The organism is Rhizobium azibense (assembly GCF_004342325.1).
In the GTDB taxonomy this organism is placed as follows: domain Bacteria; phylum Pseudomonadota; class Alphaproteobacteria; order Rhizobiales; family Rhizobiaceae; genus Rhizobium; species Rhizobium etli_B.
In genome coordinates this window covers 285614-342541 of sequence record NZ_SMBJ01000002.1, presented here as the reverse complement: position 1 = coordinate 342541, position 56928 = coordinate 285614, and the positions used below count along the sequence as shown (strand labels likewise).

At 59.1% G+C, this 56928-nt stretch carries 54 protein-coding genes and 1 pseudogene (1 of these 55 running past the window's edge); 24 read left to right on the top strand and 31 right to left on the bottom strand.

All coding sequences use genetic code 11. The features are described from left to right. The 9 genes from EV130_RS05770 to EV130_RS05730 all read right to left on the bottom strand — a co-directional run. Nucleotides 1–2199, bottom strand: partial view of an ABC transporter ATP-binding protein gene (locus EV130_RS05770; protein WP_074065700.1) — the 5' portion only. It extends 516 nt beyond the left edge of the window; 2199 of the gene's 2715 nt are visible here — the first part of the coding sequence; the start codon lies at nucleotides 2197–2199; its stop codon lies off the left edge, out of view. Between the two features lie 194 nt (nucleotides 2200–2393). After that, the gene (locus EV130_RS05765; RefSeq protein WP_132659556.1) at nucleotides 2394–3542 is read right to left on the bottom strand and encodes a glycosyltransferase family protein; all 1149 of its coding nucleotides are present in this window, start codon (nucleotides 3540–3542) and stop codon (nucleotides 2394–2396) included. Beyond that, the gene (locus EV130_RS05760) at nucleotides 3524–4771 is read right to left on the bottom strand and encodes a glycosyltransferase family 4 protein (RefSeq protein ID WP_132551645.1); all 1248 of its coding nucleotides are present in this window, start codon (nucleotides 4769–4771) and stop codon (nucleotides 3524–3526) included. The genes EV130_RS05765 and EV130_RS05760 overlap by 19 nt, the downstream gene beginning before the upstream one ends. An 11-nt stretch (nucleotides 4772–4782) precedes the next feature. Beyond that, a complete protein-coding gene (locus tag EV130_RS05755; RefSeq protein WP_132551643.1) occupies nucleotides 4783–5991 on the bottom strand; it encodes a glycosyltransferase family protein in 1209 nt (402 codons plus the stop codon). A gap of 90 nt (nucleotides 5992–6081) precedes the next feature. Further along, nucleotides 6082–7254 carry an ABC transporter permease gene (locus EV130_RS05750; RefSeq protein WP_074064932.1) on the bottom strand — a complete coding sequence of 391 codons (1173 nt, stop codon included), beginning with the start codon at nucleotides 7252–7254 and terminating at the stop codon, nucleotides 6082–6084. Continuing rightward, on the bottom strand, nucleotides 7254–8252 hold the full coding sequence (locus EV130_RS05745) for an ABC transporter permease (RefSeq protein WP_074064931.1): 999 nt from the start codon (nucleotides 8250–8252) through the stop codon (nucleotides 7254–7256). The genes EV130_RS05750 and EV130_RS05745 overlap by 1 nt, the downstream gene beginning before the upstream one ends. A gap of 1 nt (nucleotide 8253) precedes the next feature. Further along, complete coding sequence (locus tag EV130_RS05740) at nucleotides 8254–10164, bottom strand: ABC transporter substrate-binding protein (protein ID WP_132659554.1); 1911 nt, start codon at nucleotides 10162–10164, stop codon at nucleotides 8254–8256. Then, on the bottom strand, nucleotides 10158–12053 hold the full coding sequence (locus tag EV130_RS05735) for an ABC transporter ATP-binding protein (RefSeq protein ID WP_074064929.1): 1896 nt from the start codon (nucleotides 12051–12053) through the stop codon (nucleotides 10158–10160). Before EV130_RS05735 ends, EV130_RS05740 begins: the two co-directional genes overlap by 7 nt. A 146-nt stretch (nucleotides 12054–12199) precedes the next feature. Beyond that, nucleotides 12200–13543, bottom strand: a complete 1344-nt coding sequence (locus tag EV130_RS05730; RefSeq protein WP_074064928.1) for an adenylate/guanylate cyclase domain-containing protein — start codon at nucleotides 13541–13543, stop codon at nucleotides 12200–12202. Nucleotides 13544–13986: 443 nt separating this feature from the next. On the opposite strand from EV130_RS05730, the gene EV130_RS05725 reads away from it, so the two are divergent. Next, nucleotides 13987–15327: a nucleotide sugar dehydrogenase gene (locus tag EV130_RS05725; protein WP_281031776.1), complete on the top strand. Its 1341-nt coding sequence runs from the start codon at nucleotides 13987–13989 to the stop codon at nucleotides 15325–15327. On the opposite strand, the gene EV130_RS05720 is transcribed toward EV130_RS05725, so the two are convergent. Then, nucleotides 15317–16492: a DUF3095 domain-containing protein gene (locus tag EV130_RS05720; RefSeq protein WP_132551637.1), complete on the bottom strand. Its 1176-nt coding sequence runs from the start codon at nucleotides 16490–16492 to the stop codon at nucleotides 15317–15319. The genes EV130_RS05725 and EV130_RS05720 overlap by 11 nt on opposite strands. A 125-nt stretch (nucleotides 16493–16617) precedes the next feature. Here EV130_RS05720 and EV130_RS05715 point away from each other — a divergent pair, with 125 nt between their 5' ends. Continuing rightward, nucleotides 16618–17097, top strand: a complete 480-nt coding sequence (locus EV130_RS05715; protein ID WP_074064925.1) for a class I SAM-dependent methyltransferase — start codon at nucleotides 16618–16620, stop codon at nucleotides 17095–17097. A gap of 120 nt (nucleotides 17098–17217) precedes the next feature. Here the strand turns inward: EV130_RS05715 and EV130_RS05710 are convergent, their stop codons facing one another. Together EV130_RS05710 and EV130_RS05705 are read right to left on the bottom strand one after the other, a co-directional pair. Continuing rightward, nucleotides 17218–18096, bottom strand: coding sequence for an FkbM family methyltransferase (locus EV130_RS05710; protein ID WP_074064924.1), 879 nt, complete (start codon nucleotides 18094–18096; stop codon nucleotides 17218–17220). Next, a complete protein-coding gene (locus EV130_RS05705) occupies nucleotides 18096–19814 on the bottom strand; it encodes an adenylate/guanylate cyclase domain-containing protein (protein ID WP_074064923.1) in 1719 nt (572 codons plus the stop codon). The genes EV130_RS05710 and EV130_RS05705 overlap by 1 nt, the downstream gene beginning before the upstream one ends. A 300-nt stretch (nucleotides 19815–20114) precedes the next feature. Here EV130_RS05705 and EV130_RS05700 point away from each other — a divergent pair, with 300 nt between their 5' ends. After that, entirely contained in the window at nucleotides 20115–21203 is a 1089-nt protein-coding gene (locus EV130_RS05700) for a glycosyltransferase family 4 protein (RefSeq protein WP_132659550.1), read from the top strand. Beyond that, nucleotides 21200–21979, top strand: coding sequence for a polysaccharide deacetylase family protein (locus EV130_RS05695; protein WP_132659548.1), 780 nt, complete (start codon nucleotides 21200–21202; stop codon nucleotides 21977–21979). The genes EV130_RS05700 and EV130_RS05695 overlap by 4 nt, the downstream gene beginning before the upstream one ends. Here EV130_RS05695 and EV130_RS05690 read toward each other — a convergent pair. Further along, nucleotides 21961–22791 carry an MBL fold metallo-hydrolase gene (locus tag EV130_RS05690; RefSeq protein WP_074064920.1) on the bottom strand — a complete coding sequence of 277 codons (831 nt, stop codon included), beginning with the start codon at nucleotides 22789–22791 and terminating at the stop codon, nucleotides 21961–21963. The genes EV130_RS05695 and EV130_RS05690 overlap by 19 nt on opposite strands. A 660-nt stretch (nucleotides 22792–23451) precedes the next feature. On the opposite strand from EV130_RS05690, the gene EV130_RS05680 reads away from it, so the two are divergent. After that, on the top strand, nucleotides 23452–23976 hold the full coding sequence (locus EV130_RS05680) for a GNAT family N-acetyltransferase (protein ID WP_132551631.1): 525 nt from the start codon (nucleotides 23452–23454) through the stop codon (nucleotides 23974–23976). Here the strand turns inward: EV130_RS05680 and EV130_RS05675 are convergent. The 11 genes from EV130_RS05675 to pcaD all read right to left on the bottom strand — a co-directional run bounded on the left by EV130_RS05675 (nucleotide 23973) and on the right by pcaD (nucleotide 33933). Beyond that, nucleotides 23973–24689: an ABC transporter ATP-binding protein gene (locus EV130_RS05675; protein WP_132551629.1), complete on the bottom strand. Its 717-nt coding sequence runs from the start codon at nucleotides 24687–24689 to the stop codon at nucleotides 23973–23975. The genes EV130_RS05680 and EV130_RS05675 overlap by 4 nt on opposite strands. Further along, nucleotides 24670–25434, bottom strand: a complete 765-nt coding sequence (locus EV130_RS05670; protein ID WP_074064916.1) for an ABC transporter ATP-binding protein — start codon at nucleotides 25432–25434, stop codon at nucleotides 24670–24672. Before EV130_RS05670 ends, EV130_RS05675 begins: the two co-directional genes overlap by 20 nt. After that, nucleotides 25431–26429, bottom strand: a complete 999-nt coding sequence (locus EV130_RS05665; protein WP_132551627.1) for a branched-chain amino acid ABC transporter permease — start codon at nucleotides 26427–26429, stop codon at nucleotides 25431–25433. Before EV130_RS05665 ends, EV130_RS05670 begins: the two co-directional genes overlap by 4 nt. Before the next feature lie 13 nt (nucleotides 26430–26442). Beyond that, nucleotides 26443–27306: a branched-chain amino acid ABC transporter permease gene (locus EV130_RS05660; RefSeq protein ID WP_074064914.1), complete on the bottom strand. Its 864-nt coding sequence runs from the start codon at nucleotides 27304–27306 to the stop codon at nucleotides 26443–26445. A gap of 182 nt (nucleotides 27307–27488) precedes the next feature. Then, entirely contained in the window at nucleotides 27489–28661 is a 1173-nt protein-coding gene (locus tag EV130_RS05655) for an ABC transporter substrate-binding protein (RefSeq protein ID WP_074064913.1), read from the bottom strand. Between the two features lie 178 nt (nucleotides 28662–28839). After that, entirely contained in the window at nucleotides 28840–29886 is a 1047-nt protein-coding gene (locus EV130_RS05650) for a 3-carboxy-cis,cis-muconate cycloisomerase (protein ID WP_132551625.1), read from the bottom strand. Between the two features lie 111 nt (nucleotides 29887–29997). After that, nucleotides 29998–31167, bottom strand: a complete 1170-nt coding sequence (locus tag EV130_RS05645; RefSeq protein ID WP_132659546.1) for an acyltransferase family protein — start codon at nucleotides 31165–31167, stop codon at nucleotides 29998–30000. A gap of 182 nt (nucleotides 31168–31349) precedes the next feature. Then, nucleotides 31350–31961: a protocatechuate 3,4-dioxygenase subunit alpha gene (gene pcaG / locus EV130_RS05640; protein WP_165918496.1), complete on the bottom strand. Its 612-nt coding sequence runs from the start codon at nucleotides 31959–31961 to the stop codon at nucleotides 31350–31352. A 2-nt stretch (nucleotides 31962–31963) separates the two neighbouring features. Further along, nucleotides 31964–32713: a protocatechuate 3,4-dioxygenase subunit beta gene (pcaH, locus tag EV130_RS05635; protein WP_132659544.1), complete on the bottom strand. Its 750-nt coding sequence runs from the start codon at nucleotides 32711–32713 to the stop codon at nucleotides 31964–31966. A 9-nt stretch (nucleotides 32714–32722) separates the two neighbouring features. Further along, nucleotides 32723–33127, bottom strand: a complete 405-nt coding sequence (gene pcaC, locus EV130_RS05630; RefSeq protein WP_132551619.1) for a 4-carboxymuconolactone decarboxylase — start codon at nucleotides 33125–33127, stop codon at nucleotides 32723–32725. Continuing rightward, nucleotides 33124–33933, bottom strand: a complete 810-nt coding sequence (gene pcaD / locus EV130_RS05625; protein WP_132551617.1) for a 3-oxoadipate enol-lactonase — start codon at nucleotides 33931–33933, stop codon at nucleotides 33124–33126. Before pcaD ends, pcaC begins: the two co-directional genes overlap by 4 nt. A gap of 93 nt (nucleotides 33934–34026) precedes the next feature. Between pcaD and pcaQ the strand changes: the two genes are divergently transcribed. Further along, on the top strand, nucleotides 34027–34950 hold the full coding sequence (pcaQ, locus tag EV130_RS05620) for a pca operon transcription factor PcaQ (protein WP_132551615.1): 924 nt from the start codon (nucleotides 34027–34029) through the stop codon (nucleotides 34948–34950). Between the two features lie 308 nt (nucleotides 34951–35258). Beyond that, the gene (locus EV130_RS05615) at nucleotides 35259–35798 is read left to right on the top strand and encodes a DUF2380 domain-containing protein (RefSeq protein WP_074064907.1); all 540 of its coding nucleotides are present in this window, start codon (nucleotides 35259–35261) and stop codon (nucleotides 35796–35798) included. Between the two features lie 76 nt (nucleotides 35799–35874). Here the strand turns inward: EV130_RS05615 and EV130_RS32480 are convergent, their stop codons facing one another. Next, nucleotides 35875–36045, bottom strand: coding sequence for a hypothetical protein (locus tag EV130_RS32480; RefSeq protein WP_165918495.1), 171 nt, complete (start codon nucleotides 36043–36045; stop codon nucleotides 35875–35877). A 232-nt stretch (nucleotides 36046–36277) separates the two neighbouring features. Between EV130_RS32480 and EV130_RS05610 the strand changes: the two genes are divergently transcribed. Next, nucleotides 36278–36592: a hypothetical protein gene (locus tag EV130_RS05610; RefSeq protein WP_132551611.1), complete on the top strand. Its 315-nt coding sequence runs from the start codon at nucleotides 36278–36280 to the stop codon at nucleotides 36590–36592. A 16-nt stretch (nucleotides 36593–36608) separates the two neighbouring features. Further along, nucleotides 36609–36863 (top strand): YMGG-like glycine zipper-containing protein, encoded by a 255-nt coding sequence (locus tag EV130_RS05605; protein ID WP_074064905.1) that lies wholly within the window; start codon nucleotides 36609–36611, stop codon nucleotides 36861–36863. Between the two features lie 4 nt (nucleotides 36864–36867). On the opposite strand, the gene EV130_RS05600 is transcribed toward EV130_RS05605, so the two are convergent. After that, complete coding sequence (locus EV130_RS05600) at nucleotides 36868–37917, bottom strand: GlxA family transcriptional regulator (RefSeq protein WP_074064904.1); 1050 nt, start codon at nucleotides 37915–37917, stop codon at nucleotides 36868–36870. A gap of 177 nt (nucleotides 37918–38094) precedes the next feature. Between EV130_RS05600 and EV130_RS05595 the strand changes: the two genes are divergently transcribed. Next, nucleotides 38095–39171 carry a class I SAM-dependent methyltransferase gene (locus tag EV130_RS05595; protein ID WP_074064903.1) on the top strand — a complete coding sequence of 359 codons (1077 nt, stop codon included), beginning with the start codon at nucleotides 38095–38097 and terminating at the stop codon, nucleotides 39169–39171. A gap of 161 nt (nucleotides 39172–39332) precedes the next feature. Further along, complete coding sequence (locus EV130_RS34200) at nucleotides 39333–39638, top strand: YjiS-like domain-containing protein (protein WP_081377254.1); 306 nt, start codon at nucleotides 39333–39335, stop codon at nucleotides 39636–39638. Here EV130_RS34200 and pobA read toward each other — a convergent pair. Beyond that, nucleotides 39635–40807 carry a 4-hydroxybenzoate 3-monooxygenase gene (pobA, locus tag EV130_RS05585; protein WP_132659542.1) on the bottom strand — a complete coding sequence of 391 codons (1173 nt, stop codon included), beginning with the start codon at nucleotides 40805–40807 and terminating at the stop codon, nucleotides 39635–39637. The genes EV130_RS34200 and pobA overlap by 4 nt on opposite strands. A 111-nt stretch (nucleotides 40808–40918) precedes the next feature. On the opposite strand from pobA, the gene EV130_RS05580 reads away from it, so the two are divergent. Then, a complete protein-coding gene (locus tag EV130_RS05580) occupies nucleotides 40919–41800 on the top strand; it encodes a helix-turn-helix domain-containing protein (RefSeq protein WP_074064900.1) in 882 nt (293 codons plus the stop codon). 34 nt (nucleotides 41801–41834) lie between these two features. Here the strand turns inward: EV130_RS05580 and EV130_RS05575 are convergent, their stop codons facing one another. Then, on the bottom strand, nucleotides 41835–42590 hold the full coding sequence (locus tag EV130_RS05575) for an IclR family transcriptional regulator (protein ID WP_132659540.1): 756 nt from the start codon (nucleotides 42588–42590) through the stop codon (nucleotides 41835–41837). A 150-nt stretch (nucleotides 42591–42740) separates the two neighbouring features. On the opposite strand from EV130_RS05575, the gene EV130_RS05570 reads away from it, so the two are divergent. From EV130_RS05570 to EV130_RS05545, 6 genes are all read left to right on the top strand, one after another. Beyond that, complete coding sequence (locus EV130_RS05570) at nucleotides 42741–43448, top strand: 3-oxoacid CoA-transferase subunit A (protein ID WP_132659538.1); 708 nt, start codon at nucleotides 42741–42743, stop codon at nucleotides 43446–43448. Then, entirely contained in the window at nucleotides 43445–44149 is a 705-nt protein-coding gene (locus EV130_RS05565) for a 3-oxoacid CoA-transferase subunit B (protein WP_074064897.1), read from the top strand. The genes EV130_RS05570 and EV130_RS05565 overlap by 4 nt, the downstream gene beginning before the upstream one ends. Before the next feature lie 10 nt (nucleotides 44150–44159). Then, entirely contained in the window at nucleotides 44160–45365 is a 1206-nt protein-coding gene (gene pcaF / locus EV130_RS05560; protein WP_074065697.1) for a 3-oxoadipyl-CoA thiolase, read from the top strand. Nucleotides 45366–45568: 203 nt separating this feature from the next. Next, nucleotides 45569–46363 (top strand): SDR family NAD(P)-dependent oxidoreductase, encoded by a 795-nt coding sequence (locus tag EV130_RS05555; RefSeq protein ID WP_074065696.1) that lies wholly within the window; start codon nucleotides 45569–45571, stop codon nucleotides 46361–46363. A gap of 77 nt (nucleotides 46364–46440) precedes the next feature. Beyond that, nucleotides 46441–48594 carry a glycogen debranching protein GlgX gene (glgX, locus tag EV130_RS05550; protein WP_074064896.1) on the top strand — a complete coding sequence of 718 codons (2154 nt, stop codon included), beginning with the start codon at nucleotides 46441–46443 and terminating at the stop codon, nucleotides 48592–48594. Between the two features lie 14 nt (nucleotides 48595–48608). Next, complete coding sequence (locus EV130_RS05545) at nucleotides 48609–49652, top strand: DNA topoisomerase IB (RefSeq protein WP_132659536.1); 1044 nt, start codon at nucleotides 48609–48611, stop codon at nucleotides 49650–49652. A 48-nt stretch (nucleotides 49653–49700) separates the two neighbouring features. Here EV130_RS05545 and EV130_RS05540 read toward each other — a convergent pair whose 3' ends face one another. Then, the gene (locus EV130_RS05540; protein ID WP_074064894.1) at nucleotides 49701–50261 is read right to left on the bottom strand and encodes a DJ-1/PfpI/YhbO family deglycase/protease; all 561 of its coding nucleotides are present in this window, start codon (nucleotides 50259–50261) and stop codon (nucleotides 49701–49703) included. 135 nt (nucleotides 50262–50396) lie between these two features. Between EV130_RS05540 and EV130_RS05535 the strand changes: the two genes are divergently transcribed. Further along, nucleotides 50397–50888 (top strand): cupin, encoded by a 492-nt coding sequence (locus EV130_RS05535; RefSeq protein ID WP_132659534.1) that lies wholly within the window; start codon nucleotides 50397–50399, stop codon nucleotides 50886–50888. 122 nt (nucleotides 50889–51010) lie between these two features. Here EV130_RS05535 and EV130_RS05530 read toward each other — a convergent pair whose 3' ends face one another. Continuing rightward, nucleotides 51011–52054 (bottom strand): L,D-transpeptidase family protein, encoded by a 1044-nt coding sequence (locus EV130_RS05530; protein WP_132659532.1) that lies wholly within the window; start codon nucleotides 52052–52054, stop codon nucleotides 51011–51013. A 238-nt stretch (nucleotides 52055–52292) separates the two neighbouring features. After that, nucleotides 52293–53639 carry a peptidoglycan L,D-endopeptidase MepK gene (locus EV130_RS05525; protein ID WP_425375564.1) on the bottom strand — a complete coding sequence of 449 codons (1347 nt, stop codon included), beginning with the start codon at nucleotides 53637–53639 and terminating at the stop codon, nucleotides 52293–52295. Between the two features lie 80 nt (nucleotides 53640–53719). Here EV130_RS05525 and EV130_RS05520 point away from each other — a divergent pair, with 80 nt between their 5' ends. The 5 genes and pseudogenes from EV130_RS05520 to ligD all read left to right on the top strand — a co-directional run. Beyond that, the gene (locus EV130_RS05520) at nucleotides 53720–53944 is read left to right on the top strand and encodes a hypothetical protein (protein ID WP_132659528.1); all 225 of its coding nucleotides are present in this window, start codon (nucleotides 53720–53722) and stop codon (nucleotides 53942–53944) included. Between the two features lie 369 nt (nucleotides 53945–54313). Next, nucleotides 54314–54580 (top strand): hypothetical protein, encoded by a 267-nt coding sequence (locus EV130_RS05515; RefSeq protein ID WP_132659526.1) that lies wholly within the window; start codon nucleotides 54314–54316, stop codon nucleotides 54578–54580. A 15-nt stretch (nucleotides 54581–54595) separates the two neighbouring features. Next, nucleotides 54596–54826: a DUF2188 domain-containing protein gene (locus EV130_RS05510; protein WP_074064889.1), complete on the top strand. Its 231-nt coding sequence runs from the start codon at nucleotides 54596–54598 to the stop codon at nucleotides 54824–54826. A gap of 19 nt (nucleotides 54827–54845) precedes the next feature. Next, nucleotides 54846–55691, top strand: coding sequence for a non-homologous end joining protein Ku (ku, locus tag EV130_RS05505; protein ID WP_132659524.1), 846 nt, complete (start codon nucleotides 54846–54848; stop codon nucleotides 55689–55691). A 153-nt stretch (nucleotides 55692–55844) separates the two neighbouring features. Beyond that, nucleotides 55845–56879: pseudogene (gene ligD, locus EV130_RS05500) on the top strand (non-homologous end-joining DNA ligase); the annotation flags it as partial. Between the last annotated feature and the right edge of the window lie 49 nt (nucleotides 56880–56928).

Genomic DNA, 56928 nt, shown 5'->3' with positions numbered 1-56928 from the left:
CAGATCATCCGGTATATGCTCGTGAAACTGCTTGCGGGCGCTCACGATCTTGGCCATCAGTTCATCGCTCAGCAGGCCGAAGCGATGGCGTGGCTCGATATAAGCAAAGCTCAGCCGGATGATCATCGAACGCTCATCGATGCTCGCATCCTCGAACCGGCGACTCTGCAATTTTTGCAGCAGGGCCTGATAGGTCGGAATATCATCGGCGGTCATGAAGGTCAGCTGCTGGAAAAACGGGTGGTCGGGCGGCAGGTCGTGGAAGAGTTCGACGGCGTTTTCGGCGATTTCCAGGCCCATCGCATAGAGGTCGTTGCTGAGACCTGTATGGCGGAAAAGCTGCTGGAAATAGGGGTGCGCCGCAAGCTTGCGGTTGTTCATCATCGGCCGTTTCATCGTGCCGAAGAGCAGATTTTCGCCGACCGTTGCCTGAGAATTGTAGTTATCGAAATCGAAGGGTACGACGATGGCGTCGAGGCTCTCGTCCTTCATACGCTCTCGCAGCGATCGGCGCAGATCGACGATGCGACCCGCAAGCGCCACATGAACGGTTGTATCAACAGTCGAGCGGAGGGCAAGGTCGAGGATGTCCTGCGAAATCAGCACGGCATCAAGGACCGGTCGGATCGCCGTCAACAGATCGTCCGGCCCGGTGGCCCCGGCGGCGTTGTAATCGACCCAGTCGCTGTTGAGATCAAGCGTGGGGTTGCCGGCCTTTAGCGCCTCGACCGCATGCCATTTGAATTCTTGTGCTTCCTCGCCCTCGTAGTTGGGATCGGTCAGCGGTGCATGCTTGAGACCGTAAAGCAGGTTGTCGCGCAGCGTGCCGTGAAAAAAATAGCTATCGGCAGAAGCGTAGGAAATGCGACGTCCGGTAATCGATTCCGGCAGTTCCAGAAGGTCGCGGCCGTTGATGCTGATACGGCCCGAGTCCGGCCAGACGATCCGACCGAGCGCTTCGGCGAAAGCTTCCGCGCCGCTGCCGTTCGGCCCGACGATCGCCACTGTCTCGTTCGGCCTGATCTCGACCGAAACGTGGTCGACCAGGCGCGCGCCGCTATCGTCGCTGAGGGTGAGGTTGCTGACGACCAGGGCTGCCGTCAGCGGGCCGATCGCTTCTGTCGGGATTTCCTGGATGCGGCTGTCAATGAGCGGCTCGACATTGAACTGTTCATAGACCTGCTGATACTTGACCTGAACGTCCTGGCGCATCTGATCCCAGTCGATCAGTTCCTTCAACGGTCCGGGAAGATCCTTGTAGGCGCTGATGACGGCAACGAGCTGGCCGATGTCAAGGCGCCCCTGCAAGGCGAGATAGCCGCCGATCGCGTAGAACAGGAACGGCGTCACCTGCGCCAGGAAGTTGTTCAGGAACTTCACCAGAAACTTCCATTGGTAAAGGTCGTAGCGGATCGAGAAGATGAGGCCGAGACGCGTGGCAATGTCGGCGCGTTCCAGGTTCGAGGTGTCATTGCCGTGGATCGTGCCGATACCCTCGACGATCTCGCCGACGCGTCCGGAAAGCTCGCGGGCTGTCAGCTGCCGCTGGCGGCCGAGCTCGAGCAATCGTTTTCTCATGCGCGGAATGACGACTGCCTGGACGCCGACGATTGCGGCCGCAATCATGCCGAGCCAAAAGTTCTGGACAATGATGAAGGCAAGCGCCGTCAGCGCCTGTCCGCCGAGAAGCGCAGGCGAGACGAAGGCATCACCGGTGAAGCCGCCCATCGGCTCCACCTCGTCTTTGATCATCGTGGCAATTTCGGCCGATTTCACCCGCTTGAAATGGACGGGCGGGAAACGCAGCACGCGGTCGATGAGTTGGAACCTGATACGTCTTAGCATCCGCTCGCCGAGGCGGCCTTTGTAGGTATTGATGTAGAATTTGAAGAGGCCGTTGAGTACGACGAGCGCCAGGAAGACGAGGCTCAGCGCCATCAGCATCTGAAGGCGGTTGAGCTGGAACCCCTCGAAGACCTCGACATGCCCGATCAGCGGGATGTCATAGGCAAGGTGCATGAAGGTCTGGGTCGCATTCGCATTCTCGAAGCCGTCACCTTGAATCGGGCCATTGACGATCTGTTTCGGCAAATCGAAGGACAGGAAATAGGGAACCATCGAGACGGCAACGACAGCCAGAATCCAAAGCTGCTGGAGCCGCGTGTTCGACCAGATGTAGCGCGCGAGGCTTTTTTCCATGCTAACCGTCAGCCTGATTGGAAAGGGCGGGCCGGGATAGGAGGCCATTCGTAAGGGGAGATGCCGAAATCAGATTCATGCAACCGGACCGCCGGGGTATTGTAAGGAAATCAAGGCGAAGCGGATTGCTGTCGAATGCCGATTCTCGCCGGAGCGTCAGTTATATCACAGGATTTTCATAATAGGCGAGCGATTCAACCAAGCATCGAACGGATGATCGAAGCAGTTGTCTCGGCACCCGTCAGATCGAGTGTGACGTCCTTTCTGGGGGGTGCTGCAAGCACTGTTTCGACTGCCGCTGCCACATCCTCGGCGCTCAGCCCTTGTTCGGGGAGAACTGTCGCAAGACCCAGTGCCTGCAAACGCTCGGCCCGCACCGTCTGCTCCGTTTCGCCGCCGGCGACAAAGGGAACGAGGATCGAACGACAATCCGTTCGCAGCAGGTCCCCGACCGTATTGTAGCCTGCCTGCGAGATCGAGACCTTGGCGCCGCGCAGCAGCGAGGGGAAGTCCTTGCGGAAGCGTGCAAGCGTGACGTTGGCAGGTGCGGCCCGGCTCAGCCCGATGAAATCCGCCTCCGGCAGATTGGGACCGGTGACGAGCAGCCAGCGATGACTTGCCGACAGCATGGCCGCCGCGTCGCGGGCCGCGCAGATGAGCTTCAGGCCAACGGCCCCGCCACCAGCTGAGGCAATGATGTCGAAATGGTCGCTCGGAGCGTCCGCCGGTGGTGGTGCAACGAGACCGGTATATCGCACCTTGTCTGCGATTTCGGCCGTCAGCGGAAAGGTATCTTCAAGCCGCACAAAATCCGAATCACCGTGGACGAGGACGGCGTCGAAGTGTCGTTTCACCAGGTCGACGGTTTCCTCGTCCCGGCCCGGCTTGCGGTTTTCCTGAAGGATGTCGCGCACCGAACTGAAGAGCTTGGGCTTCGGATCCGTCCCTCCGATCATATCGAGCAGCGGCAGCAGTTCGAAGCGCATCTGACGCCTGCCAAAAGGGAAGGCCTCGGTGATGACGGCATGCGGCCGCACCTCCTGAAATGCGGCAAGCAGCAGGTCGCGCCGTCTTGACAGAAAGCCGTCGCTGGCGACATTGCCGTTGGCGTCCGCAAGACCCGAAAAGCCGGCATTGCTGGCAACGACCGGCGGCAAGGCCAGGGTCTTTATTCCTGGGCCGGGAAAGCCTGGAACCGCTAATCCGCCCGTTGCGACCGTTACGTCAAAACCGTCCTTGACCAATGCGTCGGCAATGCGGCTTGCGCGCGCGATGTGGCCGATGCCGAGCAGGTGCTGGACATAAAAGAGGATGCGGTTTGCGCTCATGAGGGTTGTTGCCATTCCTCTTCGAAGAGATCTATCAGCTGCCTTATGCCGGAATGGTAGTCGAAATGCTCGCGCACGCGTTTTTCCGCCGCCTCGCCCAGGCGTCTTCGCAGCGCTGGATCGCGCATTGCTGCCTCAAGCGCGCCGGCGAGCGCCATCGGATCTTCCTGTGGAACGACGAGACCGTTCTCGTCGTTCGTCAGCAGTTCCGGCACGCCTGAAACATCGGTCGAAACGCACATCAGCCGCTGGCTCGACGCCTCGACCAGCACGTTTGGCAATCCATCCCTATCGCCGTTGGCTGCAATGCGGCAGGCAAGCGCAAACAGGTCGGCGTTGCGGTAATGGGCGAGCACCTCCTCCTGCGCCATCGCGCCTTTCCAGGTGATGCTGCCGGTAAGCCCGAGTTGTGCAGCGAGCGCCTTCAATCTGGCCAGGTCGTCACCGCCGCCGATGTGTTCGAAACGCCAGTTGAGGCTTTCCGGAAGCAGGGCGAGGGCGCGCAGCAGTACGTCGTAGCCCTTCTTTTCGACGGCTCGGCCGACGCTCAACAGAAGAACCGGGTCGGAAGGATCGCTGCCATCGCGGTTGGAGTGCTGGCCTTCGAAACGGCTGAAGCGGGCCAGATCAAGGCCGTGATAGCTGAGGTGCACCGCCTCGGGCCGCCCCGTCAGGCTTCGCATATGCTCAAAGCCGCTCCTCGTGCACGTTACCGCCCAGCGTGCGGTGCCAAGCTTGGTGTTAAGCTCCCAGTCGGGTGACGTCCAAATATCCTTCGCATGGGCTGAGACGGTCCAGGGCACGCCTGTGAGAATGCTTGCGTAATCGGTGACAGAAGCAGGTGTATGGATGAAATGTGCGTGCAGCCACTGGCCGTTGTCCGGCCACTCGCGGGCAAGCACGAGTGCCTGGCCGAGGCGGCGCAAGCGGTTGCGGGACATATCGCGTGGCAGATCGGTCAGAAAGCGTTTCATCAACGCCATGAAACCAGGCTTTCCAAACCCTGCAAACAGCCCCTTTAGGACGCGCAGCGGCTCTTCGTGCAGGTATTCCGGCAGGTAGACGACTCGCGCCTTGATCTCGTCGTGCACCGGGTGGCGTTTCGTGTCGGTCGGCCGCCTCATCGAAATCAGCGTCAGATGGAAGCCTGCCTTTTCCAGCCCCAGCAGCTCTTGGGCAATGAAGGTTTCGGAAAGGCGCGGATAGCCTTTCAGCACGACGAGAATCCTGCGACGCTCCGGCAAGGCTGTGATCTTTATTCTGCGCCGACGACGGCAAGATGGCTGCCGCGATTGTCGAGCCAGTGGCCGACTGTCTGCGAAATATGGTCGAGCCCTTGAAGTTGCATGTCGCGTCCGCTCTTTGATGGTGGCAGGCGTTGCGGCAGCCGTTTCAGCGCCTCTGCCATGATGGCCGGATCGGCCGACTGGTCGGGCAGAAGCACGTCCACCAGGCCGAGTTCGCTGGCGCGCTGGGCACGCAGCAGCTGCTCTTCCCGCGGCTTGACCCGCGGCACGACGAGCGCCGGCTTGTCGAAGGACAGGATTTCGCAATAGGTGTTGTAGCCGCCCATGGCAACGACGCCTGTGGCGCCGACCATGAGTTCTTCCATGTGGTTGTCGAACTCGATCACTTCGATATAGGGGATCTTTTCGCCTTTCCTGACGAGCTTCGAGCGCTCGGCTGCCGGCATGTAGGGTCCGAGCACGACCAGCGCCTTCTGCTCAAGCGTCGCATCATGCTCGTAGGCGTTCATCACGTCATGTACGAGGTCGGAACCATCGCCGCCCCCGCCGGTGGTGACGAGGATGTAATCGTCCTGGCGCGCGTTGACCGAAGTCTTGCCGACCGACACGCTGCGTTGCAGGAAGCCGACGAAGTCCATCTTCCGGCGCACGCTGTGGGGAACATCGAGGCCGATCAGCGGATCGTAGAAATCAGGCGGCCCGTAGACCCAGACGCTGTCGTAATACTGGTCGATCTTCTGCATGATGCCGTTCCTCTTCCACTCGGCATCGAGCAGATGCGGCGCATCCATGATCTCGCGCAGACCGAGCACCAATGTCGTGCCCCGTGCCTTCAGGTAAGCAAGCGTGTCCTCGATCTCACCTTTGAGGCCCATCGGCTCCTTGTCGACGATGAAGATGTCGGGTTGAAATGTCTCCGCCGTATGGCGGATGCTCGATTCGCGCATCTTCAGCGTTTCGTGAAGGTCGATGTGGCTCGCCATCGAAGTATATTCGCCGTTGTGAAGCTTGATTACGCTGGGGATCTTCACGAAGTCGACACGCGCCCGGTAGTCGAACGCACCGGCAATCGTCGCGCCGGAAATGATCAGTACATTAAGACCACGATAATCCTCAACGAGCGCATGTGCAATTGTCCGACAGCGGCGCAGGTGACCGAGGCCGAACGTATCGTGGCTGTACATCAAAATGCGAGCATCTTCCACGCGCCTGGCCATGGGTACTTCCTTCGGGGCGAACGACATAGTTAAGCCCCCAGTCTTCCGGAGGGGACAGGGCGGAGCGGCAAAGCTCCACCAGGTCTGCTGCTATTTGTAGGGATCTGCTGCATCGCGCAACCCATCTCCCAGAAAGTTGAAGGCCAAAATGACGAGAACCACTGGAATAATCGGGAAAAGCAGCCACGGATAAAAGGCAATGACGCTGACGCTCTTGGCCTCGGTGAGCAAGATACCCCAGCTGGTGATCGGCGGGCGAAGGCCAAGACCCAGGAATGAAAGCGCCGTTTCGCCGAGGATCATGCCTGGGATCGAGATCGTCGCCGAGGCAATCAGATGCGACATGAAGCCGGGAACAAGGTGGCGCGCGATGACGCGGGGCGTGCTTGCCCCCATCAGCTGGGCAGCCTGCACATAATCTTCTTCGCGCAGCGCCAGAAGCTTGGAACGCACAGCACGCGCAAGCCCGGTCCAATCGATGATGCCAAGGATTACGGTAATGCCGAAATAGATGACGATCGGGCTCCACGTCACCGGCATGATGGCTGCAAGAGCCATCCAAAGCGGTAGGCTCGGCAGCGACTGCAGCACCTCGATCACCCGTTGGACGATCAGGTCGAAGACGCCGCCCCAATAGCCGGCAAGGCCGCCGATGACGATGCCGAGCACGAAGCTGATTGCGATACCGAGCAGGCCGATCGTCAACGAGATCCGGGCGCCGTAGAGGATGCGCGACAGCACGTCGCGGCCGAGGCGATCGGTGCCGAGCAGATACATCTGGCCGGCTTGTGACGGGCAGACGAGATGCAGATCGGACTGAACGATGCCCCAAAACCTATAGGAATCGCCACGGCAAAAGAAGCGGATTGGCTGAACGTCGTTCGGATTGTCGGTGTAGACCCGCCGCAGCGTATCAAGGTCAAGCTGCATCGTGCGGCCATAGACGAAGGGACCGACGAACTCGCCCTTGTCGAAGAAATGCACAGGCTGGGGCGGGGAATGGATGAAGTCGACATTGCGCGTGTGCAGGCCGTAAGGCGCCAGAAATTCAATGACCAGTATCATCAGATAAACGACAAGCAAAAAAATGCCGGAAGCCAGCGCCAGACGGTGCTGCTTGAACTTCCACCACATCAGCTGCTTTTGGGAAGCCAGGTGAATACGCGAACTGGCAGCCGTCATGGATTCCGTGGCGATGGGATCGAACGGTGCGTTCGAGACATAATGCTGCAAGGGAGCGCCGGGCGGTGGCAAGGGCGACATTATTTGGTGCTCCTGCCTTGCAGACGGATGCGTGGATCGAGGAAGCCGAGGGCGATATCGGAAATCAACACGCCTATGACGTTCAGGAAGGCAAGGAACATCAGGAACGAACCGGCAAGATACATGTCCTGGCTCTGCAGAGCCTTGATCAGCATCGGGCCGGTCGTCTCGAGCGACAGCACGATTGCGACAATCTCGGCGCCGGAGATGATCGACGGCAGGATCGAACCGATGTCGGCGACAAAGAAGTTGAGCGCCATGCGCAGCGGATACTTGATGAGCGCACGGGTCGGATGAAGACCTTTGGCGCGCGCAGTCGTGACATATTGCTTCTGCATCTCATCCAGCAGATTGGCACGAAGGCGGCGGATCATGCCGGCGGTACCGGCCGTGCCGACGATGATGACAGGGATCCACAGGTGCGACAGGATCGATCGCGCCTTCTCCCAACTCATGGGCTCGGAGAGATATTTCTGGTCCATCAGATGACCGATCGAGATGCCGAACCAGATATTGGCGAAATACATCAGGATGAGTGCCAGCATGAAGTTCGGAATGGCAATGCCGAGCAACCCGAGAAACGTCAGGCCGTAGTCGCTCCAGCTATACTGATGGGTAGCGGAATAGATGCCGATCGGAAAAGCGATCAGCCACGTCACCAGGATGGTCGTGAAGGAAACGAGAATTGTCAGCCACAGGCGGTCGCCGACCACTGCGGAAACCGGCAGCTGGTATTCGAACGAATAGCCGAAATCGCCGTGCAGCATGCCGCCGACCCAATAAAAGTAACGGACGATCGCCGGTTTGTCGAAACCGTATTGCTGCCGCAGCTCTTCGATTTCCTGCAGGTTCGCGCTCTCGCCCTGCGCGCGCAACTCGGCGATCTGGCTTTCGAAGAAATCGCCCGGCGGCAACTCGATGATCGTAAAGACGAGCGCCGAGATCACGAGCAGGGTTGGGACCATGGCGGCAATCCGCCATAGAATGTATCTCAGCACGTCACGTCTCCTTCAGCCAGAACGCATCCGGCATGTAAATGCCGAGATAAGACGTTGGATCGAAGCCGTAGAGGGCACGCTCCGGCACGTTCTGCATCTTGGCAGAATGCAAGATCGGCTGCAGCGCGCCATTGATGAGCCCAATCGAAAACACCTGCTGGGTATAGATCGACAGCATCTTGTGCCAGATCGCTTCGCGCTCGCGGAAGTCGGCAGTGGCACCCCACTGTTTCAGTAGGTCGACGAGCTCGGCCGCCTCAGGCAGGTCGGGCGCGCTGCCCTCCTGTCCGGCAGATAGATAGTACATGCCCCAGATCGGCCATTGCAGTTGATCGTCAACGGTCGGCGCCAGCTGGCTTGGCGCCATGTCGGCGGTCGGAACGCCGTTTTCGATGCCGAACCACGTCGACATCAAGATCGTGCCGCTCATGGCGCGGCTCTGGAAAACGTCACGCTGCGACGTTCGCGTATAGAGCGCAAGCCCGATATTCTTCCAATGATCGTGGACGAGTTCGAGCACGTCGGTGTCGAGTGTGCTTTCGCCGGCGGTTTCGACGGTGATTTCGGCTCGCCGTCCGTCCGGCAGCAGACGGAAGCCTTCGCCGTCACGCGCGTGGAGACCCATTTCGTCAAGCAGGCGGTTAGCTTCATCCGGATCGAACTGAATGAAGGCGTCGGCGTATTCTTGCTTATAAAGCGGGCTGTCTCGCAAAACGGTGTCGGCGCTCGGCTTGCCGAGCCCGTAGAAGGCGACCATGTTGATTTCGTGCCGGTCGATCGAGAGTGAGAGCGCCCGGCGGAAGCGAACGTCGCGGAAGAGCTTGCGCCAGGTTTCGTCGGCGCAATTGAGGTTCGGGAGCAGCGCGATCCGCGATCCGCGCGCCTGTTTCCACAGATTGACCTTGACCGGAAAACGCTTCTCGGCCTCTTTGAGGAAGGTATAGTCGTTGAAGTCAATGCCGGTCGCCTGCAGGTCGGATTCCCCCGCACCCGCTTTGGCCGCGATGATCGAAGACGAGCTGACGTTCAGGATGAAGCGGTCGATATAGGGCAGTTGCATGCCGTTTTCATCGACGCGATGGAAGAACGGATTGCGCACGAAAACGAATTGGTCTGCTGGCGGTGCTGTCGTGTTGCGCCACGGATCAAGCGTCGGCAGCTGCGGATTTTCCGGACGCGAGGCGCGCGACATCTTGATATGCAGATCAACCCACTTCTTCACCCGGTTTTCCTGCATCAGGGCCGAAAGGCGGAAGTCATCCTGGTATTTCTTGTGGAACTGCTTGAGGTAATGGGCTGGACCGAAGATCACGAGCGGCAACGGGCCGGCAAGCGCCGGCAGGAAATTCGGGTTGGGCTTATCCCAACTGTAGCGGACGGTGATTTCGTCCAGCACCTCGAAATGCGGAAGCACGCCGTGCGGGCGCAGCTCAAGCGCCCCGCCGCCGGGCGTCAGGGATTTGTCGGAAATAACGTCTTCCCACCAGTAACGGAAATCGTCGGCCGTGAAGGGATGCCCATCGGACCACTTGTGGCCCTCGCGCAGGTGGAAGGTGAAGATGCTATCGTTTTCCGATGTGTAACCGCCGAGAATATCGGCCTGGAACCGCAGGTGCTTGTCATATCCGACAAGGCGCGAATAGCCGTAAACGGTCATGTAGCGGATGTCGCGGGCGGCGCCGATGATGGTGCGCACGGAACCGCCGTAGACGCCGGGCGTCAGACCGGCCCCTTTCATGTTGATGATGCGCGGATGCTTCGGCAATCGCTCGGGCATCGGCGGGATGCGATCTGCTATCAAGAGGTCACGCAGGAATTCAGGCTCTATATCGCGGTCGCCCATATCACGTGCAGCAGCCGGTCCGACGGCTGCGCCAAGAAGACCGCCGAGAAAGGTTCGGCGCGTTACCATGCACGCAGTTCCTTTGCATCTGCACCCTTGCGGGCGCGTACCAGATGACCGTTGCCGAGATCGGCGTAAGCTAGCTCCGACGCATCGTCATGTTCGGCGGTAAAGGTGAAGCCCCAGTTCTGTTTGTCGGCGGCGCCATTTTTTTGCAAGGCTTCGAAATCGAGCGGCCGGTCGAGATCGGGGAAGGGGACGGCGGCAAGCAGCGATCTCGTGTAGGGATGCACCGGATCGCGCAAGATGATCTCGCGCGGGGCGATTTCGACGATGCGGCCCTTGCACATCACGGCGATGCGATCGGCCATATAGTCGACGACGGCGAGATTGTGCGAAATGAAGAGGTAGGTCAGGCCGAGTTCTTTTTGCAGATCCTTGAGAAGATTGAGGATTTGCGCCTGCACGGAAACGTCGAGGGCCGAGACCGGTTCGTCCAGGATGATAAGTTTGGGACCAAGAGCCAGGGCCCGGGCAATACCGATGCGCTGGCGTTGGCCGCCCGAGAAGCTGTGCGGATAGCGGCTCAGGTAACGCCGGTCGAGGCCGATCGCGCCCATTAGCGCTTCGACCTTCTGCTTGCGTTCGGCATTGTCCCCGCGATCGTGGATTTCGAGCGGCTCGCTCAGGATGTTGCGCACCGTCATGCGCGGCGACAGCGACGAAACCGGATCCTGAAACACCATCTGGATCTTGGTACGCAGCGCCTGCAAATCATCGCCCTTGACGGCAAGAACGTCGATCACGTCCTTGCCATCATTGAAGATCACAGAGCCGCCATCGGGCGTGATTGCGCGCATCAGGATCTTGCTGACGGTAGTCTTGCCGCAGCCCGATTCGCCGACGAGCCCCAGACACTCGCCGCGTCGGATATCGAAACTGACGTCATCGACCGCCCGCATGACTGCCGCTTCGCCTCTGCTGAAAAGACTGCGCTTGCGCGTCGCAAACGTCTTGGAGAGATTGTTGACCGAAAGCAAAAGCTCCGGTCCGCTGGCACCCACCATTCGCTCCTTGCCGAGGAACGATTCCAGATTGACCGGAACATCACGCAGTGCTTTCAGCCGCTCGCCCGGCTTCATGTCAAAATGCGGCACCGCAGCCATGAGGCCCTTGAGATATGGATGCTGCGGATCGCGAAATATCGAATTGACGGGTCCAGCTTCCATGATTTCGCCGTGATAGATCACGACGACCTCGTCTGCCATGTTGGCGACGACGCCGAGATCGTGAGTGATGAGCAGCATCGCCATGCCGAGCTTATGCTGGAGGTCGCGCAGCAGCTCGAGAATTTGCGCCTGGATCGTCACGTCGAGGGCTGTGGTCGGCTCGTCGGCGATCAGCAGAGCGGGGCTGCAGATCAGCGCCATTGCAATCATCGCGCGTTGTCGCATGCCACCTGAAAGCTCGAACGGATACATCTCGTATGTGCGGTGCGGATTGGCAAACCCGACGAGGCCGAGCATTTCCTCGGTTCTTTCGCGTGCCTCGATCTTGTTTGCATCCGTGTGGATCAGCAACACCTCGCTGATCTGGTTGCCGATCGTGTGGAGCGGCGAGAGCGACGTCATCGGCTCCTGGAAGATCGTCGCCATGCGCTTGCCGCGCAAATCCCGCATTTCCTCGCTGTCGCGGCCGAACTGCAGGATATCGGTGGTCTCGCCGTTGAGCGGATCGGTGAAGAGAATGCGGCCGCTCGCCTTTGCGGCGTTCGGCAGGATGCCCATGATCGACTGGCTGATGACCGATTTACCCGAGCCAGATTCGCCGACAAGTGCGGTCACCTTGCCCGGAAGAATGCGCAGTTCAGCATTCTTTACGACGCGCAGCTTGTCCCCGAACACTGAGAATGAGACGTCGAGATTTTCGATACGCAATAAGTCGGACGCGGACGCCATACCAACGATATTCCCCAGTCTCTTTTGTGTTCCCGTTAAGGCACACTATCGTACCGCAATCGGGGTGTCCAGTTGATGACAAGGCATGCGGAACCGATCAGGTTTCGTCTGATTTACAAAAGCAAAACAAGCATTTCAGCCGCAGCTTACTGAACGAAGCCCTCGGCCGTCGTCCGCTTGGCCTGCTTCTTGGCATCGCGATGGAGGAGGATGACCTGCTCGGCTTCGGAAAGGCCATTTGGGGCGACTTCGCGGAAATTCCCGTCGATGGCGCGTGCCGGCGCGGACGCGCGCGGCTGAAGTATCGTCACCTTCTGGCGGATGCCGCGCAGCTTCTCTTCACCAAGCGTCGTCCATTCACCGCCGCAATAACCCGCAAACGCCTGGCTGGCGACGACCTCGCGATTGTACTTCTTCGTCAGCGCCTGCAGGCGCTGGACTTCGTTGACAGCCGAGCCGAAGGCCGAAAACGTCAGGCGGTCCTTGAGCCCGACATTCCCGAGCATCACGTTGCCGATATGCAGTCCGATGCCGTAATTGATCGCGCCAAGACCTTTTTCGGCGCGTTCGTTGTTGAGTTCGACAACGCGTGCCTGCGCCTGGTGGACGGCAGAAAGGGCCGCCTGCGAGGCGATTTTCGACGGGTCCTTGTGACGGCCGCAGGGGTAGACAGCGAGAAAGCCGTCACCGAGGAAGCTTAAGATCTCGCCGCCATTGCGGTTGAAAGGTGCTGCAATCGCGTCGAAGAACTCGTTCAGCGTGTCGATATAGGCCTGCCGGCCTTCCTTTTCGGCATACATTGTCGACTGGCGCATGTCGCCCATGACAAGGGCGGCCCGGATCGTTTCTCCGTCGCCGCGGCGGATCTGGCCGTTCAGCACGCGCTTGCCTGCGTCGCCGCCGAGATAGGTCGTCAACATGTTGTTTGCGAGCTTGCCGAGCACGGCCATCTTGGCGGCAACGGCCAGATGGTTCTGCATGCGTAGCAGCGCATCGATCATATCGTCAGAAAAGCCAAAATGATTATCCGTCGACCACGAGCCCATCATGCCCTGGACGGAGCCGTCGCCGAAGGGCTGCACGAAGGCGAGATAGTCGGTGATCTTCTCGGCGCGCAGGTCCTCGAAGATGGGGAATTCCGCAAGGCCATCAAGCGAGATCCGGCGGCGGATATGCTGCAGGTTGTTGTCGAGAAGATAGTAATACGGGCTTTGGAGAAAACGGTCGGGCTTGGCGCCCACGGAATGGCGATAGCCTTCGATCGTGACCCCGCTCGCACGCCGCCAGGTGAAGCCCAAGGCGTCATAGAGCGGATGAAGCATCGAAAAGGTCAGGTGCACGCGCGCGATCGGAAGACCGGCGGCAGCAATCCGCTCGCAGAACCCGCGAACGATGTTTTCAAGATCATCACCGGCAAGCGAAGAGTTTGTCAGCCATTCGGCGACGCGGTCCAGAAGGATGGAGGACACGCTGGATTCGATCGTGCTCATTCTCGGTACTATCCTCATAAAGCACGTCCGTTCCTGAAGACGATAGAAAACCGGCCCGCGGCACTTTCGTGCGCAGGGCGGAAATTCAAGATGGACGAGCGGTATTATCGTGTCAACGATCTGCCGAAGAACCGGCAGACGTACCTGTCAAACCCACAAAACCGGGAGGACGGGCAGCCCTTTCCGTCATTCACTTATTTGATTTAAATAGGCGCCCCGGGAATGCGAGACAATGGCATCGGTGCATTTTTCTCCGCTTGGACAATCATCTCGAGCAGCGTGCGAGTCTTTTTAGTCACACCGGAAAGACCTGCCTGCCAGCGGGCCGATGCGGGCATGGCGATCACGCCTGCTTCACATCGCCGTTAGAAGACGGCGGGTTTCAATCTCGGCAATCTTGCATTATCTCACGGCCTAACTTCCTCTTATTGAAGAGAACTGTCTTGGCTAGCCCATCCTCTTTCGCCGACCTCTCCGCAAAGATCAAAGACCGCTCGGCCCGGGCGGGCGTCATCGGGCTCGGCTATGTCGGCCTGCCGCTGGCGATTGCAATTGCGCGCAGCGGTTTTGAAGTCACTGGCTTCGACGTCGATCCGAAGAAGATCGTGGCGCTCGATGCCAGCAAATCCTATATCGACGCGGTGGCCGACGAGGCATTGAGCATCGAGAAGCAGGCGAGCCGCTTTTCAGCGACGGTGGACTTTGCCGGCCTTGCGGCCTGCGACGTAATCGTCATCTGCGTGCCGACGCCGCTTACGAAGCATCGCGACCCGGATCTTTCCTATGTCGAAGCGACGTCGCGCTCCATCGCAGCGCATCTTCGTGCCGGCCAGCTCGTGGTCCTGGAATCAACGACCTATCCCGGGACCACCGACGACGTCGTGAAGGTCATCTTGGAAAAGACGGGCCTGAAATCGGGCGTGGATTTCTTCGTCGGCTTTTCTCCAGAGCGCGAGGATCCCGGCAACCAGCACTACCACACCGCGACTATTCCGAAGGTGGTCGCTGGCGACGGGGCGCAAGCGCTGGAGCTGATGAAAGCCTTTTACGGCGCGGCGGTGAAGACCGTAGTTCCAGTTTCTTCCAACGCGACGGCCGAAGCGGTGAAACTTACTGAGAACATCTTTCGCTCGGTCAATATCGCACTCGTCAACGAGCTGAAGACCGTCTATGCGGCGATGGGCATCGATGTCTGGGAAGTGATCGACGCGGCAAAGACCAAGCCGTTCGGCTATATGCCGTTCTATCCCGGGCCCGGGCTCGGCGGCCACTGCATTCCGATCGACCCGTTCTATCTGACATGGAAATCCCGCGAGTACGAACTGCCGACACGCTTCATCGAACTTGCAGGCGAGATCAATTCGGCGATGCCGCGCTATGTCGTTGGCAAGCTTGCAGAAGCACTGGATATCCGTTGCGGGAAGGCACTCAGCCGAAGCAAGGTTCTGGTCCTCGGTCTTGCCTACAAGAAGAATGTCGCAGATATCCGCGAGAGCCCGTCGCTACGCCTGATCGAGATCATTGAGGAACGAGGCGGCACGGCGGATTATCACGATCCTTTTGTGGCCGAAATTCCGCCGACGCGCGAGTATCAGGCCTTGAAAGGACGTAAATCCGTGGCGTTGGCGCCAAAGGTTCTCTTGGATTTCGACGCGGTGCTGGTCGCCACCGATCACGACCAGGTCGATTACGCCATGCTCGTCAAAAACGCGCCGCTGATTGTTGATACGCGAAACGTCTTCAAACGGCTCGGCCTTTCGGCGGGCCACGTCATCAAGGCGTGAGGCTTGCCGCCGAAACGGCCTTGCCGGTGATCTTGCTGGCGGCAACGGCATAACCGCCGTTTGCGCCATCTATGAAATGCATGTGGTCGCGTAAGAGCGGCGTCGGCACGAAACAGGTCATGAGCGCCGATTTCTGCCGGTGCAGGCCGTAACGGGCAATGCCGCCGGCTTGCGCTTGATCGAGCAGCTTTTCGATCCGATCGAGACGTGCGGCATCTACATCGATCGTCATTTTCAGCCCGTCGTCAAATTTGCGGAAATCCGAGTTTCCGGCAACATCCTCCTTGTAGCGCCGGGCGTCGAATTTGCCGAATGGCAGGCCGATCTTATAGAGCGCGGAAAGGAGGACGAGCTGCAGCACGATGAAGAGCTTGGTCAGGAAGCGCTTTCCCTTCGGTGCCGTCACCTTGACTTCGCGGTCGATGCCCTTCATCGAAAACGAGAGCCTAGGACCATCTGGGGGTATCGGATGGCCGCCGCGGCCCTGCTCGGCGGCAACCGCGACGATTTCCGTAACCAGTTGCTGAAACTCCGCGCCTTGCCCCATTGCGCCGGGAACGGCAATGATGGAGACGATTTCTCCATGCCGCGATCCAATCGGGTTCCAGCGGCAGGAGAGGCCGGCGAGGTTCGGCCGGGTGCCCGGCGCGGCGCGCGCAATGGCGTATTTGCCCTCCTTCATCTGTCGTTCGGCCCAGCTGTTGCCGCCTCCCGAGAACATCGCGTAGCTGACGTAGGGGCTTGCGGAATAACGGGCGATCAGGACGTCGAGACCTTCGCGGCGGATATCGGCGAGCGGCACGATGGCGGCGCGCAACATGAAGCCGAGCTCCTCTTCGGCCCAGATCTGCACGGCTGCGAGCGCATCGCGCGCAACCATTTCGAGCGATCCCGGCAGGGCAATGAGTGCCCCGTCGCCACCGAAGACGAAGGGATAATCGCCCTTGCTGACGGCATTCAACACGGCAGAGATGACAGAGGCGCCCGCCATGTTGACGTCCTTGTAGCGTCCGGCTTCGATCGCCTGCGTCGATCCGACGATATCGGCGAGCGCCAAAATCCAGCCGTCCGGCAGTGGCCGGTAGTTTCCAGCATCGGTCACGTCCTCGAAATCGGTAAAGACCGGCACTGTCGCGAAGAATTGTTGATCCGGAACGGCATTCATGATCCGACCTTATCACAGACGCATGTCGCCGCGGCAATGGTCATTTTGATTTGCGGTTGTCGACTTTGGGCGGTTTCATGTGATAGCACCGGATTGCAAAAAAGAAATGACGGACAAGGACATAGATGAGCCGCCTCGACAGCTTCATCCGCCGTTTGACGGCTCAGCGCGACATCCTCAATTCCATCCGTGACCTGGTGAAGGAGACCGAAGGCCCGGTTTTGGAATTCGGCCTTGGAAATGGCCGGACCTATGATCATTTACGCGAGCATTTCCCGACCCGCCGCATAATCGCATTCGATCGAGAGGTGCATTCCTATTCGGCCTCGACCCCGCCTGCCAACGACATGGTGACGGGCGATATCCGAGAAAGCGGCCAAGCCTTCATCGGTATCGGTGCAGCACTTGCACATGCCGATATTGGGACGGGCCATGACGAGATCGATGCAATAACGCTGACCTGGCTTCCGCAGCTGGTGGCCGGCGTTCTTACAAGTGGGGGCGTCGCCGTCAGCGGTCTGCCGCTCGATTGGCCGGAGCTTGAGCCGCTGCCGCTTCCTGACGGCGTCAAGGAAGGACGGTATTTTGTCTACCGGCGGAAGTAAGCCTGAGATGCGCAGGTTTTCCGTGCCTTGGGCCCAGATGCGTAACGCCACGCTTGCCTCGGCTCGACCGCCCTTGCTGGTCGGCCACCAACCCGTTTTCATGCATGCGCAAGCGAGGAATCACGGCAGCAAGAGGACGTCGTACTGATCAATGCCGCCTGGCAGGTCGCGAACCTTCATTTCCTGCTCGCCCTCCTCGAAGAAGACGATGCAATCCTCATAGCAGCCGGCAAGCATCCTTACGAAATCACGGGTCTGTTCGAGCCCGTAGAAAATCGGTGTGAATTCCATGTAGAGCGGCACGCGCCGCGACATCAGCGGAGCCATTGAGCGGCAGGCGACAGGTTCGTAGCCTTCGATGTCCATCCAGACGAGGCTGACGTCGTCCGCATTGAGACCTGTCTCGCTCAGGATGTCGCTCACCGGCCTTACCGGGACGCTCACCTTGATGTCCGATGAACTCTGCCGGATGGCGCTGCTCTTTCCATGGTTTGTTGCGTTGAGAAAGAAGTCGATTTCCCCTGCAGTCTCGCCCGCGGCGCAGTTGACGAGCGTGACCGTCTCCCCCAGCCGATTCTGGCCAATGTTGGTTTGCAGCAGCCGGAAATTGCGAGGATCAGGTTCGACGCTGACGATGCGCGAATAAGCGTTGCTCAGCGCGAAATAGACGGTCTGCGTGCCGATATTGCCGCCAAGCTCGAGCAGGACGCCGTCCTTTCGCAAAAGGCCGCGCTCGCGCAGCACCGCCAGGAGCCGATCGACGTTCCCGCGCTCGAAATGCCCCTTGCGGAAGACCTTGCGGCCGATATAGTCGGATGGCGAAAATGTCATCAGATGATCGCCGGCATCAACGGTCATGGAAAGGACCCGTGGCCCGATGTTTTCGATGAGCAAGCGCCTGCCGAAGCGCGTATCGAAGAAGCGGCTTGCCACGGCATTTTGCGCTCTGCGCAGGCGCTTTCGCCAGTATTTTTTTGATCTTAACGCGTCAGCGGCCATCAGGCTTTCCCATTGAGCGGTCGACCCGCCTGTTGCTTGTAGATCACATAGACTTTCAAAGGCAGCGCCCGGCCGCGCACACTGATGTCACGGCTTTCGATGCCGCCCATATCGGCGCCCGACAGATTGGCCACCGGCTCGGAAATGACGAGCGCCGCACCGAATTCCTTGGCGGCACTTTCAAGCCGGCTTGCAACGTTTACCGTGTCGCCGACGGCGGTGAGGTTTCGCACCCTGCCGTAGCCCATCGTGCCGACGACGGCTGGTCCAAAATGAATGCCGATCGCAATCTGAAGCGGTATCGTCAGTTCGTCGGCGAGTTCGGCGCCGAGTTTTTCAATTTCCGACGTGATCGTTTCGGCCGCCTTCAGCGCCTGGCGGCAGCCCTCGCCGGGCGAAGTGCCGATGCCAAAAAGGGCCATGGCGCCATCGCCGATGAACTTGTCTATCCTTCCGCCGGCTTGTTCCACTGCCTTTCCGACAAGGGCGAAATAGCGGTTGAGCAGGAAAACGATGTCGAAGGGCAGCCGGGTTTCCGTCAAACTCGTGAAGTTGCGAATATCGCAGAAAAGCACGGCAATTTCACGCTCCCGGCCAGGACTTGCTTCCTGTGTGTTGGCTGGAAGGGCCGGTTCGGTCGTCGGGATCAGAAGCGGCGCGACGGTGATGTCATGATCCGGGCGAAGCTGACAGGCGAGACGTACGTCCGGCGACGCATTGATGCGCTCGAGCGTCTTCTGCTCCAGTTGATCAGGTTGCGGCAGGCGCTGGTAATCGCTAAGGATCTGAACGCGGCAGGTGGAGCACTGTCCCTTGCCGCCGCAGACCGAGTAATGTGGCAGCCCGCCGAGACGGCTCGCCTCCAGCACCGTGAAACCGCGCGGCACCTTGATCGTCTCGCCTCCCGGATAATGCACGGCAATCTGGTCCGTGCGCTCCTTCCACTTGCGGCGGCCGCGCGCGGCGATGACGGACAGAAGCGCCAGCGAAAAGCTGCCATAGAGCCCGGCGCGTATCATCGCGATCTGCCGCTGGGCGTGAGGGTCGGAATAATAGCGGGTATTGAGGTTTTCCTGATAGCGTCCGGTGTCGACAAGACCCTCATAGTCCGGCTCGGCGATCGTGCGGCCCATCTCGATGAAGCCGAGCAGCGAAAGCACGGGCAGCAGGATCGCAATTGCCAGAAGCAACGGTGCAAGACCGTCGTACCAAGGCCGGTAGCGCAGCCAGAAATGCAGGCCGATGCAGCCGTGGACCCAGACGACAACAAGCGCGACTGCCTGCCGGATGCCGTTGCCGAAGGAGAGTATCCACAGCTGGCGAACGACCGTTTCGTAGTTGTCGGCATAGCTGTAGAGTTCATGGACGATACGGGTTCCGATCACATGATCGATCAAGAGCAGCGGGATGGCGAGGCCGAGCACGATCTGGGCCATTTCACCATTTGGCATGACCAGGCTGCGGCGCATGTATAGCGAGCGGAGCACCAGCGCGATGTGAGTGAAGATCGCGCTGTAGAAGATCAGCGTGCCGAGCGGATTTCGCCAAAGGGCGACAAACAGCCGGCGGCCGTCATCGGCAGCAGCGACGGAAATGAGCCCGAGTGCATGGTTCGACAGGTGGAGGACCACGAAGGCGAACATGACAAGGCCTGAACCGAGGCGGGCGCGCCGGATGTTACTCTCTGAAAAAATGCCTGTATGCGCGACGGTTACCATTCAATTCCGTTCTTGACGTTCACCTGAATATGCCGAAAGTCGGTTAACTTTAGATCGTCTTTACCAGATCGGAATTCGCCACCAGATAGAGACGCTGGAGCTTGACCCGCGGAAAACCGTTCACAGCTTCGAGCATCATGCTCTAGAGGTGATCAGGTGAAAGCGAAATGCCATCTTCTCCAGCCACGATCACATTCCATATGTTTATCAGTAACTTTTAAGGAAACGGACAATAGCGGTAATTTTCGCGATAGGCCGGACGGGCGGCGCAATGAAACGCTTTCTCAACGGAGCGGCCTGATGCGGATTGCATTTTACGCGCCGCTGAAGTCTCCAAACCATCCGACACCGTCCGGCGACCGCCTGATGGCGAGGCTGCTTGTCGAGGCGCTGCATCGTTCCGGTCATTCGGTCGAGATCGCCTCCGAATTTCGCAATTTTGCGCCAACTCCCGAGGCGGCAACTCTGCTTGAGGGCGAGAGGCAGGCGGAGCTTGTCCGTCTAAAAAGCATTTGGCGCCGTGGACCAAAACCGCATCTGTGGTTCTGTTATCACCCGTATTACAAATCGCCGGATCCTTTCGGACCCGTGCTTGCGGCCGAATTCGCCATTCCTTACGTCACGGCGGAGGCCTCCTATTCCCGCAGACGCGACGCCACCGGCTGGGCATCGGCGCAGGCGACGGTGGCGGCAGCAATCCGGCAGGCGGCGGTCAACATCGTACTCACGGAACGCGACGCGGCTGGGATCGGCCAGGCCATTCCTGAGGCCCGTCTTGCTTCAATCAAGCCGTTCATAGACACGGTATCGAGCAAGAACATCGATCTGCGGCCGGATCCGAAACGGCTCGTGACCGTCGCCATGATGCGCGCCGGTGACAAGATGGCGAGCTATAGGGCGCTGGCTGCGGCACTGCGCGTGATCAAAGACAAGGCCTGGACGCTTGGGATTATCGGCGATGGCCCGATGCGGGCGCAAGTCGAGGCGCTGTTTTCGGATTTTTCGCTCGCCCGCATCGATTGGCTGGGCGAACGAAGTGCGTCGGACGTCGCAAGTCTTCTCGCCCGGTCGGGGATCTATGTCTGGCCCGGTTGCGGTGAAGCCTATGGCCTTGCCTATCTTGAAGCGCAGGCGGCCGGCCTGCCTGTGGTGGCGCAGCGAACAGCCGGCGTGCCAGCGGTCATTGAAGATGGGGTGACTGGCATATTGACGGCAGATGGCGATGTCGACGCCTTTGCCGCCGCCATCGCCCGCCTGCTGGACGATCCGCTGCGACGCCAGGAAATGGGCGCGGCGGCGCGGGACTTCGTGCTGGAGGAGCGATCGCTTGAGGTCGCTGCCCGGGACCTCGAAAAAATATTGAAACGATACACAGGAGTTGACCCATGAGCGGCAGTTCGATCTGGAAACCCCTGCGTGAGGAACTCGCGCGCTGGCGCGAGGCAGGAAGGGTGGCTCGCTTCTGGTGGCGTGATGACGATGCGATCGAGCCGACGGCGGCGCTCGACAGATTGCTCGGACTCGCAATTGCGCATGAGACGCCGTTGACCGTTGCCGTCATCCCGGCAAAGACCGGCCCCGCACTTTCTCAGCGGCTTTCAGGTGCGCGCGGGGTGAGTGTTGCGGTGCATGGATGGTCGCATGAGAATTATGCGCCGCTGCAAGAAAAAAAACAGGAACTTGGCGGGCACCGGCCGGCGGAGGCCGTGCTTGGCGAACTCTATGACGGTCTCCTGACGCTGCAGCGGCTGCATCCGGCCAGATGCATTCCCATGCTTGTGCCGCCATGGAACCGCATCGACGGCAGCCTTGTTCCCAAGCTCCCGGCGCTTGGTTTCGAATGCATTTCGACGTTCGGCCGGGCGACTGCGGAGGGGCCGATGCCGCTGCTCAACACACATATCGACATCATGGGACGGAGAGCGGATGGGAAGGGCCCGCGCGTCGGGCGACCGCATGATGAAGTGGTAAGCGAACTTGTGAGAGAACTGCAGGACCGCTTCGAGGGCCGAAACGAGCCGATCGGCTTGCTGACGCACCACCTCGCGCATGACGAGACGGCGTGGACGTTCGCCGAGGCATTTCTCAAAGAGACCGACGGTCATCAGGCGATTTCGTGGAAACCGGCAGCAGAGCTGCTGAAGGATCAGATGTCGACGACCTGATTGTCACGCGCGGCAAAGGCGCTGGGGAATGCCGCCTGGGCATTCTTTTCCATCTCGCCGAGCTGATCGTCCGTGCGCGATGGCGCGTGATGGAAGAGCGCGAATCGTCTCGTTCCTGCCATCTTGGCCAATTCGATCCCGTGCTGCCAGGTCGAATGGCCAAAGCCCTTGAAGCGCTGCATCTCATCTTCGTTGTAGGTGCAGTCGTAGATCGCCAGATCCGCATCCTTCATCAAATCCAGAGACACCGGGTCATAAGTGCCGGGGATGTGCTCGACGTCGAATACAAGCGCGACGGCGCGCCCGCCCCACTCGATGCGATAGCCGATCGCACCGCCTGGATGGTTCAGCTTGTAGGTCTTAATGCGCACACCCTCGCGCGGAGAAAGCATGTCGCCGGCATGGAAATCGCGGAAGTTCATCGTCGCCTGACAGATATCGGTCTTGACCGGGAACCAGGGAGGGCTGATGAATTGATCGACCATATCCTTGGTGCTCATCTTGCCGTCGAGATGGCCGGACCAGATGTTGAGATTGATCGTGGGATAGTAAATCGCCTTGAAGAAGGGCAATCCGATGATGTGGTCGTAGTGACAGTGGCTGAAGAAAAGATCGACCTGCGTAACGCCTTCGTTGAGCATCGCAAGCCCGGCCTCGCGCAGTCCGGAGCCTGCGTCGAAGATCAACCGGTGGGCGCCGCAGCGCAGTTCGATGCAGGTGGTGTTGCCGCCGTAGTGATCGAATTCGGGGCCGGATACCGGGATGCTGCCGCGAACGCCCCAAAATTTTACCTGAAACTGATCGTTACTCATGGTTCTTCAAAATCGGGCTCCAGCACAGCGCTATCGTAATCATAGTTTACCCCTGATGCGAAGTGCGGAATTCCGCGAGGTGCCTCTATCTTGCCTGTTCTCACAATCGCTAGCAGCAGAAGGAGTATATTTTCCTAAGGCAGCAGGAGTCGGATCCGACAGCAGCCGGATATGGTTTGCTTTGCGTAAACGGAGATGCCGGAGTCTGAAAGCTAATGGACATCTCCTGTTCTAATAGGTGGCTCTTCCGGGGCGAAAATACAATTCTCCGCATTTTCGAGCCATCTTCGTCAATTGCATGTCACAATCGATCAAACGATGGCAAGGCGGTCATATTGCAGATCTGCGAAATGTTACCGTGCGTGCGCGACGATACCGGAGGCCGGCGGCGGCCATCGAGCATCCGCAATTGGCCACTGACGAATGAGGGAGGTTCCGAAGCGAGAAAGACCGCTGCGCCGAGCAATTCTGCGACATTGCTCAATCGGCCTGCAGTGTCCGCGCCTCCAGCCATGCCGAGAATTTCGGATCGCCGGCGCCTGGTTGTCGGCTCCCTTTACTGCGGCGACCGATTGGAGAGGAGTGCTTGGAGCGATGCAAGCATCGTTTTGACCCCGGGGCTCGGGTTTGTTATGTGCGGTACTGCAATGGAGGCTCATCATGCGCATCCGCAATGAGACAATAGCCGATATCCCAGCGATCCGTGCGCTGATCAGCACGGCCTTTGCCGCCAAGGACCACAGCAGCCAGACGGAAGCGGCAATTGTCGATGCCCTGCGCAGGAATAGAGCCTTGTCGGCGACGCTCGTTGCCGAAGATGAAGGCCAAATCGTCGGCCACATCGCGTTCTCACCGGTGATGATCAACCGCAGGGATTTGGGCTGGTACGGCCTCGGTCCACTCGCGGTAACACCCGAAAGGCAGGGCGAGGGGATCGGTACTCGTCTGGTGAAGGATGGACTTGGTGCCATCCTTAAACTCGGCGCCCAGGGATGCGTCCTGCTTGGCGATCCCGGGTACTACGGCCGGTTCGGCTTCAAGGCGGATGCTCGCCTCAGGCTTGCAGATTATCCGGCCGAATATTTTCAGGCACTGTGTTTCAGCGGTGAAATGCCGTCCGGCATGGTCACCTATGACGCGGCTTTCGACCTCACGAATGACGAAGCGTCTCGCCACGGACCCTAGTGCAGCCCGCCAACCCCGAGCAGACGTTCCACGGCGGCTTGATCGGTCGATAACATTTCGGGCGTGCCGGTCCAGGCAAGGCGTCCCCGTTCAAGGATGATGACCTGATCGGCGAAGTCGAGCGCACTTTGGATGCGTTGCTCGACAAGAAGGATCGTCATGTCGCCGGTCTTGGCGAGTTGGGAAAATGCCGCCATCAGCTCTTCGCAGATGACGGGTGCAAGACCTTCCAGCGGTTCGTCAAGCAGCAGAACGGAGGGACGGCCGAGAATCGTGCGGGCAGTCGACAACATCTGCTGCTCGCCACCGGAGAGTTGGCCGCCCAGATTGCGGCGGCGCTCCTTAAGACGTGGAAACATCACGTATGCCTCTTCGAGCGCCGTCTTCGGCCGTCCTTTGAGGCCGACGAACAGGTTTTCCTCAACCGTCAAGGTCTGAAAGATGCAGCGTGCCTGCGGCACATAACCGAGCCCTTGATGGGCGCGAGCTGCGCTGGCCATGGATGTGAGGTCTGCGGAGCCGAGGCGGATGCGGCCGTCATAACGTCTGGTCTGTCCGGCAAGCGTCGCAAGCAAGGTGGTCTTGCCCATTCCGTTGCGGCCAAGGATGGCAAGCCGGGCGCCTGCGGGCACGGCGAATGAAACGTCTTCAAGAACCCGCGTCGGTCCATAGCCGGCGGAGAGGCTGTCTACCTCAAGCGACGTGGCTGGCATTCGCATAGCTCCCGAGATAGGCCTCGCGCACGCGGGCATCCTTGGTGACCTCGACCGGCGAACCGTCGAAAATGATGGTACCTGCCGCAAGCACGATGACACGTCTGGCAAAGCGGAACACGAGGTCCATATCGTGCTCGATCATCAACACGGCGAGATCGGCTGGCAGATCGGCGAGCGCCTGCTCGATGCGGGCGGTATCGCTTTGAGGCACGCCGGCAGCAGGTTCATCAAGCAACAGCACCTTCGGTTTCAGTGCCATAGCGACCGCAATCTCGAGGAGACGCTGCTGTCCATAAGCAATTTCACTGACCCTGCGGCACATGAGGTCGCGAAGGCCGAGCGTGTCAAGCAGATCGGTGACTTCTGCCATGAGGTCGGCCATTGCGAGAAAGTTGCCGAACATCTGGCCAGTGCGTCCGTCACGCTGCAGGATCGCGAGCGCGACGTGTTCGGCCGGCGTCATTTCCTGGAAGAGCCGTGTGACCTGGAAGGAGCGGACGAGGCCGCGCCTGACGCGGCCCGCCGCCCCAATTCTCGTCACGGTCTCGCCACCGAGGCGGACATCGCCGGCGTCCGGCGATAGGTTGCCAGTGACGAGATTGACGAAAGTGGTCTTGCCAGCGCCGTTCGGGCCGATGAGCGCAACACGGTCACCTGCTGCCATCGAGATCGATACGTCATTGGTCACCACCAGGCCGCCGAAGGATTTCCGGAGATCGACGACTTCCAAGACGGGGCTCATTGCGCAGTCTCCTTCCGGCGGACGAAAAAGGCAGTTGCTGTCCCATAAAGGCCCTTCGGGGCGAAGAGGACGACAGCAACCAGTAGCGCGCCGACCATCGTCAGCCAGTGGAACGGGTTTGCAGCCGAGACATAATCTTCAAAGAGCATGAAGATGACGGTGCCGCAGAGCGCACCGAAGAGGGAGCCGGTGCCGCCGAGAACGAGCATGACGAGGCTTTCGGCCGAAAGCGTGAAGGAGAGGCTGTCGAGGCCGACCACCTGCGTGGAGATGGCATTGAGGGCGCCACCGACACCGGCGACGGCGCCTGAAATGACGTACATCTTCATCAGCGCCGCCTTCGGCGAGGCTCCCATGGCCCGGACGCGCAAGGCGTCCTCCTTGATGCCGCGGCACAGCATGCCAAAGGGCGAACGCACGACAAGGCGGAGAAGAACGAAAACGACAAGCAGCAAGATCACCCCGAAGACATAGGCGGTATGGCCGTAAAGGTCGAACTCGAAGGTGCCGAAGATCGGATCGGCCGAGATGCCGGAAAGGCCATCGCTGCCACCGGTCCAGGAAGATGCCTTGTTGGCGAATTCGTGGAAGAGGTTGATGAGCGCAATTGACAGGACAAGCTGCGGCAGGCCGTGGGCACGCAAGATGACGATTGCGCAGACGAGGCCTGCAGCAGCGCCACCGGTGATACCGGCAAGCGTCATCAAAAGGGGATCGGTGATGCCGTAATGGGCCGAGACAATGCCCGCCGCATAGGCGCCGGAACCGAAGAGTGCGGCATGGCCGAGCGTCGCCACGCCGCAATATCCGGTTACGAGATCAAGGGCGAGAACGAGCAATGCGGTTGCGATGACGCGCGTCAGCAGCGCGAGGTTATCAGGAAACAGCAAATAGCCGATGCTGGCGAGCACGACGATTGCGGCAATGCCGGCGGTATCGCGGCCGAAAAAGCGAATGCGCCGCATGGGTACTGCTGTCGTGGTTGGGATGTTCATGTCGAGCGTCGTCCTACTGCACTCTTCCGGCAAAGCCGCGCGGAAAAACGCAGACGATTGCAATAACGGCGAGATAGAAGAAGAATTCTCCGTATTCCGGCATCAGGTAACGGCCCGTGGTGTCGATGCCGCCGAGAACCAGGCAGGCGATCAATGCGCCGCCAATCGAGCCCGCTCCGCCGACCGAGACAACGACCAGGAAAGTCACCATGTAGCGCAGCGCATAATAGGGCTCGACCGGCAAGAGCTCGGCGCCGACCACGCCGCCAAAGGCAGCCAGGCCGACGGCAACTGCAAAGCTCAATGCATAGATGATCTCCGTGCGCACCCCAAGCGCGGCGGCCATGGCGGCATTATCGACGGATGCGCGCAGCTTTACGCCAAAACTTGTCTTTTCGATCGTGTACCAAAGGGCGCCCGCGACGGCGAGGCCGCAGAAGATGGCAAAAAGCCGATGCACCGGAATGGTGCGGAATCCAAGATTGGCCGAGCCTTGCAGGGCGTCAGGCAATGGAATGGTCTTCAGCGTCGGACCCATGACGTAGTTGGCTATCCCGATGATGCAGAAGGTGATGCCGATCGTCATCAGAACCTGCGTCAGTTCCGGCGCACCATAGATGCGCCGGTAGAGGAAGCGTTCGACCGGAATGGCGACGACGATGGTTCCAGTGACGGCGAAAAGAACTGCGATGCCGTAGCCAAGGCCGAGATCGCGCGCGGCATAGGAGGCAATGTACCCGCCGATCATGGCAAAGGCGCCGTGGGCAAGGTTGACGACGCGCATCAGGCCCATTGTGACCGAAAGGCCGATCGAGATCACGAACAGCACCATGCCATAGGCCAGCGCGTCGACGGCAATGCTGAAGACAGTCTGCATGAGGCTCGTGTGTTCCTTTTCTCGTCCAGCAGGTGCTGAAGCCCGCTTGGCGTTCTTGTGCCGAAACCCTTTCTTCCGAGAAAGGGGAGACTTGCGGTTGCGCCAGATGCCCTTTTGTTCGTCGAGGCGTGGATGGGGCTGACGAGCGGCCCGGACAAACGCTTTGAGAAGCCTTGCTCGTCCTACTTTGTCGCCGCCAGACCGGGATCCCCCTGCCTTTCAAAGACCTGGATTTCCTTGTTGATGTATTTGCCGTCCGCATCCTTGGCGACTTCGCGCAGATAAATATTTTCAGTGATGTGGCGGCTTTCGGGATCGATCGAAACGGGGCCGCGCGGGCTCATCCAGGAAAGGCCCTTTACGGCTTCGACAGCTTTTTCAGCATCCTGCTTGCCGCCAGTTGCCTCGATCATCTTGTAGATGACGTGCATGCCGTCATAGGCCCCGACGGCTGGGAAGGTGAGTTCGGCCGGATTGCCGAGTGCCTTGCCGGCGGCCGCAACGAATGCCTTGTTTTCGGGAGAGTCGTGCGAGACCGAGTAGTGGTATGTTGTCAATATGCCGAGAGCGGCATCGCCGAGTGCCGGAAGGTCGGATTCCTGCGTCAAGTCGCCGGTCGCAAAGAGCTGGATGCCGGCGCCTTTCAGGCCGTTTTCGCTATAGGATTTCACGAAGCCAAGCGTCGGCGGACCGGATGGCAGGAACGCAAACACGCCCTCAGCACCCGAATCCTTGATGCGCTGCATGATCGGGCTGAAATCGTTGGTGGCGAGTGGCATACGGATCGCTTCGACGATTTCTCCGCCTTGCTTTTCGAAGCCCGCCCTGAAGGCGTTTTCAGCGTCGACCCCAGGACCGTAGTCGCTGACAACCGAGATGACCTTCCTAATGCCCTTGTCGAATGCGACCTTGGCGATGGGCATCGAGGTCTGCCAAAGAGTGAAGGATGTACGAACGACCAGAGGGCTTTTGGTGACGATGGCGGAGGTTGCGGCGTTCATGATCACGAGCGGCGTATTGGCCTGTTTCAAGATGGGCGTAACGGCCATTGCGTCAGGTGTGAAGTAAAACCCGGCCAGATACTGGACCTTCTCCTTGACGACGAGTTCCTGGGCAAGCGCCTTGGACTTGGCCGGATCGGCGGCCGGCAGGTCGCGATAGATGACTTCGACCCTATTGTCGCCGATCTGGGCGCCATTCGTCGCCATATAGGCGTCGATCCCGGCCTTGAAGTTCTTGCCCTGCAGCGCGAACGGACCCGAAAACGGCCCAACGACCCCGACCTTGATCGTCTCGCAATAGGCGGCAGTACCCATGACGATTGCCGCCGCAGCGGCCAGAACCAGCTGTTTCATTTTCCTCTCCCTTTATGCCCGGCGGACTCCACCGCCGAGTTAGCGCGCAGCTCAATTTCACGTTAGTGTGTCATGCGAAACGGTAATGTAAAATGAAATAAATACGGTAATTCATAACTGGTGCATTATGCTACGCATCTGCACCAGCTTGCCACGAACGGTGAGGAAGCAAGCTTGTCTACGAGCCCCCGAGGCGTAGAATATTGCCGGTCAGTTCGCGCGCAAGTCGCAGGGCACCGGCCGTCGCCATGATCATCTGCGGCAGAACGAGCCATTCGAGTGTCCAGGCGGCACCCGAACGTTCCTGTTCGTGAACTAGCGCTTGGTGTATGGCTGAAAGCTGAGTGGCGTTGAAGCGGGAAAATGCCACAAGCGCTTCGGCACCGACGGGGTTGTGTTTATGCACCATGGCTGACGAACTTCCGCCGCCGGCAAGTTCGATCTCGCCGCCGGCCTGCGCCAGAAGCGCTATGTCCTGGCCCATCTTCCCCAGACTGCCGGTGATCAGTGAAAAGAGGTTGGCAAGGTCGGCGACGGGCGCGCGCTGGCTTTGCCATTGTGGCTCGTCAGTCAGTCCAAGTTCCTGGGCGAGCGAAGCGCGTATGGCGGCAGCCTTGTCGCCCAGCCTGTCCAGTGTCCCGGCCGCGCCACCGAACTGGACGGGAAACCTCTGTACCCTTAGCCGGCCATGATGACCTTCAAGCGGCGCTCGCCATGTCCGCAGACGATCCGAAACGGCAATTGGGATTGCGGCCTGCATGCGGGTATGGCCCATCAGACTGTTCTGGCCGAACCGGCGATCGAGCGCGTCGAGAGCGCGAACAATGGCATCGAGCCTGCCGGAAAATAAGAAGACAATCGACTTTAGCCTGATCATCAGACTGGTATCGATGGCGTCCTGGCTTGTCGCCCCGAGATGGACATACTGGGCCGCCTCGCCACCCACGAAGGTGCGCAGTTGCGCGACGAAATCGGGAACGACGACGCCGTCTCTGGCGGTCGCAACCCTAAGAGAGGTGATATCGGCGGTGAAACCTCGACAAGCTTCGGCAATGCGGCGTGCTGCCTTCTGCGGGATCAGGCCAAGGGCGCCTTCGGCCTTTGCAAGTGCAGCCTCGAAGGAGAGCATAGCTGTGATGTCGGCATCAGCCGAAAGATAATCCGAGATTTCATCGTCCCCGCAAAGGCCGCTGAGAAATGGATGGTCGAATGCGGATGCGGTCACGTGACCTCTCATTTGTTTTGCCTACTGTTGCCGCCAGCTTGCCGTTTGAAAACCGCGGCGGCGGCAAAAGATGGCGGTAGAGATGGCACGGAATGTCCTTTCCCTTGCCAACTATGCCTTTACCGGTTTTTCGACCGGCAGAATCCTTATATCGGCATTCTCGTCGACGCCTCGCGCCTTTGCAACGAACGAGAATTTCTTTCGCATGCCCAAGATCGGCTTCTCAATGACATGCCAGGAAAAGACAGCGATGCCCATCGCGGCGCAGATGCCGATAGCATAGAGCGCGATCGCCCCGGTTTTCGGGATCAGGAACGGGCCCGGCGCCAGACTGATCAAAATCTGAAGAAAGGGGTCGTGATACAGATAGACGCCATAAGAGTAGTCGCCCTTGTGAAAGAAGGAGGGCAGGGGCACCGGCGTCAGACCGACGAATATCGTGATATAGACGAGCGCTGGTATTACCAGCAATCTGTTTGGCACGCTCTCGATGGAGGAGCTGCTCAAGAACAGCATCGCCAGGATGGAAACTGCCACGCTCGCCAAGAACAATGATTTTTTGTAAGGAATGAAATCCCGCAATTGGTAGGCCAGGATGCCGAGCAGAAATGCAAATACCAGCTGGGCGCCGCGGCTGACGAAGAGCGTGCTCAAAACCAGGTCAACGCGATAGGGCAGTAGTTGTCCGAAGGACTGGACGACAAGCCCGCTCAGGATAAAGCCACCGGTCAAAAGCGCCAGCTTCTGCCATGACTTGATGATCGAGGTGATCATGAGCGCAGACATGATGATGTAGCAGAAGATTTCCCACGGGACGGTCCACAGAGCTCCGTTTACCCGATGTGTCGGATTTCCCTCAAATACACCCGGCAGGCTGTAATGAATCCAGCCGATGATGTTGAGAAAATACTTGTAGAAGTCGACGCCGAGAAAATAGTCACGCAAAGCGACGGTCGTCACAAGAGGGCCGATAATGAGCGCGCAGACAACGATATCGACCGCAAGAGCAGGAACGATACGCAGTCCGCGGTTCAAGAGAAAGTTCTTCAGGCTGAGGCGCTGAGCGCTTCCTGCGATCAGAAAACCGCTAAGAGCGAAGAACATCGGAACCAGTGCGTATTCGGCAAACCACAATGGGCTCGAACGAAAAAAAGCGTCATTTCCGGTCAGCAAAAATGAATGTGCCAATACGATTGAAAAAGCCAGGGCAATTCTAAGGAAGTCAAAACCTGGGCCGAGACCCTTGTGCACCGTCAGAACGTGCCCGAATGTTTTCTGCATGTTTCCACCATCGACGTTCAGCCCGGGAAAGTCTTACTGCGGTGCAGCATTTTTAACAACCCGCCTATCGTCGTTTTGATAGCCGCGCTGCTCGCTTTGATTGCATTCGGGGTGCCGTCGGCATTGGCTTTTGGCAGGGATCGCCTGCACCAATGGGCACAGAGCCTGACTTTGTATCCTCGTCAAATGTCGAGAAATACCGTTTCCTTGTTCCCCTGAAGTCGGATATCAAACGTATAGGTTGTGCCATCGCGGATCGCGATCATTGTTGCAACGCGCTCGCCGTGTTCGACGCGGGCAAGCAGTGGATCGGCCTTGTTGGCGTCTGCCTCCTCCGGAAAGTACATGCGGGTGTGGAGCCCGATATTGACGCCGCGTGCAACGATCCAGAAAGAGATGTGCGGCGCCATCATGCGGCCGTCCTTGAAGGGCACGCAGCCAGGTTTGACAGTTTCGAACCGATAAACGCCATCTTCGACGCTGGTCGGACAGCGACCCCAACCCGCAAAATTCGGATCGGCCGCGCCGCGCATTTCCGACGGGCTGTCGTAAAGCCCGGCGCAGTCGGCCTGCCAGATTTCGACGACCGCGTCACGCACCGGCGCGCCTGCTCCATCATAGATGCGGCCGGTCACGGTGATTCGCTCGCCAAGGGTCTGTTCGTTGACCATCACGCTGCCGAGATCTTGTGCGTAGACACCCCCGATATCACAGAAATTTGGCGTGAGGCCGATATGGACATAGGGACCTGCCGTTTGCGACGGGGTTTCCTTGAGGTAGCCGAGTTCCTGCATGATCAGTTGCCCTCCAGCCGGTTTTCGAACAGGGTCGATCGGCGACCGCGCAGAACGATGTCGAACTTGTAGGCGCGCGCGTCCATGGGGATGGTGTTGCCCCAGTCGAGCAGTGCAATCAGCTGCTCGATTGCGGCCTTGTCGGGGATCGTGCCGACGATCGGACATTTCCAGATCATCGGGTCGCCTTCGAAATACATCTGCGTGATCAGCCGCTGAGCAAAGCCGTGGCCGAAGATCGAAAAGTGGATGTGTGCCGGGCGCCAATCGTTGGCGCCGTTCGGCCACGGATAGGCGCCGGGGCGAATGGTGCGGAAGGAGTATTGACCATATTCGTCGGTGATACAGCGCCCGCAACCGCCAAAATTCGGATCGATGGCCGCGAGATAGGATTCTTTCCTGTGGCGATAACGCCCGCCGGCATTGGCCTGCCAGAATTCGACCAGCGCGCCGGAGACCGGCCGCCTACGCTCGTCGATCACCCGACCGTGAACGATAATCCGCTCGCCGAGCGCGCTCTCGCCGGGGCGGGCGAAGTTGTGGATCAGGTCATTGTCGAGTTCACCGATGATCGAATGACCAAAGACCGGCCCGGTAATCTCTGAGATCGTGCCGTCGAGCGACAGCAGCGCGCGTTGTGGGCAACGCAGCACCGAGGTCTTATAGCCGGGCGCATAGGCCGGTGGATGCCAGGTGCGGTCTCGGGCGAAAAAGGCACCGATTTCCGGCTTGCGGTTCGATATATCGGACATCTCTTCCTCTCAGGCTGTCTTTTCGGCGTCCATCTGCTCGAAAACCTGTTTGGCGATCTTGATTGCGTGATTGGCAGCCGGAACACCCGCATAGATCGCCACGTGCAGGAGCGCTTCGCAAACATCCTCGCGGCTGGCGCCGGTATTGGCCGTCGCGCGAACATGCATCGCAATCTCGTCATCCTGGCCCAGTGCGGCCAGAAGCGCGATCGTTACGATCGAGCGCTCGCGTTTGGTGAAGGCCGGACGCGACCAGACATGTCCCCAGGCAGCCTCCGTAATTAGGTCCTGAAACGGCTTGTCGAAAGCCGTCGAGCCTGCTTCGGCCCGATCGACGTGGTCATGGCCAAGGACCGCGCGGCGGGTCGCCATGCCCTGCTGGTAGCGTTCGGACGGAATAGAGGCTTCATTCATCGGCTTGGTTCTCCATGCAAGGCGAAATCGATGAAGGCGCGGATGACGGCGGTAAGGGCCTCCGGTTGTTCGACGCAGGGGATGTGACCGGCATCGCGGATCGTTTCAAACCGTGCGTTCGGGATCAGATTTGCGGTGTGTCTCACCAGGTCCGGTGGCGTCGAACCGTCCTGATCGCCGACAATGCAGATGGTGGGAACCGCAATCTTGCCTGCGGCTTCTGTGAAATCGGCATCGCGAATTGCGCCGCAGGTTGCTGCATAGCCTTCGACGGGCTGACGGGCGAGCATGTTGCAGTAGCCGGCATAGGCCTGATTTTCCGGGCGCCGGAAGGCGGGCGTGAACCAACGCTCCATCACCGCATCGACGATGTTGCCGATACCGTAATTTTCGACCGCCTCGATGCGGGCGTTCCATGTTTCGGCGGTGCCGATTTTGTGAGCCGTATCGCAAAGGATGAGACCGCGTACGAGGTCCGGGCGCTGCTGATAAAGTGACTGCGCGATGAGCCCGCCGACCGACAGGCCGCAGATGAAGGCCCGCTCGACCTCAAGGGTCTCCAGGAGGCCGATGAGGTCGGAGGCATGGTCGTCGATCGAATATGGCAACTGGCCTATATCCGAAAGACCATGCCCGCGCTTGTCGTAAAGCACGATCTTGAAATCCCCTGCCAGCCGCACGATCACATCGCGCCAGATCCTGAAATCCGTACCGAGCGAATTGGCAAAGACAATGACTGGCTTGCCGGCAGGGCCACCAATGATCTGATAGTGAATCGTGACATCGTTGACGCGGGCAAATTGCACGGAACTTCCTCCTCGCACAAAATTTGAATGTTTAATTCGGTTAGGTAAAATGATATTTCGTGGCTTTCCGATAACTTATGGGTTATGTGACCAATGATCGATAGCCGTATCAAGTTTCGCCATCTGCAGACCTTTGTCGAGGTCGCGCGGCAGAAAAGCGTCATGAAGGCAGCTGAACTCCTGCGGGTGAGCCAGCCTGCGGTGACAAAGACGATCCGCGAACTGGAAGCAGTGCTGGGCGTTGCTGTTTTCGAGCGCGACGGGCGCGGCATCAAGATCACGCGGTACGGCGACGTGTTCCTTAAGCATGCTGGCGCGGCGCTGACGGCGCTCCGCCACGGGCTCGATTCGGTCACCCAGGAGCGGGTGGGCGACGCTCCGCCGATCCGCATCGGCGCACTTCCGACGGTATCGACGCGCGTCATGCCGCAGGCCATGGAGCTCTTCCTCAAAGAAAATACCTGGAGCCGCATCAAGATCGTGACTGGCGACAATGCGGTGCTTTTGGAGCAGCTTCGAGTGGGCGACCTCGATCTTGTCGTCGGACGCCTTGCTGGAGCGGAAAAAATGGCAGGCTTTTCATTTGAGCACCTCTATTCCGAACAGGTGGTGTTTGCCGTCCGGGCCGGGCACCCGCTTCTGAAAACTGGGCAATCGCCCTTTGCCGCGCTCGCAGAATACACGGTGCTGATGCCGACGCGGGCCTCAATCATTCGCCCCTTCGTGGAAAGTTTCCTTATCGCCAATGGTGTCCCGAACCTGCCGAACCAGATCGAGACGGTTTCCGATTCTTTCGGCCGCGCCTTCTTGCGGTCAAGCGACGCAATCTGGATCATCTCGACTGGCGTTGTGGCAGCCGACATAGAGGACGGCGTGCTGGCAATACTGCCGATCGATACGAGCGAAACCAAAGGGCCTGTGGGTCTGACGATGCGCACGGACGCGATCCCCTCGTTACCGTTGTCCATTCTGATGCAGACCATCCGGGAGGCCGCGCGCGAGATTTCGGCAAGATGAGGTGCCAAGGACGTCGAGCGACACTGATCGGCCCGCCGCCCACGCGCCGCCTGGCGAGACCGCGAGAGTGTACTTCAATCGAGTCGCTATCCTGTGGCGACGAGTATTACGTTGTCGACGCTCTTTTCAATGTGCTTGGCACGACGAAGATGGACAGGCAAACGGCGGTGCTCCGCATCTTGAATGACACAGACTTATAACGCACGAGCGCAGTCCTATTTTTGCCGGTCCTTGCACTAGACTTCTGATCTATGAATGCATTGGCGCAGGCGCCACCCCCGGCGTCGATTTTCAGGTAGGAGGAGGACGTGGTACAAGCCAGCTTTCACGTAAAAAGTAGGTTGTGCGCCCCAGGTTGGTGGCGCGCCATAGCGTTGGCGGGTGCCACCGTCCTTGCATCAACCGCCCTTGCCGAGGCGATTGAACCCTTAACGGTAGCCGTTGCCAATTTCGACTTCAGGGACACGTCCGGCGAAGCTGATGGCCAGATCGACGGCCACGATGAGCGGCTGACGGCGTTCGGCGCAACCCTACGTGACAGTCTTTCGAGACGTAAAAAGTTCAGCATCACTTCGTTGGTATGCCGGAATGGGCAATGCACGGCGCGTGATCCGGGGATTGCGGAGCTTTACGAAGAGGCGAAAAGGGCTGGCGCGAATTACCTGCTCATAGGCGAGATCCATAAGATGAGCACCTTGGTGGGCTGGGCGAAGTATGTCCTGCTGGACATCAACGCCAACAAGCCCACCTGCGACCGGTTTATAACGTATCGTGGCGACACAGACGAAGCCTGGAAACGCGCTGCAAGATTTGTGGCAAATGACATTGAAAGGAACTGCATTCCGTGAGGCATTTCTGGGAGACCGGTCTGAGCGTAGGATGGATGGCCACACTGCGGGTCACCTCGTGTGCTTTTCGGTTCCTTTAACTTCCATCGGCGGTGGTCGTGGCTTCGCGAAGGCTCCGCGTCAATTGCTCGCTGTCGCCCGACAGGAGCTGACCGTAAACGTAGAGCAGGCCGGCAAGGGCGATGACAATGGCGACGGCCGCCGCGCTCCAGCGGCTTATAACGCGGGTGGATCCGTCGTCCTTCATTGCAAACCTCCTTGATCGCTCTTCCGTCACACCAACCCAATGCTGGGCGTTGAATGACGTTCCGATCTGGGGCCACAGTCTGAAGTTGCGAAGGACTTTGGACTTGGTTCTCCATGGGCTAAAGTCCGATCGATCTGCGACTGAAGTCCAACCCAGGAGATGGGGTCGACGCGCTAGCGGAACAAACAAGCCGTCCAAAGCTTCCCTTTCTCACCGAAAGCGGAGAATGAAGATGACATACGATCCTAACAATCCGAACGATCCTAATCGCACAATCACTCCCAACCCGGATCTGGACCTTCGCACAACGCCGGTGGAGCACACCCGATCCAGCGCATGGGTGGGCTGGGCGGCCGCCATTGCAGCGATCGCCGTTGTCGCGTTTGCTTACACTTTGTGGAACGATGCTCCGGATACGGATCCGCAGCCTACGGCATCCACGACGAATTCCGAGCCAACCCCTGATCCGGCAAAGCCGATGGCACCAACTGATAACAACGCGACGCCGGCACCGGCTACGCCGCCGGCCGCTCCTGCTCAACAGTAATACTAAGGAGTTCAAAATGATGAGAAGAATTGTCCTTGCCAGTGCCTTCGTTGGTGCCCTGGCATCTTGCACAGCGACGGAGAGGGGGACGGCCATTGGGGCCGGCACCGGAGCAGTTATCGGCGGGGCCGTCAGCAATAGCTGGGAAGGCGCTGCGGTCGGAGCCGTCGCTGGCGGCGTCGCCGGCGCGCTGATTGGCCGCTCGACCGAACGTCGCGGCTACTGCGTGTATCGAGATCGCTACGGACGAACCTATGAGGCGCGTTGCTAGGAGTTTAATCCTTTAAGCCGGTGCGTGCATACTCAGGTATTCTAAAGCGCCGTCGGTAACCTCCCGGCGTCAAGCCGGTCACGCGTTTGAAGAGACGGCGGAAAAAAGCCGGTTCCTCGTAACCGACCTGCCAGCCGATCTCGTCGACCGATGCCTCCGTCCGCTCCAAACGGCGTTTCGCGTCCTCGATCCTTAGACGCTGCACGTAGGCGATCGGGCTCAACCCGGTCGCCGCTGTGAAACGCCGCTTGAAGGTGCGCTCGGCCAGCCCCGAGCGACGGATCATCTCCTCTAGCGGGTTGGCCACCGGAAAATGCGTGGACACCCATTCCTGAACCGACCGAACGGCGATGTCTCCATGATCGCTGCGCCCCTCGAAGACTATGTAGGGCGTAAGGCCGTCCTGATGCCATTGGAGGGCGAAGCAGCGCGCGACCGCCTGTGCCGCGGTCGATCCAGCATGTCTTGCGATGAGATAGAGGACCAAATCATGCCAGGTCATGGAAGCTCCTGAACTGACCAGTTCTTCGCGCAGGCCCGAGACGACCAGGACCCGCTCAGGGTGGCTATGGACACGCGGAAATTCCGCCTTGAAGGCGTTGGCGTAACCGAAATGCACCGTAGCTTCCGCACCATCGAAGAGCCCTGTTTCCGCGAGAAGGAAAATACCGGAGCAAGCCGAGCATAGGAGCGCGCCGCGTTGGTGCATGGCTCGAAGCCATTCCACAAGTTCCGGGTGTCGTCCTTTTTGCCAACCCTCCGGGCCAAGTAGGATGGAAGGGACGATGATGATGTCGGTCGTCTCGACCGCCGCAATGCTGCGTTGGACCATAACAGGAATGCGACTGGCAAGAGCCAGCGGTCCTGATTCGAGCCCGACGATCTCGACCTGAAACGGTGGCGCGTGGCGCTTTGCGTCGCCCAGCGGCGGCATGATAGAAAAGGCGTTCATCACGTCGAAGATGCCACTCAGGGTCGACACCACGGCCTCGGGAATAGCAACGAGGCTGACATGGAGCGGCTCCGGGCCAGCCTGCTCAGTATTATGCGGCATAGTCAATTCCTTGGACGCAAGCACGGCACGATAACGCGGAAAGGGCAGCCACGCCACGCCCCTTGGCGTGGCACGATCGGCCCGATTCTGGAAAGTTCCGCTCTGCCGATCCCTCCTTTTAACTGCGATGCTCTCCTCAACCTCCGCTTCCGAAGGTTCTTGAACAGGAGAAATGACATGGAACATGTCCAGATCAACACGATCGATTCTGCAAAGCTTGACGCGCTTCTTTCGCGCGTGGTCGAAGACCTTTCTGCTGGTTATGGCGGGGTCATGGTGAGTCTTGGCAACCGGCTCGGCCTCTATAAGGCAATGTCCGAAGCCGGCCCGCTTACATCGCACGAGCTTGCCCACCGTGCCGGCTGCGCCGAACGCTACGTTCGCGAATGGCTCAATTCACAAGTCGCCGGCGGCTACCTCGCTTACCACGCGATCAGTGGTACCTACGAGATCACGCCGGAGCAAGCGCTTGTCCTTGCCAACGACGATAGCCCGGTCTTCATCCCTAACGCCTGGGCAGTCCCTGCTTCTATGTGGGCGGACGAGGACAAGGCGGTAGAGGCCTTTCGCACCGGCAACGGCGTGCCGTGGGGCGACCATAACGGACGTCTCTACTGCGGAGTTGCCGCCTTCTACCGCAATGCTTACAAGGCAAGCTTGGTCTGCGAATGGCTGCCCGCTCTTGATGGGGTTGTCGAGAAACTGAAGGTCGGGGCTTTTGTGGCCGATATCGGGTGCGGACACGGGCATTCTACCGCGCTCATGGCACAGGCATTCCCGGCTTCGACATTCCGTGGCTTCGACGCGCACCGGGACTCCGTAATCGAGGCGCAAAAAGTCGCCACCATGACAGGCGTTTCCAAGCACGTCACCTTCGCGGAAACTCGAGCCGACAACTATCCCGGAACCGGCTACGACCTCATCTGCTTCTTCGATTGCCTGCACGACATGGGAGATCCGGTCGCCGCTGCGGCGCATGCAGCCAAGGCCATTGCGCCAGACGGCACCGTGATGCTCGTGGAGCCCTTCGCCAATGATCGGGTCGAAGACAATATCTCGCCTGTCGCGAGGATGTATTATGCGGCCTCCACGACGATCTGCTGCGCTCATGCGATTGCAGATGGCGGCCGTATGGTGCTTGGCGCGCAGGCCGGCGAAGCCCGGCTGGCGGGCGTGTTCCGCAAGGCGGGCTTCACCCGTTTCCGCCGCGCCATGACAACGCCTTTCAACCTGATCCTCGAAGCTCGACTCTAATCTGACGATCGTCAGCGCCTTCAACAGGCCGCACCAAGGCGGGAGATGTTGTCTTCTTTTGCGAGCACATCCGCTGGAGTTCACCTTGCGGGAACAGAGCGACTGGATCGCATTTGCCTCACCCGTCATCTCCAAAAACTTCGCCGATCGCAGCAGCCAGAATGGAGATTGCCATGATGCCAGCCACAGAAAGATCGGACCGAGCGGCGGAGATGACGCTGCTCAGAATATTCCGAGCCGGCTTCGGAACTTTCTGGGGCCGCGGAGAACGGTTGGCCACCGCCCGTGCACTTTCGGCCCTCAATGATCACCTGCTGAAAGATATAGGAGTTAGCCGGCTGGAGATCGATCTTGGCCATCTAGCCCACCGCGATTGCTGCCGGCACCGCGAGGCAATTGATGGAGGCCCATCCGTAACCGTCGAGCACAGTGCGCTCATCCGGTTGGAAGGGAAGCGCTTCGGCTAGTAGGCAAGTCCAACATAGTTTTCCGCAAGCGCTGTCGCGGCTGCCCGGGAATGCGTCAAATAGTCGAGTTCGGCTTCCTGGATCTTCTGGTCGAAATCACTCGTATCGGGGAACCGGTGCAGCATCGTCGTCATCCACCAAGAGAAGCGAACCGCCTTCCAGACGCGTGACAGCGCGTGTTCGGAATAGGCATCGATGCCGGCGTTCGAGCCCTCCTGATAGTGTTCGATAAGGCCCTTGAAAAGGTAGTATACGTCGCTGGCAGCGAGATTGAGGCCCTTGGCGCCCGTCGGCGGGACGATATGGGCGGCATCCCCGACCAGAAACAGCCGATTAAAACGCATAGGCTCGGCGACGAATGACCGGAGCGGTGCGATCGACTTTTCGAACGAAGGTGCGGTACGCACAGCGTCTGCGTGGTGAGCTGGAAGGCGGCGCCGCAGCTCGTCCCAGAAACGGACGTCGCCCCAGTTCTCGATTCTTTCATCAAGCGGGCACTGGATGTAATAGCGGCTGCGGGTCTGCGAGCGCATCGAGCAGAGCGCGAAACCGCGCGGATGGTTGGCATAGATAAGCTCGTGGCTGACAGGCGGCACCTCGGCCAGGATGCCGAGCCAGCCGAAGGGGTAGACCTTTTCGAAGGCGCACAACGACTTTTCCGGCACCGCCTTGCGGCTTGCACCGTGAAACCCGTCACAACCGGCGATGAAATCGCAATAGAGGCGGTGCGTTGTGCCGTCCTTATCATAGGTGAGGTAGGGAAGTTGACGGTCGAATTCGTGCGGCTGGACGTCAGCGGCTTCGTAGATCGTCAAGGCGCCGCTCTTTTTTCGACGGTCCATCAGGTCGCGTGTGAGTTCCGTCTGGCCATAGATCATGACGCGCTTGCCTCCGGTAAGCCCAAAGAGATCTATGCGGTGATCGCGACCGTCGAAAGCAAGCGAAAAGCCGTCATGCGGCAGGCCTTCGGCATGCATTCGGGCGCCGGCCTTTGCCTGGTCCAAAAGGCCGACCGTGCCTTCCTCCAAGACGCCGGCACGAACGCGTCCGAGAATGTAGTCCTTGTCGACCCGATCTAGAATGACGTTTTCGACGCCGGCTTCCGTCAAAAGCTGGCCGAGCAGGAGCCCGGATGGCCCGGAGCCGATAATTGCGACCTGTGTGCGCATGCTTCCTCCCGCGCTTGTCTTTCGTCAAATTCTCCTCTTGGTCGACGGCCGCGGCAATGGACATTTTACGCGAGAAATTGCACGAATCGAACATCGAGGAATCTACGTGTGATGACGAAATCGGCTCCGACCTATGATCTTTATGGCGAGAGCGCCGGCAAAAAGCCGGATTTCTGGCTGCATTGCGAGACAATTCCGTCGCGCAGCAGCCTTCATGGCTGGGAAATCCGGCTGCACCGTCATGAAAACTTCCTTCAGATCTTGTACATCAATGCCGGATCGGGCGATGCAATCTTCGCACAGGAGCGGCATGCGATCCGTCCGCGCTCCGTGATCACAGTGCCGCCAGGCCTGAAGCACGGTTTTCGGTTTTCGAAAGATATCGACGGCTTTGTTATCACGGTTCTTGCCTCGCATCTGAAATCCACGCCTGGTGATCGCAGTCGGTTCGGGCAGTGGCTGGCGAAACCGCAGCTGACCGGGCTCGATATGCAAGACCAGGATGCCGCTTACGTAGCGCAGACGCTGACGCGGTTGGGAGAAGAATTTTCCGGGCGGCGGAGCGGCCGGAGCGATCTGCTGGATGCGTATCTGACTTCGGCACTGCAACTAACGGCACGGATTTGCGAAGGTGCCGAGAGTGAGGTGGCCGATGAGAATAGCCGGCGCATGGAGGTTCTGAGCGGCCTGGTTCAACAGTATCTAAGGGCACATAAGCCGGTAGCCTTCTACGCTCGCGAGCTCGGCATCTCACCGGCGCATCTGAACCGCATCGTGAAGACTGCAACGGGAAACAGCGTGCGCGAACTCATCGCCCGCAAGCTGACGGAGGAGGCAAAACGCGAATTGCTTTTCACCCTCGCCAGCGTACAGGAGATCAGCTACCGGTTGGGCTTTGCCGATTCAGCCTACTTCTCGCGCTTTTTTCTGAATCGGGTGGGCGAGACGCCGCGCACATGGCGCATCGCCGAGCGGACGAGGCTCGCGGTGTGATGTCCCCAATTGCGGAGGAGGGATCTCCGCACTGCTATCGCAAGACCAGCCGCAAGGCCTTTTGTGTCTCCTGCAAAAGCGGCAGATAGCGGCTCGCCATTTCCGATGCAGGGGCGTGGACTGCGGACGCTCCGATGTTGATTGCTGCAACCGTCTGGCCTCGATCGTTTTCGACCGGAACGGCGATGGAGCAAAGGCCGATTTCAAGCTCCTGATCGATAATGGCATAGCCTTGCGAGCGGACGCGGCGGAATTCGGCAATCAGATCTTCCGGGTCGGTCTTTGTGTTCGGCGTGTTTTGCCTCAACGCTGTCCGACCAAGGATAGCACGCGCTTCGTGTTCCGGTAGCGCTGCGAGCAGCACGCGGCCCATCGAGGCGCAATAGGCGGGCAGGCGGCTGCCGGGCGTCAGATTGATCGACATGACGCGGCGCTGAGAGGCGCGTGCGATATAGACGATGTCGGTCCCTTCAAGAACCGAGGCCGAGGAGCTCTGCTGCGCCTTTTCCGACAATTGGTCGAGATGCGGTTGGATCTGCACGGGCAAGGGTGTTGCCGACAGATAGGCATGGCCGAGGCGCAGGATCTTCGGCGTCAAAGTGAAAAACTTGCCGTCGTAATCCGCATAGCCGAGCTCTGCGAGCGTCAGGAGCGAACGACGCACTGTGGCGCGGTCAAGGCCGGCGAGTTTGGAAGCGTCAGTGATCGAGAGACGTTGGTGCGTTTCACCAAAGGCTTCGATTACTTTTAAGCCGCGGGCAAAGCCGCTGACGAAATCCGTTTCGCGCATTTTGTTGACTCCACATCAAGTCGGCAGAGTTTGTGCGATATACGAACAAAAGTCAAATAACGCACAAAATACTTGCCGCCGATTTCGTCTCGTCTTATTCGTGACTAGGAATGCGTCCCGCCATACATAGCCGGCAAGGAGAAATTCCGCATGGACAAGACGACCGGGAGCGCGGCGGAAGCCATCTGCGAAATCGGTGACGGTGCCAGCATCATGATTGGCGGTTTCGGGGGCTCAGGTGCGCCGATCGAGCTTATCCACGCCCTCATCGACAAGGGGCCGAAGAACCTGACCGTCATCAACAACAATGCCGGCAACGGCCGCATCGGCATCGCCGCGATGATCGACGCCGGCATGGTGGGAAAGATGATCTGTTCCTTCCCGCGTTCTTCGGATCCGCGTGCTTTCACGGATAGATATCTTGCCGGCGAGATCGAGCTCGAACTCGTGCCGCAGGGGACTCTTGCCGAACGCATCCGTGCCGGCGGCGCCGGCATCCCGGCATTCTACACGCCGACGGCCTACGGCACCGAGCTTGCCGAAGGCAAGATAGTCGCTGAATTCGATGGCAGGCTCTACGTCCAGGAACGCTGGTTGAAGGCCGATTTTGCGATCGTAAAGGCGCATATCGGCGACGTACACGGCAATCTCATCTACAACAAAGCCGGCCGCAACTTTAACCCGCTGATGTGCATGGCGGCCGCAACGACGATCGTACAGGTCTCGAAGATCGTGCCTGCGGGCGGGATCGATCCCGAACAGGTCGTCACGCCCGGCATCTTCGTCGACCGTCTCGTCGAGATATCCAATCCGCAGCAGGAAGAAGAGCTCGTTCGAGCCGGAGTGGCTTACGTATGACCGTCGATACCCGAACTGCGACAACTCGCGAGGACATCAAGCTTTCCAATGCCCAGATTGCCTGGCGTGCCGCTCAAGATATTGCCGACGGCGCCTATGTGAACCTCGGCATCGGCTTTCCCGAAATGGTGGCCCGCTACCAGCCGCCCGGCCGGCAGGCGATCTTCCATACCGAGAACGGTATCTTGGGCTTCGGTGAGGCACCACCTGCCGGCGAAGAGGACTGGGACCTGATCAACGCCGGCAAGAGGCCTGTGACGTTGAAGGCTGGTGCGTCTATCTTCCACCACGCCGACAGTTTTGCCATGGTGCGCGGCGGCCATCTCGACGTCGCCATCCTCGGTGCCTATCAAGTCGCCCAGAACGGCGATCTCGCCAATTGGCGCGTCGGCAGCACGGGCGTGCCGGCCGTCGGCGGCGCGATGGATCTTGTCCATGGCGCCAAACAGGTCTTCGTCATTACAGAACACGTCACCAAGAACGGCGAGCCGAAGCTCGTCGCCGGATGCACTTTCCCTCTGACCGGCGTCGGCTGCATCACGCGCGTCTATACGAGCCACGCAGTCGTCGACATTGTGGGGGGGCATTTCGTGCTGCGTGAGAAGCTAGCGATGATCTCGATGGAGGAACTGCAGGCCATGACCGGCGCGCCGCTTTATGTCGAAGAGCCGGTTTCCGACCTTTTCGCGCCGGCACTTTGAGGAAACGATCATGAGCGACGCCTATATCTGCGACTACATCCGCACGCCGATCGGCCGCTTCGGCGGCTCGCTGTCATCGGTGCGTGGGGACGATCTCGGCGCGGTACCTCTCAAGGCACTGATGCAGCGTAACCCATCGGTCGATTGGCAGGCCGTCGACGACGTCGTTTTTGGCTGCGCGAACCAGGCCGGCGAGGACAATCGTAACGTGGCGCGGATGTCGCTGCTGCTTGCGGGTCTTCCGATTGCAGTCCCGGGAACCACGATCAACCGACTCTGCGGCTCGGGCATGGATGCGGTCATCACCGCTGCGCGCGCCATTCGCGCCGGCGAGGCGGAACTGATGATAGCAGGCGGCGTGGAGAGCATGTCGCGCGCACCATTCGTGATGCCGAAGGCGGAAACGGCCTTTTCGCGCAATGCCGAAATTTACGACACGACGATCGGCTGGCGCTTTATCAACCCGCTGATGAAGACTCAGTATGGCGTCGATTCCATGCCTGAAACAGGCGAGAACGTCGCCGAGGATTACAAGGTCAGCCGCGAGGATCAGGATACCTTCGCGCTGCGTTCGCAGGCAAAAGCCGCCGCCGCTCAGGCAAACGGCCGGCTGGCAAAGGAGATCACGCCAGTCGTGATCCCACAGCGCAAAGGCGCTGCCGTGGTAGTCGAGAAGGACGAGCATCCGCGCGCAACGACGATGGAAGCATTGGCAAAGCTTGGCACGCCGTTCAAAAAACAAGGCGGCACGGTCACGGCCGGTAATGCGTCTGGCGTCAACGATGGGGCCGCGGCATTGATCGTGGCCTCCGAGGCCGCGGCGAGGAGGCATGACCTAAAGCCGATTGCGCGAATCCTGGGCGGTGCTGCCGCCGCCGTGCCGCCCCGCATCATGGGAATCGGACCGGTTCCGGCATCGCGCAAGCTGATGGCGCGGCTCGGCATGAGTGAGGATCAGTTCGACGTCATCGAACTGAACGAGGCCTTCGCTTCGCAGGGGCTGGCCGTGCTGCGCGAACTTGGCATTGTCGATGACGATCGTCGCGTCAACCGCAATGGCGGCGCCATTGCGCTCGGCCATCCGCTTGGCATGTCGGGCGCGCGCATTACCGGAACGGCCGCACTGGAGCTCATCGAATCGGGCGGGCGTTATTCACTCTCGACGATGTGTATTGGCGTGGGACAAGGAATTGCGATAGCTCTCGAAAGAGTTTGACGGCGCATAGCGGCTCAAACGCACACACACACACACACTCTCTCTCTCTCTCTCTCTCTCTCTCTCTCTCTCTCTCTCTCTCATTCTCTTTCTCTCTCCTCTTTCGTTCTGCAGTGGGTGTCGTCCGCAATTCACCTGCTAAATCGCTCGTCAAATCGATTTCACTATCTATTTTTATGTTTTTTCGGGAGGCTGTTGCTGCCATGGCTAATCTTGCTCAATCACTCGCGTCCATAAAAATACCTGATCTGAATGGCAAAGCGGTGCTGATAACCGGTGCATCGACTGGCATCGGTGCGGCTCTTGCGCGGGCGTTCGCGGCGCAGGGCATGAAGATCGGCATCCACTACAACACAAGCCGCGAGCCAGCCGAAAAGCTTGCCGAGGAGATCAGAGCGACTGGTACCGTTGTGCATCTGGTACAGGGCGACGTTTCTAAGGAAGGCGAGACGGAACGCGTTGTAGAGGAGACCGCTAAGACCTTCGGACATCTCGATGGCCTCATCAACAATGCTGGCGGCATGCTTGGCCGCAAACTGACCGCGGAATATACCGACGAGCATTATGCCAAGGTAATGGATCTGAATGCCCGTTCTGTTCTTGCCGCAACGCGCGCCGCCCATCCCTGGCTGAAGAAGCAGGGCGGCTTCATCGTCAATACGACTTCGATCGCTGCACGAAACGGCGGGGGCAACGGTGCGGTTCTCTATGCGGCCTCCAAAGGCTTCGTTTCGACGATCACCCGGGGCCATGCCAAGGAGTTCGTCGGCGACCGCATCCGCGTCAACGCCGTCGCACCCGGTGTCATTGCTACGCCGTTCCACGAGCGCTATACCAACGACGAACAGATGGAGATGCAGCGCAAAACCATTCCGATGGGCTTCATCGGCACATCGGAAGACTGCGTCGGCGCTTATCTGTTTCTAGCTTCGCCGACCCTGTCAGGTTACATCACCGGCCAGATCATTGAGGTGAATGGCGGCCAGCTCATGCCGTAGCGCCCTTGGCGTCGGCGCAGGGAACTTTCGCACTGCGGTAACGTTTCCAGCTTGGCGATCCACCAAGCGGAGTGATTATGAGTTTTTCTTTTTCCGAACTCGATTTCATGAAGCCAGAACTGGGCGCCGAATATACCGGGACGGGGACTCATTTTGCTGTCTATTCCGCTCACGCCGAGCAGATCGACCTTTGTCTGTTTTCCGATGACGGCAAGACGGAAATGGCACGCATGCCATTGCCCAAGCGCGAGGGCGATATCTGGTCGGGCTATGTCGCCGGTCTGAAACCGGGCACCGTCTATGGCTATCGCGCGAGCGGTCCCTATGATCCGAAAAACGGCCACCGTTTCAATCCAAACAAGCTTTTACTCGATCCCTACGCCAAGCAGGTGATTGGCGATCTAATGTGGGACGATGCGCTCTACGGCTATACGATCGGCAAGGACGATCTCTCCTTCGACGAACGCGACAGCGCTCCCTTCATGGTCAAGGGCGTGGTGCAGGATCCCGATTTCGACTGGGACGGCGATGAGGCAATCCGACGCCCATGGACCGAAACGGTCATTTATGAGACCCATGTGCGCGGTATGACGATGACCCATCCGAAGGTGCCGGACCGATTGCGCGGTACCTTTCTTGGCATGTGCAGCGACCCGATCATCGATCATCTGACGAAACTCGGTGTCTCGGCCGTCGAATTGCTGCCGATCCAGTTCTTTCCGAACGATCGCTATCTGGAGGAGAAGCATCTCACCAATTACTGGGGCTACCAGACGCTCGGTTTCTTCGCGCCGCAGTCGCGTTATATGTCGAGTGACAAGATCACCGAGTTCAAGACGATGGTGAGAAAGTTTCATGCCTCCGGCATCGAGGTCATCATGGATGTGGTCTATAACCACACGGCCGAAGGCAGCGAGAGAGGTCCGACGCTTTCCTTTCGCGGTCTCGACAATGCAAGCTACTACATCCTATCGCCTGACGATCCCCGCCACACCTTCGATACGACCGGCACCGGCAACACGCTAAACGTTGCCAATCCCATGGTGATGCGCATGGTGCTCGACAGCTTGCGCTATTGGGTTGGCGTCATGCATATCGACGGTTTCCGCTTCGATCTGGCGAGCACTCTCGGCCGGCAGGATATGGAATTCGACCGGCAGGGCATCTTTTTCAGCGCGATTCGGCAAGATCCGATGCTTGCGGGCGTGAAGCTGATTGCCGAGCCTTGGGATGTCGGCGAAGGCGGCTATCAGGTCGGTGGTTTTCCCCATCCTTTTCGCGAATGGAACGACAAGTTCCGCGATGACGTCCGACGTTTCTGGAAAGGCGATGGCGGCCAGGTCTCGGAGATGGCAGAGCGTGTTACCGGTTCGGCGCTGCAGTTCAATCATTCGGATCGCGGCTCGACATCGTCCATCAATCTGCTTTCGGCCCATGACGGCTTCACGCTTATGGATACGGTCTCGTTCAACGGCAAGCATAATGAAGCCAACGGCGAGGACAACCGCGACGGCCATTCCGACAACCATTCGGACAATATGGGTGCGGAGGGCGCGACCGACGACGCCGATATCAATGACGCGCGCCGCAGGCGGCGCCGCAACATGATGGCAACGTTGCTGCTCAGCCAGGGCGTGCCGATGATCCTTGCAGGTGATGAGGTCGGCAACAGCCAGGGCGGCAACAACAATGCCTATTGCCAGGACAACGAGATCGGCTGGATCGACTGGAGCGGGCTTGACGATCCGTTTCTGACCTTCTGTCAGAGAATGATTGCTTTCCGCAAAGCGCAGCCGGAGCTTCGGCAGGAGCGTTTTTTAACCGGTGAAACCACAGAGGACGGACGGATCGAAATCGCCTGGTACAAACCGGATGGCGACTTCATGGACGATGGCGCCTGGAACGACAACGAATTGCGAGTGCTGAGCGTTTACGTGTCACGGAGTGTCCTCGCATCGGATGCGGAAAAGATGGATGGCCTCTTCATGGTATTCAATGCTGGCGGTGATTGCGAAGTCACCCTTCCGGACGTGAACGGCATCAAGACGTGGCAGCGGGTGGTCGATACCGGTGCCGACGATCCCTTTACGGTATTCAACCCGGAAAACCCGGTGATGGTCTACCGCGAAAGCGTTGCCGTCTTTGCGCCGAAAGGTGCCTCGCAGTCACCGAAGAATGCTACAAAGACCCAACGTCAGCGTTGGTTCCACTTCGGCCGCCGCAACACTTAAAATCGAACAAAGCGATGAGTGCTGAAGCCCTAAGCGACATTGGCCTGGTCTATGTGAGCGACACCGAACCCGGTATTCGCAGGCAGAAAACGGGCCGAGGCTTCTGTTACCGCCTGCCGGATGGGTCATTGGTATGCGAACCGCAGCAAAGGCGTCGTATCGCCGCACTCGGGCTGCCTCCCGCATACGAAAACGTCTGGATATGCCTGAAGGAGAACGGTCATTTGCAGGCGACCGGCTTTGATGCACGGGGCCGAAAGCAATATCGCTATCACAAGGATTGGCAGTCCTTCCGCAGCATAGCAAAATTCGATCAGCTGATCGCCTTTGGCCACGCTTTGCCCAGGATACGACGACAGGTGCAGCGTGATCTTGAGGTCGGCGCTGAAAATGTCCGCGGTGTCCTTGCGGCGTTGACGACATTGCTCGATGAGGCACATCTTCGCGTCGGCAGCCAAGCCTATCTTAAGGAAAACGGCACCTATGGCGCAACGACGCTGTTGAAGCGGCACATCACCTTGGCGGAGGACCGGATCGAACTGAAATTTCGTTCCAAGGGCGGAAAGCGTGTCCGGCGTAGCCTCAAGCACCCCAGATTGCAAAGGATTCTGGAAGAAATCGCCGACCTTCCCGGTCGCCAGCTATTCGTCTGGAAGGACGAGACGGGCGCGTTGAAACCGATCGAATCCGGGCGCTTGAACAGCTATCTGGCGGAAATTTCAGGTATTGCGATCACCGCGAAGACCTTTCGGACGTGGGCCGGCTCGCTCGCCGCCTTCGCCGTTGCGCGCAACGCAGTTGAAAAGGGAAAACGGCCGACCGTGAAGGACATGGCTGAGGCTTCGGCCGCCGTCTTGCACAATACGGCTGCCATCTCGCGTTCAAGTTACATTCACCCTGCCATCATTGCGCTTGCCGACAAGGACTGTTCTGGAGGCGAAGTCATCATGCCCGCTGCTAAGCCGTTGTGGGGACTACGGGCGGCGGAGAACCGGCTGCTCGATTTCCTGTCTCGCGATCGGCAATCGGCGGAGACGCCCGTCCGTAAAGCCTCATAAAAAGAGCCCGCGCTGGGTGTGCGCGGGCTCAGTGAACAGGAGGTCCTATCAAGCGGCTCGCTTCTCGTGGCGGCCTTCCTCGATCTCTTCGACGATCTTTGCAACAAATGCGTCCAGATCGTCCGGGGAACGGGAGGTGATGATGCCTTGGTCGGTCACGACTTCCTCATCTTTCCAGGTGGCGCCGGCGTTCTCCACATCGGTCCTGATCGACCTGTAAGAGGTTGCCTGCCTGCCTCGCAGCGCGTCGGCTTCGACAAGCAGCCAGGGCGCATGGCATATGGCGGCGACAACCTTACCGGATTTAACGAATTCGCGGACGACGCGCATTGCATTCTCGTCGGTGCGCAGCTTGTCAGGATTGATCTGGCCGCCAGGCAGGACGAGGGCATCGAAATCGATAACGTTTACCTCGTTTGCCAGAAGGTCGACACTGATGCTATCTCCCCAGTCGCCATTGCTCCAGCTCTTGATGCTGCCCTCCTTGATAGAGGCAATCTTAATGCTGGCGCCACGCTTTCTTAGCTCCTCATGCGGGACCCGTAGCTCGGAGCGCTCATAACCGTCAGTTGCAAGAATAAGTATTTTTGCAGAACTGATGGAAGGCATGGACACGTCCTTTCCTTCTGCTGTTGATTTGAAAATGCATATGGACAACTACCCGAAGCGCGGTTGGTTCCCCAGATTTTCGGAAAGCACCAAAGGCAATGTCCATTATTGTTCAGTGGACGAGGAGGCGCACAAATGAAACCCGAAGCAATCTGGCTTGAGCCGGGCGATGTCATTCCGAACAATCCAACATTTCCGCTTCTGCTTTATCGTGGCGTGCTGAAGGTTGATGACCGGGCAGCCGGCTTTGAAGCGCTGTTCAGACGAAACGGCTGGGGCAATATGTGGCGAAATGGCGTCTATCCGTTCCATCACTATCATTCGAAAACCCATGAGGCGCTGGGTTTTTCAATCGGTACCGCCACGTTAATGCTCGGCGGGCCAACGGGACTGAAGATCGAGATCCATGCCGGCGATGCGGCAGTATTGCCTGCTGGAACCGGCCATTGTCGACTTTCGGCAAGCAGCGATTTCCTGGTGGTGGGTGCCTATCCGGCGGGAGCCGACTATGACCTCTGTCGTGACGAGCCAACGCCGGAACAAATGAAACGGATACAATCCCTCGCCGCGCCAAGCACCGATCCCGTTACCGGCGGAAGCGGCGGGCTAGTTGCATTGTGGTGTTGAAGTGGCCGAACGTTCTGATTGAATTGAAGGCAGCGGGAAGAGGGAGTGTAAGGAACTGGCCCCTTGTCGGATCTGCGAGGCGGTTTGCCTTGTGCAATTACTTCGCGGCCGTGACAAGCGGGTCAGTCCTTTTCGTAAGGGTCAGCCAGCGCTGCATCTGGCCTGCTGACAGGATAGTCGATGTTGGAGATCTTCTCTGCCAGCTTCTTAGGGCCGTCCTGCTTGAGAAGCGCCCGAAAGCTTGGATGCATGCCTCCGTCGACATAGGCTGTTAAATGAGAAGGGCCGTTCTTCTCTAGCAGCGCGGCCAGCTCGGCATCCTCCGTCTGCATCCTGGCGGCGACTGCAGGATCGGGGGTGTCGATGCGCGCAGGGCATGCGGCCAACGGATCTTCTGGATCGCCTCCCTGAAACTCGGCGTTAAAGACGTATTTTGCCCCACAGGCTGAAATCCTGGGTTCTTTCCTCGTCGCTTCGAAGGCGTCATATCCCGGCTTCAATGTCTTCCAGAATTCGAAATTGGGGTCGTTTCTGTGTTCGGCCATGTTTTTCGCCGTCATACGGAAGGGGAGCGCCTGAACCTGGAACGATGTTTGGCCGCCGGCCAGCGAGGCGTTGACGATGGCATAGATCTCGGCCACGCCCTGGTCGGTCATCGCATAGCAGCCGGCCGAGGAGCACGCACCATGCACCATGAGCGCCGTGCCGCTATATCCAAGAGCGGATTCGAGCCTGTTGGGATAACCCAGGTTGAAGGAAAGGTAGTACTGGGACTTAGGGTTCAGCATGCTCCTGCTGACCGAATAAAAGCCTTCGGGAGCTTGGCGGTCGCCCTCGGTCTTCTTCGGCCCGAGCTTGCCCGACCACCGACATATCGGAAATGTTTTTAGCAGGCGATAACGCCCGGAAGCGTCCTGCTTCCACACCTCGAGCTCGCTCTCCTCCTTGAAGGTTCGAACGAGCACCGGGCTTTGAGGCGAAATTTTCTTCTTACGCATCTCGGCCATTGTCTTGGTCGAGATCTGGGGAGCCGCGCCGCCGAGATCGTCCAGCGCGGTCTGAACGCAGCCGCTGGTCGCCGTCAAAACCAGGATCATCACGGCAGCCGGCAGGATGCCTCGCAGGCGTGACAGGCGGTCAAGAGGACTGGAACAGGTATCATTCATGTCTTGTCTTCCAGGGCGGCATCACGCGGATGCCTCGAGGTGGTTTCTTTGCCGGAAAGACAAAGACAGCGGCAGTTATTTCTTATCTGAGTCCGTTTCGCAACTCGACGGGAAAGGTGGAACGGAGGATATGGATGCCGGCACCTCTGCAGTCCCCCAGCGCGGGGCTGACCTCCACACCAGGGGTCGATGGAAAAGACCCGCCGATGGACCATAGCCGCCGCGATGTCGAATGCGATTAGCCCTCGGGGAGGGAGGCAAACCGGTCAGTGTCGAACCGGTCAGTGGTGGCGACCGGAATGAGTGTCGTACCGGATGCGGCATCCGGATTATGCTGAACCGTGCGGCGGGAAAGGCGAGGCGCTCTCATTCCAATCACCGCGCCCGGGGGATGGAGTGCCCAATTCATCAGCGCAAGGTCCGAAATCGAGCCAAATAGATCTACTCCTTCCCAGGCGGCAGTCATTGGCAGAGAGGCGATCACATGCGCATTTTCCTGCCAGGCGCGGCGTGCGGCAGTGAAAGGTTTGAAACCGGTATAGGTCGGCAATGCAGATGTCAGTTTGTCCGGGAAAACCCCGATTGGGCCGATCGAAGCGATCTCCAGCTTGCCATCGCCCCCCAAGTCTGTTGGCCGCATTGCCGGTATGGGGATCGGGAAAGATGAGAGATCAACGGGCGACCGTTCGTCGTCCCGCTCGTCCGCGTCTGTCTGCAAAGCCAGAGCATCCAATCCGCGGCTTCGCGGTATGGGCAGGAGGGCCGTCACGAGGCTATTGTCTTTCGTGTCGCGGCCCGACGCGGCTGCTGTTCCTGCCTCATCGTCTTCTTGAGCCGTGCTGGCGGTCTGGATAAGGGCGGTGCTGGCGCGCTTCCTGTGGTTCGCAATCGCCTGATTATATCCTGGCAGCGGCCGGCCGTCGGCTGGAAGGTGCATCGTCTGCCCGTTCGGGAATATCCGAGCAAGTTCTTGCCGCGACATGCGGGGCCAAGCACGGACGTTGCCGACGTCGAGATGCACGAAGGGCGATCCCGATGTCGGGTAATATCCGACACCACCGGCCTGCATCTGCATTGCAAGGGCACGCAGCGTCGAAAGCTTCACACCTGGAATGTAGAAGTCCATCGCCTTGCCAAGCATGTGCTGGCTTTTTTTGGCGACGCCCGTGCTGCGCGAACGGTTGCGAAGCATGTTGTTGGTGGCCGGAGAACGGTAGGCGGAGACGATGTGGATGTAGTCCTTCGCGCCGCTGCGCTTGTACACGTCCCAGACCAGGTCAAGCAGCCGGGGATCCATCCGGGTCGGCTCGTTCCGTCGCCAGTCGCGCAGAAACCGATTTATCTGGGACAGGCCCTTCGGATCGAACCTTCCGTCGCGCTTGTAGGTAATCGTGGCTCTTTCGCCCGTATGGGTAAAGAACAGCTTCAGCGTACGATCTTCCGCGAAGGCAAAAGATGGCGAACTGATAAGCGCAGAAAGCGCGAGCAGAGTGGTCTGCGCCACGAACCGTTCCACGCGCGAAAGGAGTACGGCGACCACGCCGTCAAATGCTCCACCCCAGAACCCTTTGACTCGACATCTCACACGAACAATCCCGTCTTACACAAAAATACTCGACGAGGTGCGGGAACGTCCGCATCCATCATGTTCAGTTGAACCACTTTATGGTCAACAAATCCCTAACAGGCGGACGTTTAGTCTCGCTCGCTTGCTTGCCATTCGAGGACGGCAAGCTTTGCCGCAAATACCGTTTGGCTACTGGCGGTGACGTCATCGCGGAACAGGCAGAAACCGACAAGGCAAGTGCGGCGGCCATCGACCTCATCTGCCGTGCGCCCATTATCGGGACAATTTCTGACCACCCTCCTGATGGTTCAGCCTCGGATTAGAGCGATTGAGCGCTTGCCGTCACGAAGAGCCTTGGGTTGTTGCCACGATTTCGGCGCCTCGACGTCGTTCAGGTCTTGACCGCAGCGCGTTAGCAAAACCGAACGATGGCAGGGCGTTAAATCAGATGTCGGGCGAGGTGACAGACCGCATCCCGCCTTCATTCGTTTCCGAGCATGCAGTCATGTGGCTCTTTCGCGGGAAAACTCGGGATTCGTGATGGATTTTGCTCATGGCACCTGCCCTCCCGAGAACAGGTCATTCACGGCCAAGCAGAACCCAATCGAGCTTTGGACCTGAAATAGCGGAACTTTTCGGGCTCCAATCAGTTGAAAAGCTTTGATCGGGAGAAATCTTGAAGGGCCACCTGCATGCCGAATATCCCGAACATGGCGCTAAAGAGCGGGTTCGATCACCGCGACCGGCTGATCGTAGCGCTCTATGCGCAGCTGAAGGCGGAGCGGGAAACGCGTGAAACATTGGAATGGGCAATCCGCAAAGGCGCGCTTTCAGACGAAGTGCTCGAAGCGATCGCCTCCGATCCCGTGCGGCCCGTTACCAGTGACGATATCGCGTCTGTCGAAAGGATAATCGCCTTGGATGAGCGCCGCAAAGCAGCGCCACGCGATGACGACTGAAGAGAGGACAGGATTATGGTCGACATTACCTATCAGATCGTGCCCCATGACGAAGGCTGGGCATACAAGCTCGGCGGCACGCTTTCCGAAACCTACGCGACCGTCGAAGAGGCGATCAATCACGCAAAACGCGCAGCGTCCCGCCAGAAAATCGGCGACGGAGATGCTACGTTGGCGTTTCCGGCTCCGGACGGCGGTTGGCGGTTTGTGCCGCTTGAAACGGACAAGAGTGGAAGCCGGCTCTGAGCGAACGCGGGGGACGACGATGGCAGCGCGGGCCAGCTGGAAGGGTCATCTGAAAATCGGCGACCTTGTCTGCGCCGTCGGGCTTTATACTGCAATTTCCGGATCTGACCGGCTCTCCTTCAATATCATCAATCGGAAAACTGGCCATCGCGTCGAGCGTCAGTTCGTGGACAGCGAGACCGGCAAGCCCGTGGAGCGCGAAGATCAGGTCAAGGGTTACCAGTTGGACAATGGCGAATACATCGTCATCGAAGGCGAGGAGATTGCCAATGTGATGCCGGAGAGCGACAAGGTCATGGATGTAAAGAGCTTCATAACGCTCGATGAAATCGACAAGCTCTACTTCGACCGTCCTTACTATCTTGCACCTGTCGACGAGAGTGACGAAGAGGCGCTGCGCCTGATTGCGAGGAGCATGCGTGAAAACAATGTGGCAGCACTTGCCCAGGCCGTGCTCTTCCGGCGCAACCGGACCCTGCTGATCCGTCAGCGTGAGGACTATGTCATCGCGACGATGTTGAACTTCGACTACGAGGTTCGTTCTGCCGGTCCGGTTTTCAAGGACATTCCGGACATCAAATTCGACACGGAGATGCTCGAGCTTGCCGGTCATATCATCGGTACGAAGCGGGGCGTGTTCGAGCCGAGCGAATATGAGGATCGCTACGAGGCGGCGCTGACCGAACTGGTAAAGGCCAAGATCGAGGGCAGGGCGCTGCCGAAGACGAAGCCGAAGCCGGAGGGCAAGGTTGTCGATCTGATGGAGGCGCTGCGCCAGAGTGCCAAGTTGAGTGAAAAGAAAACGCCTGGGAAAGGGACGGCGCACCGCTCTGCCTCCGATAGCCGCCGCAAGAAAGCTGGCTGACAATGGCGCTCGAGACCTGTCTGCTCAAACTCCTGACGATCATCCGTGAACGCGCTGCGACAAAGGCGCATTCGGTGAAACGGATTCGTGCTTCAAAAGCACGATGTGACGCGGCTGCAGTATGACGGCGATATTGTGATCAATGCACAGAGCTCATCGGAGGAAGGGCGCGGGTTCATTTTTTGCAGCCGGAGCTTGTCGCGAGAATATCGCATGTGGTCCGCCAATGGTAACCTGCGGCACCGCTTTGCGCGAGGACAGACTGGCGAAGGACGTGTCCGCGAGATGGAAAAGACTCCCGCTAAAAACCTGCCGAAATCCCATGTGACGCTGACCCATCCGGATCGCATTTACTGGCCGGACGAAGGCGTCACCAAGGAAGGGTTGGCCAACTATTACGCCCAGGTCTGGCGCTTCATGGAGCCTTACGTGGTCAATCGTCCTCTGGCTCTGCTGCGTCTGCCAGACGGCATTGAAGGACATCAGCGTTTCTTCCAGAAACACGCCTGGAAGGGCATGAACGAAAACATCGAACAGATCACAGATCCGAAGGACAGGGGCGGAGAAAAGTTGCTGCGCATTGCCGATTTCGATGGTTTGGTGGCCCTCGTGCAATCGGCTGTGCTCGAAATTCATCCCTGGGGCGCAACGACGGACGATTGGGAAAAGCCGGACATGATAACCATGGATCTCGATCCGGGCGGCGAGGTTGCGTGGGATAATATCATCGCTGCCGCCGGCGAGATCAAAGAGCGCCTGGAGGCAGAGGGACTTGCCGCATTTGTCAAGACCTCGGGCGGCAAGGGGCTGCATGTGGTCACGCCACTGAAGCCAAAAGCAGGTTGGGGGGAGGTAAAGGCCTTTGCGAAACGGCTGGCGGACGCCATGGCCGCAGAAAGTCCGAACCGCTACATCGTCAAGGCGACAAAATCCGAGCGCACCGGCAAGATCTTCATCGACTACCTGCGCAATGGCCGAGGCAACACTGCAGTCGCCGCCTACTCCACGCGTGCCCGGGCGGGCGCGGCCGTCTCGATGCCGCTGGAATGGAGCGAACTCACCGCCGACATCGGCCCGGCCCATTTCACCATCGACAACACGCCGCCGCGGCTCGAGGCGCTGCCGCACGATCCGTGGGACGGGTTCTTTGCGGCAGCAAAGCCGCTTGAGAAAAAGAAGAAGCGTTAGACTAGCGCCTGGCATTTGCCAGCCGTCAGTCTCTCCCGTGGAGGAAAGA

Coding starts and splice junctions, on each gene's coding strand:
- EV130_RS05655 (WP_074064913.1), bottom strand. CDS start 28,661: ATGAAACAGCTGGTTCTGGCCGCTGCGGCGGCAATCGTCATGGGTACT.
- EV130_RS05515 (WP_132659526.1), top strand. CDS start 54,314: ATGCCGAATATCCCGAACATGGCGCTAAAGAGCGGGTTCGATCACCGC.
- EV130_RS05605 (WP_074064905.1), top strand. CDS start 36,609: ATGATGAGAAGAATTGTCCTTGCCAGTGCCTTCGTTGGTGCCCTGGCA.
- EV130_RS05610 (WP_132551611.1), top strand. CDS start 36,278: ATGACATACGATCCTAACAATCCGAACGATCCTAATCGCACAATCACT.
- EV130_RS05680 (WP_132551631.1), top strand. CDS start 23,452: ATGCGCATCCGCAATGAGACAATAGCCGATATCCCAGCGATCCGTGCG.
- EV130_RS05765 (WP_132659556.1), bottom strand. CDS start 3,542: ATGGCAACAACCCTCATGAGCGCAAACCGCATCCTCTTTTATGTCCAG.
- pobA (WP_132659542.1), bottom strand. CDS start 40,807: ATGCGCACACAGGTCGCAATTATCGGCTCCGGGCCATCCGGGCTCCTG.
- EV130_RS05510 (WP_074064889.1), top strand. CDS start 54,596: ATGGTCGACATTACCTATCAGATCGTGCCCCATGACGAAGGCTGGGCA.
- EV130_RS05520 (WP_132659528.1), top strand. CDS start 53,720: ATGGTCAACAAATCCCTAACAGGCGGACGTTTAGTCTCGCTCGCTTGC.
- EV130_RS05645 (WP_132659546.1), bottom strand. CDS start 31,167: ATGCAGAAAACATTCGGGCACGTTCTGACGGTGCACAAGGGTCTCGGC.
- EV130_RS05665 (WP_132551627.1), bottom strand. CDS start 26,429: ATGAACATCCCAACCACGACAGCAGTACCCATGCGGCGCATTCGCTTT.
- EV130_RS05540 (WP_074064894.1), bottom strand. CDS start 50,261: ATGCCTTCCATCAGTTCTGCAAAAATACTTATTCTTGCAACTGACGGT.
- EV130_RS05570 (WP_132659538.1), top strand. CDS start 42,741: ATGGACAAGACGACCGGGAGCGCGGCGGAAGCCATCTGCGAAATCGGT.
- EV130_RS05545 (WP_132659536.1), top strand. CDS start 48,609: ATGAGTGCTGAAGCCCTAAGCGACATTGGCCTGGTCTATGTGAGCGAC.
- EV130_RS05720 (WP_132551637.1), bottom strand. CDS start 16,492: ATGAATGCCGTTCCGGATCAACAATTCTTCGCGACAGTGCCGGTCTTT.
- pcaC (WP_132551619.1), bottom strand. CDS start 33,127: ATGAATGAAGCCTCTATTCCGTCCGAACGCTACCAGCAGGGCATGGCG.
- EV130_RS05750 (WP_074064932.1), bottom strand. CDS start 7,254: ATGTCGCCCTTGCCACCGCCCGGCGCTCCCTTGCAGCATTATGTCTCG.
- EV130_RS05715 (WP_074064925.1), top strand. CDS start 16,618: ATGAGCCGCCTCGACAGCTTCATCCGCCGTTTGACGGCTCAGCGCGAC.
- EV130_RS05670 (WP_074064916.1), bottom strand. CDS start 25,434: ATGAGCCCCGTCTTGGAAGTCGTCGATCTCCGGAAATCCTTCGGCGGC.
- EV130_RS05675 (WP_132551629.1), bottom strand. CDS start 24,689: ATGCCAGCCACGTCGCTTGAGGTAGACAGCCTCTCCGCCGGCTATGGA.
- EV130_RS05690 (WP_074064920.1), bottom strand. CDS start 22,791: ATGAGTAACGATCAGTTTCAGGTAAAATTTTGGGGCGTTCGCGGCAGC.
- pcaF (WP_074065697.1), top strand. CDS start 44,160: ATGAGCGACGCCTATATCTGCGACTACATCCGCACGCCGATCGGCCGC.
- EV130_RS05580 (WP_074064900.1), top strand. CDS start 40,919: ATGACGAAATCGGCTCCGACCTATGATCTTTATGGCGAGAGCGCCGGC.
- EV130_RS05755 (WP_132551643.1), bottom strand. CDS start 5,991: ATGGCCAGGCGCGTGGAAGATGCTCGCATTTTGATGTACAGCCACGAT.
- EV130_RS05695 (WP_132659548.1), top strand. CDS start 21,200: ATGAGCGGCAGTTCGATCTGGAAACCCCTGCGTGAGGAACTCGCGCGC.
- EV130_RS32480 (WP_165918495.1), bottom strand. CDS start 36,045: ATGAAGGACGACGGATCCACCCGCGTTATAAGCCGCTGGAGCGCGGCG.
- EV130_RS34200 (WP_081377254.1), top strand. CDS start 39,333: ATGGAGATTGCCATGATGCCAGCCACAGAAAGATCGGACCGAGCGGCG.
- EV130_RS05555 (WP_074065696.1), top strand. CDS start 45,569: ATGGCTAATCTTGCTCAATCACTCGCGTCCATAAAAATACCTGATCTG.
- EV130_RS05740 (WP_132659554.1), bottom strand. CDS start 10,164: ATGGTAACGCGCCGAACCTTTCTCGGCGGTCTTCTTGGCGCAGCCGTC.
- pcaH (WP_132659544.1), bottom strand. CDS start 32,713: ATGTCCGATATATCGAACCGCAAGCCGGAAATCGGTGCCTTTTTCGCC.
- pcaQ (WP_132551615.1), top strand. CDS start 34,027: ATGATCGATAGCCGTATCAAGTTTCGCCATCTGCAGACCTTTGTCGAG.
- EV130_RS05660 (WP_074064914.1), bottom strand. CDS start 27,306: ATGCAGACTGTCTTCAGCATTGCCGTCGACGCGCTGGCCTATGGCATG.
- pcaG (WP_165918496.1), bottom strand. CDS start 31,961: ATGCAGGAACTCGGCTACCTCAAGGAAACCCCGTCGCAAACGGCAGGT.
- EV130_RS05730 (WP_074064928.1), bottom strand. CDS start 13,543: ATGAGCACGATCGAATCCAGCGTGTCCTCCATCCTTCTGGACCGCGTC.
- EV130_RS05600 (WP_074064904.1), bottom strand. CDS start 37,917: ATGCCGCATAATACTGAGCAGGCTGGCCCGGAGCCGCTCCATGTCAGC.
- EV130_RS05735 (WP_074064929.1), bottom strand. CDS start 12,053: ATGGCGTCCGCGTCCGACTTATTGCGTATCGAAAATCTCGACGTCTCA.
- EV130_RS05700 (WP_132659550.1), top strand. CDS start 20,115: ATGCGGATTGCATTTTACGCGCCGCTGAAGTCTCCAAACCATCCGACA.
- EV130_RS05575 (WP_132659540.1), bottom strand. CDS start 42,590: ATGCGCGAAACGGATTTCGTCAGCGGCTTTGCCCGCGGCTTAAAAGTA.
- EV130_RS05595 (WP_074064903.1), top strand. CDS start 38,095: ATGGAACATGTCCAGATCAACACGATCGATTCTGCAAAGCTTGACGCG.
- EV130_RS05535 (WP_132659534.1), top strand. CDS start 50,397: ATGAAACCCGAAGCAATCTGGCTTGAGCCGGGCGATGTCATTCCGAAC.
- EV130_RS05710 (WP_074064924.1), bottom strand. CDS start 18,096: ATGGCCGCTGACGCGTTAAGATCAAAAAAATACTGGCGAAAGCGCCTG.
- glgX (WP_074064896.1), top strand. CDS start 46,441: ATGAGTTTTTCTTTTTCCGAACTCGATTTCATGAAGCCAGAACTGGGC.
- EV130_RS05565 (WP_074064897.1), top strand. CDS start 43,445: ATGACCGTCGATACCCGAACTGCGACAACTCGCGAGGACATCAAGCTT.
- EV130_RS05705 (WP_074064923.1), bottom strand. CDS start 19,814: ATGGTAACCGTCGCGCATACAGGCATTTTTTCAGAGAGTAACATCCGG.
- EV130_RS05530 (WP_132659532.1), bottom strand. CDS start 52,054: ATGAATGATACCTGTTCCAGTCCTCTTGACCGCCTGTCACGCCTGCGA.
- ku (WP_132659524.1), top strand. CDS start 54,846: ATGGCAGCGCGGGCCAGCTGGAAGGGTCATCTGAAAATCGGCGACCTT.